43 protein-coding genes are annotated in these 41,815 nt (G+C 71.0%); 20 read left to right on the forward strand and 23 right to left on the reverse strand.

Annotated features, from left to right (window positions below):
* Positions 1 to 153: 153 nt before the first annotated feature.
* Positions 154 to 891 carry a helix-turn-helix domain-containing protein gene (locus EXE42_RS06155; RefSeq protein WP_092921624.1) on the reverse strand — a complete coding sequence of 246 codons (738 nt, stop codon included), beginning with the start codon at positions 889 to 891 and terminating at the stop codon, positions 154 to 156.
* Between the two features lie 89 nt (positions 892 to 980).
* On the opposite strand from EXE42_RS06155, the gene EXE42_RS06160 reads away from it, so the two are divergent.
* The gene (locus tag EXE42_RS06160) at positions 981 to 2,501 is read left to right on the forward strand and encodes an aldehyde dehydrogenase family protein (protein WP_092921626.1); all 1,521 of its coding nucleotides are present in this window, start codon (positions 981 to 983) and stop codon (positions 2,499 to 2,501) included.
* A 27-nt stretch (positions 2,502 to 2,528) separates the two neighbouring features.
* Here EXE42_RS06160 and EXE42_RS06165 read toward each other — a convergent pair whose 3' ends face one another.
* Entirely contained in the window at positions 2,529 to 3,458 is a 930-nt protein-coding gene (locus EXE42_RS06165) for a DUF5821 family protein (RefSeq protein WP_137706113.1), read from the reverse strand.
* Between the two features lie 117 nt (positions 3,459 to 3,575).
* Here EXE42_RS06165 and EXE42_RS06170 point away from each other — a divergent pair, with 117 nt between their 5' ends.
* Positions 3,576 to 4,373 carry an aldo/keto reductase gene (locus EXE42_RS06170; protein WP_137706114.1) on the forward strand — a complete coding sequence of 266 codons (798 nt, stop codon included), beginning with the start codon at positions 3,576 to 3,578 and terminating at the stop codon, positions 4,371 to 4,373.
* Between the two features lie 29 nt (positions 4,374 to 4,402).
* Here EXE42_RS06170 and EXE42_RS06175 read toward each other — a convergent pair whose 3' ends face one another.
* Positions 4,403 to 5,473 (reverse strand): phosphotransferase family protein, encoded by a 1,071-nt coding sequence (locus tag EXE42_RS06175; protein WP_092921632.1) that lies wholly within the window; start codon positions 5,471 to 5,473, stop codon positions 4,403 to 4,405.
* Positions 5,474 to 5,874: 401 nt separating this feature from the next.
* On the opposite strand from EXE42_RS06175, the gene EXE42_RS06180 reads away from it, so the two are divergent.
* Positions 5,875 to 7,719: a hypothetical protein gene (locus EXE42_RS06180; protein WP_321167821.1), complete on the forward strand. Its 1,845-nt coding sequence runs from the start codon at positions 5,875 to 5,877 to the stop codon at positions 7,717 to 7,719.
* A 100-nt stretch (positions 7,720 to 7,819) separates the two neighbouring features.
* Entirely contained in the window at positions 7,820 to 7,969 is a 150-nt protein-coding gene (locus EXE42_RS19235) for a hypothetical protein (protein ID WP_199240736.1), read from the forward strand.
* 40 nt (positions 7,970 to 8,009) lie between these two features.
* On the opposite strand, the gene EXE42_RS06185 is transcribed toward EXE42_RS19235, so the two are convergent.
* From EXE42_RS06185 to EXE42_RS06195, 3 genes are all read right to left on the reverse strand, one after another.
* Entirely contained in the window at positions 8,010 to 8,471 is a 462-nt protein-coding gene (locus tag EXE42_RS06185; protein ID WP_137706116.1) for a DUF5799 family protein, read from the reverse strand.
* 75 nt (positions 8,472 to 8,546) lie between these two features.
* Positions 8,547 to 9,695, reverse strand: a complete 1,149-nt coding sequence (locus EXE42_RS06190; RefSeq protein WP_137706117.1) for a mandelate racemase/muconate lactonizing enzyme family protein — start codon at positions 9,693 to 9,695, stop codon at positions 8,547 to 8,549.
* Complete coding sequence (locus EXE42_RS06195) at positions 9,692 to 10,621, reverse strand: 1,4-dihydroxy-2-naphthoate polyprenyltransferase (protein ID WP_092921640.1); 930 nt, start codon at positions 10,619 to 10,621, stop codon at positions 9,692 to 9,694. The genes EXE42_RS06190 and EXE42_RS06195 overlap by 4 nt, the downstream gene beginning before the upstream one ends.
* Before the next feature lie 186 nt (positions 10,622 to 10,807).
* On the opposite strand from EXE42_RS06195, the gene EXE42_RS06200 reads away from it, so the two are divergent.
* The 13 genes from EXE42_RS06200 to EXE42_RS06260 all read left to right on the forward strand — a co-directional run bounded on the left by EXE42_RS06200 (position 10,808) and on the right by EXE42_RS06260 (position 23,920).
* Positions 10,808 to 11,086 (forward strand): hypothetical protein, encoded by a 279-nt coding sequence (locus tag EXE42_RS06200; protein WP_137706118.1) that lies wholly within the window; start codon positions 10,808 to 10,810, stop codon positions 11,084 to 11,086.
* Between the two features lie 299 nt (positions 11,087 to 11,385).
* Complete coding sequence (locus tag EXE42_RS06205) at positions 11,386 to 12,363, forward strand: substrate-binding domain-containing protein (protein WP_137706119.1); 978 nt, start codon at positions 11,386 to 11,388, stop codon at positions 12,361 to 12,363.
* 1 nt (position 12,364) lies between these two features.
* Positions 12,365 to 13,234: an ABC transporter permease gene (locus tag EXE42_RS06210; RefSeq protein WP_092921646.1), complete on the forward strand. Its 870-nt coding sequence runs from the start codon at positions 12,365 to 12,367 to the stop codon at positions 13,232 to 13,234.
* A complete protein-coding gene (locus EXE42_RS06215; protein ID WP_137693844.1) occupies positions 13,218 to 14,054 on the forward strand; it encodes an ABC transporter ATP-binding protein in 837 nt (278 codons plus the stop codon). The genes EXE42_RS06210 and EXE42_RS06215 overlap by 17 nt, the downstream gene beginning before the upstream one ends.
* Positions 14,055 to 14,480: 426 nt before the next feature.
* Positions 14,481 to 15,641 carry a LeuA family protein gene (locus tag EXE42_RS06220; RefSeq protein ID WP_199240737.1) on the forward strand — a complete coding sequence of 387 codons (1,161 nt, stop codon included), beginning with the start codon at positions 14,481 to 14,483 and terminating at the stop codon, positions 15,639 to 15,641.
* Between the two features lie 373 nt (positions 15,642 to 16,014).
* The gene (ilvB, locus tag EXE42_RS06225) at positions 16,015 to 17,826 is read left to right on the forward strand and encodes a biosynthetic-type acetolactate synthase large subunit (protein WP_092921652.1); all 1,812 of its coding nucleotides are present in this window, start codon (positions 16,015 to 16,017) and stop codon (positions 17,824 to 17,826) included.
* On the forward strand, positions 17,823 to 18,506 hold the full coding sequence (ilvN, locus tag EXE42_RS06230; protein WP_092921654.1) for an acetolactate synthase small subunit: 684 nt from the start codon (positions 17,823 to 17,825) through the stop codon (positions 18,504 to 18,506). Before ilvB ends, ilvN begins: the two co-directional genes overlap by 4 nt.
* Before the next feature lie 92 nt (positions 18,507 to 18,598).
* Positions 18,599 to 19,657 carry a ketol-acid reductoisomerase gene (gene ilvC / locus EXE42_RS06235; RefSeq protein ID WP_092921656.1) on the forward strand — a complete coding sequence of 353 codons (1,059 nt, stop codon included), beginning with the start codon at positions 18,599 to 18,601 and terminating at the stop codon, positions 19,655 to 19,657.
* 58 nt (positions 19,658 to 19,715) lie between these two features.
* Positions 19,716 to 21,176, forward strand: a complete 1,461-nt coding sequence (leuC, locus tag EXE42_RS06240) for a 3-isopropylmalate dehydratase large subunit (protein WP_092921658.1) — start codon at positions 19,716 to 19,718, stop codon at positions 21,174 to 21,176.
* Positions 21,176 to 21,799 (forward strand): 3-isopropylmalate dehydratase small subunit, encoded by a 624-nt coding sequence (leuD, locus tag EXE42_RS06245; RefSeq protein WP_137706121.1) that lies wholly within the window; start codon positions 21,176 to 21,178, stop codon positions 21,797 to 21,799. The genes leuC and leuD overlap by 1 nt, the downstream gene beginning before the upstream one ends.
* 5 nt (positions 21,800 to 21,804) lie before the next feature.
* Positions 21,805 to 22,803 carry an isocitrate/isopropylmalate family dehydrogenase gene (locus EXE42_RS06250; protein WP_137693847.1) on the forward strand — a complete coding sequence of 333 codons (999 nt, stop codon included), beginning with the start codon at positions 21,805 to 21,807 and terminating at the stop codon, positions 22,801 to 22,803.
* Positions 22,804 to 22,898: 95 nt separating this feature from the next.
* Positions 22,899 to 23,273: a DUF555 domain-containing protein gene (locus EXE42_RS06255; protein WP_092921664.1), complete on the forward strand. Its 375-nt coding sequence runs from the start codon at positions 22,899 to 22,901 to the stop codon at positions 23,271 to 23,273.
* A 107-nt stretch (positions 23,274 to 23,380) separates the two neighbouring features.
* Positions 23,381 to 23,920 carry a CBS domain-containing protein gene (locus EXE42_RS06260; protein ID WP_092921666.1) on the forward strand — a complete coding sequence of 180 codons (540 nt, stop codon included), beginning with the start codon at positions 23,381 to 23,383 and terminating at the stop codon, positions 23,918 to 23,920.
* A gap of 33 nt (positions 23,921 to 23,953) precedes the next feature.
* Here the strand turns inward: EXE42_RS06260 and EXE42_RS19240 are convergent, their stop codons facing one another.
* From EXE42_RS19240 to EXE42_RS06275, 4 genes are all read right to left on the reverse strand, one after another.
* Positions 23,954 to 24,127 (reverse strand): hypothetical protein, encoded by a 174-nt coding sequence (locus EXE42_RS19240; RefSeq protein WP_167603387.1) that lies wholly within the window; start codon positions 24,125 to 24,127, stop codon positions 23,954 to 23,956.
* A gap of 105 nt (positions 24,128 to 24,232) precedes the next feature.
* On the reverse strand, positions 24,233 to 25,309 hold the full coding sequence (purM, locus tag EXE42_RS06265; RefSeq protein WP_137706122.1) for a phosphoribosylformylglycinamidine cyclo-ligase: 1,077 nt from the start codon (positions 25,307 to 25,309) through the stop codon (positions 24,233 to 24,235).
* A 149-nt stretch (positions 25,310 to 25,458) separates the two neighbouring features.
* Positions 25,459 to 26,133: a metalloprotease gene (locus tag EXE42_RS06270; protein ID WP_092921670.1), complete on the reverse strand. Its 675-nt coding sequence runs from the start codon at positions 26,131 to 26,133 to the stop codon at positions 25,459 to 25,461.
* The gene (locus tag EXE42_RS06275) at positions 26,130 to 27,908 is read right to left on the reverse strand and encodes a TraB/GumN family protein (RefSeq protein ID WP_092921672.1); all 1,779 of its coding nucleotides are present in this window, start codon (positions 27,906 to 27,908) and stop codon (positions 26,130 to 26,132) included. Before EXE42_RS06275 ends, EXE42_RS06270 begins: the two co-directional genes overlap by 4 nt.
* 144 nt (positions 27,909 to 28,052) lie before the next feature.
* Between EXE42_RS06275 and EXE42_RS06280 the strand changes: the two genes are divergently transcribed.
* The 3 genes from EXE42_RS06280 (at position 28,053) to EXE42_RS06290 (ending at position 29,886) form a co-directional block, all read left to right on the forward strand.
* Positions 28,053 to 28,757: a winged helix-turn-helix domain-containing protein gene (locus tag EXE42_RS06280; RefSeq protein WP_092921674.1), complete on the forward strand. Its 705-nt coding sequence runs from the start codon at positions 28,053 to 28,055 to the stop codon at positions 28,755 to 28,757.
* A 119-nt stretch (positions 28,758 to 28,876) separates the two neighbouring features.
* Positions 28,877 to 29,335, forward strand: coding sequence for a bifunctional nuclease family protein (locus tag EXE42_RS06285; protein ID WP_092921676.1), 459 nt, complete (start codon positions 28,877 to 28,879; stop codon positions 29,333 to 29,335).
* 68 nt (positions 29,336 to 29,403) lie between these two features.
* Entirely contained in the window at positions 29,404 to 29,886 is a 483-nt protein-coding gene (locus EXE42_RS06290; RefSeq protein WP_137706123.1) for an acyl-CoA thioesterase, read from the forward strand.
* 19 nt (positions 29,887 to 29,905) lie between these two features.
* Here the strand turns inward: EXE42_RS06290 and EXE42_RS06295 are convergent, their stop codons facing one another.
* From EXE42_RS06295 to glpB, 13 genes are all read right to left on the reverse strand, one after another.
* Entirely contained in the window at positions 29,906 to 30,409 is a 504-nt protein-coding gene (locus tag EXE42_RS06295) for a DUF123 domain-containing protein (RefSeq protein WP_137693849.1), read from the reverse strand.
* Between the two features lie 37 nt (positions 30,410 to 30,446).
* A complete protein-coding gene (locus EXE42_RS06300) occupies positions 30,447 to 30,890 on the reverse strand; it encodes a DUF393 domain-containing protein (protein ID WP_092921682.1) in 444 nt (147 codons plus the stop codon).
* A 78-nt stretch (positions 30,891 to 30,968) separates the two neighbouring features.
* Positions 30,969 to 31,253: a hypothetical protein gene (locus EXE42_RS06305; protein ID WP_092921684.1), complete on the reverse strand. Its 285-nt coding sequence runs from the start codon at positions 31,251 to 31,253 to the stop codon at positions 30,969 to 30,971.
* A gap of 96 nt (positions 31,254 to 31,349) precedes the next feature.
* On the reverse strand, positions 31,350 to 32,408 hold the full coding sequence (locus EXE42_RS06310) for a metal ABC transporter permease (RefSeq protein ID WP_137693850.1): 1,059 nt from the start codon (positions 32,406 to 32,408) through the stop codon (positions 31,350 to 31,352).
* Positions 32,408 to 33,148, reverse strand: coding sequence for a metal ABC transporter ATP-binding protein (locus tag EXE42_RS06315; protein WP_092921688.1), 741 nt, complete (start codon positions 33,146 to 33,148; stop codon positions 32,408 to 32,410). Before EXE42_RS06315 ends, EXE42_RS06310 begins: the two co-directional genes overlap by 1 nt.
* A 94-nt stretch (positions 33,149 to 33,242) precedes the next feature.
* On the reverse strand, positions 33,243 to 34,253 hold the full coding sequence (locus EXE42_RS06320) for a metal ABC transporter solute-binding protein, Zn/Mn family (RefSeq protein WP_137706124.1): 1,011 nt from the start codon (positions 34,251 to 34,253) through the stop codon (positions 33,243 to 33,245).
* Between the two features lie 120 nt (positions 34,254 to 34,373).
* The gene (locus EXE42_RS06325) at positions 34,374 to 34,892 is read right to left on the reverse strand and encodes a YbaK/EbsC family protein (protein ID WP_137706125.1); all 519 of its coding nucleotides are present in this window, start codon (positions 34,890 to 34,892) and stop codon (positions 34,374 to 34,376) included.
* A gap of 132 nt (positions 34,893 to 35,024) precedes the next feature.
* Entirely contained in the window at positions 35,025 to 35,750 is a 726-nt protein-coding gene (locus EXE42_RS06330; protein WP_092921695.1) for a ribosome assembly factor SBDS, read from the reverse strand.
* A gap of 97 nt (positions 35,751 to 35,847) precedes the next feature.
* Positions 35,848 to 36,048: a hypothetical protein gene (locus tag EXE42_RS06335; RefSeq protein WP_137693854.1), complete on the reverse strand. Its 201-nt coding sequence runs from the start codon at positions 36,046 to 36,048 to the stop codon at positions 35,848 to 35,850.
* A gap of 118 nt (positions 36,049 to 36,166) precedes the next feature.
* Positions 36,167 to 37,573 (reverse strand): ASPIC/UnbV domain-containing protein, encoded by a 1,407-nt coding sequence (locus tag EXE42_RS06340; protein ID WP_137706126.1) that lies wholly within the window; start codon positions 37,571 to 37,573, stop codon positions 36,167 to 36,169.
* Between the two features lie 81 nt (positions 37,574 to 37,654).
* Positions 37,655 to 38,635: a hypothetical protein gene (locus EXE42_RS06345; RefSeq protein ID WP_137706127.1), complete on the reverse strand. Its 981-nt coding sequence runs from the start codon at positions 38,633 to 38,635 to the stop codon at positions 37,655 to 37,657.
* Positions 38,636 to 38,785: 150 nt separating this feature from the next.
* Positions 38,786 to 40,366: an anaerobic glycerol-3-phosphate dehydrogenase subunit C gene (locus tag EXE42_RS06350; RefSeq protein ID WP_137693857.1), complete on the reverse strand. Its 1,581-nt coding sequence runs from the start codon at positions 40,364 to 40,366 to the stop codon at positions 38,786 to 38,788.
* Complete coding sequence (gene glpB / locus EXE42_RS06355) at positions 40,363 to 41,742, reverse strand: glycerol-3-phosphate dehydrogenase subunit GlpB (RefSeq protein ID WP_137693858.1); 1,380 nt, start codon at positions 41,740 to 41,742, stop codon at positions 40,363 to 40,365. Before glpB ends, EXE42_RS06350 begins: the two co-directional genes overlap by 4 nt.
* Positions 41,743 to 41,815: the final 73 nt, after the last annotated feature.

A 41,815-nucleotide genomic window follows, 5' to 3' on the forward strand; every position in this document is an offset into this window, starting at 1 on the left:
CCCTCGCGCGTGCGGTTCGCGCCGCGGTGCGGCGCTCACCGGCACGCGCCACCGCCTTCATTTATAAGCACTCGTCGCCGCCACTTGCGGGTATTTAAATATCGTATCGCAACTGACGCTCCGTAACACTCGCTCCGCTGTCGACACCGCGGATTAGGGGTCCAGCAGCTTCGACTCCGCCTTCCGAAGGTGTTCGAGCAGCGTCGTCTTCGAGACGTTCAGGTCGTCGGCGAGCTCGCGCGTCGACGCCTCTCGGGGCCACTCGTAGTAGCCCGCATCGCGGGCGTGTTCGTACACCTTCCGCTGGGTCGTGGTCAGCGTGTCGAGCCGCTGCTCGCGGGGGGTCCGCCCCGCGTGCCCCGACGACGACATCGACTCCACCGTCACCTCCGCGCCGGCCGCCTCCTGAACCGCGTCGAGGGACTCCCGGATCTCCGTGCGCTCCCCGACGAAACACACCTGCCACTCCTCTCGTCCCTCTTCGATCCGGACCGGCGCGCTGTGGACGAAGCCGTACTCCAGCAGCGTCGGGCACACCATGTCCGCCGGGTCGTACTCCAAGAAGAACTCGCGAACGACGTTTCCCGGGGCGTCCCGAGCGCGCCCGAACCGCTCCTGTAGTTCGAGCAGGTTCCCCGCGCGGTCGGACTCGCGGATCGCGTCGAGCAGCGCTTCGACCTCCTCGTTCGTGTCTCCGAACGCCGTGAACAGGCCGTTCACCGTGTTCGGCGCGTCGCTCTCGGCCCTCGGTGAGTTGTATATCGCGTGTGCGAGGACGCCACCGCCGGTCTTTTTCGTCGCCTCGATCGCCCAGCAGTTCGGATGCCACAGGTCCAGCGTGAGCCTGGTTCCGGCCCACTCTCCCGCCCCGTCCGCGTCGGTTGTCGCCATTGTTCACCTTTCCTTGGCACCACATGACAAAGACCCTGCCGACCATGGTAGGGTGGGTTATTTGGACGTGCCGACGGGATGTGCCGAACATGGCGCAGCCGTACCAACACTACATCGACGGCGAGTGGGTCGACGGCGACGGGTCCGAGACCTTCGAGAGCGAGAACCCCGCGACCGGAGAGACGCTCGGGGAGTTTCGTCAGGGAACCCCCGAAGACGTCGACCGCGCGGTCGACGCCGCGGACGCGGCGTTCGAGGAGTGGCGCGAGCTCTCGCGGATCCAGCGCGCGGAGTACCTCTGGGACGTGTACCACGAGCTCCGCGACCGCACGGACGAGCTCGGAGAGATCGTCACCAAGGAGTGCGGCAAGGAGATCAGCGAGGGGAGAGCGGACGTGGTCGAGGCCGCGCACATGGTCGAGTGGGCCGCGGGCGACGCCCGCCACCCGAAGGGCGACATCGTCCCCTCGGAGATCCCGTCGAAGGACGCGTACATGCGACGGAAGCCGCGCGGCGTCACCGGCTGTATCACGCCGTGGAACTTCCCCGTCGCGATACCGTACTGGCACATGGCCATCGCGCTGGTCGAAGGGAACACCGTCGTCTTCAAGCCGGCCGAGCAGACGCCGTGGTGCGCGCAGATCATCGCGGAGATGTTCGACGACGCCGGCATCCCCGACGGCGTGTTCAACATGGTCCAGGGGTTCGGCGACGCCGGCAACGCGATCGTCGAGCACGACGATGTCTCGACGGTGCTGTTCACCGGCTCCGCGGAGGTCGGCCACCACATCCAAGACAAGCTCGGCGGCGTCGCCGGCAAGCGCGCCGCCTGCGAGATGGGCGGGAAGAACGCCATCGTGGTCACCGAGGCGGCGGACCTCGACGTCGCGGTCCACTCGGCGCTGATGTCCTCCTTCAAGACGACCGGTCAGCGCTGCGTCTCCTCCGAGCGACTGATCGTCCACACGGACGTCTACGACGAGTTCAAGGAGCGGTTCGTCGAGGTCGCGGAGTCGGTCGCGGTCGGCGACCCCCTCGACGAGGACACCTTCATGGGGCCGCTCATCGAGGCGGAACACCGCGAGAAGGTCACCCGGAACAACGAGGCGGCCCGCGAGGAGGGTGTGAACGTACTCGTCGACCGGACCGATCTCGACGACGAGGAGATCCCGGACGGCCACGAGGACGGCTACTGGGTCGGGCCGTTCGTCTACGAGGCGGACCCCGACGCGGACCTGCGGTGTACCCGCGAGGAGGTGTTCGGGCCGCACGTCGCGCTCATGGAGTACGACGGCGACATCGAGCGCGCGGTCGAGATACAGAACGACACCGAGTACGGCCTCGCCGGCGCGATCATCTCCGAGGACTACCGGCAGATCAACTACTACCGCGACCGCGCCGAGCTGGGGCTGGCGTACGGGAACCTCCCGTGTATCGGCGCCGAAGTCCAGCTCCCCTTCGGCGGCGTGAAGAAGTCCGGCAACGGCTACCCCTCCGCCCGCGAGGCGATCGAGGCCGTCACCGACCGCACCGCGTGGACCCTGAACAACTCGAAGGAGATCGAGATGGCGCAGGGACTCTCCGCGGACATCAAGACGAAGGACGACTGACCGGTCCGGACTGAGGACCGACGTGCCTTATTCCGTCACGCCCCGCACCGCCGCGACCGTCTCCGCGGGCGTCTCGGCGGCTTCGAGCGCGCCGCGCGCCGCGAGCCGTTCCCGGGGGCGTCCGACCGGCTGCGGCTCGGAAACGGTCTCGATCAGGTCGGCCTCGCGGAGCAGCCGCTTCACCCGCGTGAACGTCGACGGGCTCCCGAGTCCGGCGTCCTCGCAGGCCCGGCGCAGGGTGCGGTCGAGGACCTTCTCGCGGGCGCCGACCGCGTAGGCCCGGACGCGCGTCTCCTCCGGATCGGGGCCGTCGGTCGGTAGCTCCGAATCCACCGCGCGGTCCGCCTCCTCCGATTCCTCCGTCACGTCGAGCGCCCGGAGCACCGCCGCCGCGACGGACTCGTCGCACCGGTCCGCGAACCCCTCGTGGACTCGCCGCCGGGTCGGCGTCCGGAGCCGGTGCGGTTCGGCGTCCGCGAACCCCGACGCGTACCGCTCGCGGAGCGAGGCGTCGCCGCCGACCCGGTGCCACCGACTCGGCGCTCCGACCGCTTCACAGTCTTCCGATTCCACCAGCGCGAACCCCGTCTCCTCGCCAGCGAGCACCGGGTTCGGCTGCGGCGCATCGAGGACGCGGAGGTCGACCACGCCGGCGTCGACGAGCGCCGCGAGCCGGCTCGCCGGTCCGAACCCCGCGGTCGCTGCGTCGACCGCTCTCTCGCCCGCGAAGGCCTTCAGCGTCGGGAGGTTCGACGGGTCGGAGCTGTCCCCGCCGTCCTCGTTCGCCCCGCTCGCTAGATCCGCGACGCTCGGGTCGGCGAGCGCCGGGGCGGCCTCGCGGTACGCCTCGACGACCGCGCGGAGCAGTCGCGGTCCGGGGTCGACGAGGATCGGGTCCGAGAGCACGCCCAGCGGGAGCGGCTCCGGGGTCGAGGGCAGCGCGGGCCCGGTCGCCATCGACCCGTCCTACGGGCGCGACGGATTAAGAGTGCGGGTCGCCGGGAGACACCCGCCCTCGGATCCCGTCGTGCCGGCTCGCGCGCCTTTTTCACTCCGCGGGCGGAACGGGATCGCGTGCCACCGCTGGACCTGTCGATCGGGCTCGGAACGTCCGGGCTCGACGACCCCGAGACCTGTACCGACACCGTCGCCGCGGCGCTCGACGCCGGCTACCGCCACGTCGACACCGCGCAGATGTACGACAACGAGGCCGCCGTCGGCGAGGGGATCGCCGAGAGCGACGTCGACCGCGACGACGTGGTCGTCGCCACGAAGGTCCATCCGGAGAACCTCGCGCCCGACGACGTGCGGGAGACCGCGCGGGCGAGCCTCGACCGGCTCGGCCTCGACCGCGTCGACCTCCTGTACGTCCACTGGCCGATCCGTGCGTACGACGCGGCGGCGACGCTGCCGGCGTTCGACGACCTCCGCGACGCGGGGGTAACCGACCACGTCGGCGTCTCGAACTTCACCCCCGACCTGCTGCGCGAGGCCGCCGATATCCTCGACGCGCCGATCGCGGCCCACCAGGTCGAGTGTCACCCGCGGTTCCGCCAGCCGGAACTGCGAGCCCTCGCCGACGAGCTCGACCATCGCCTCGTCGGCTACTCCCCGCTCGGCCGCGGCGAGATCCTCGACGACCCGGCGGTGGTCGAGATCGCGGAACGGAACGGCCTCTCGTCGGCGGTCGTCGCGCTCGCGTGGGCGCTCGACCGCGGCGTCGCGCCGATCCCGAAGGCGCGCGGCGACCACGTGCGCGAGAACCTGCGCGCGCTCGACGTCGACCTCCCCGCCGCCGACCTCGACGCGATCGACGCGCTCGACCCCGGAGAGCGGCAGATCGACCCGGACGACGCGGCGTGGAACCGGTGAGGGGGCCGCCGTTCGGGAGGAGCGACCGGTCACACCGCGTCGAGCCGCGCCCGCAGCTCCGCGTCCGCGCGTTCGACGAGGAAGTCGAGCGGCTCGTCGAGGTACGTCGCCCACTGGTCGATAAAGCCCGAGCGCCCCAGCATCCGAACCACCTCGTAGACGGGGCGACGGCGCTCGAAACCCTCCGGGAGTCCGCCGGCTCGGTCGCGGTAGCCCGCGCGGAGCGCCGCGGCGAACCGCTCCGGACCGGTCGAGTCGAAGCCGTTGAGCAGCTGGTCCTCCGCGCGGACGAGGTCCCGGGCGGGGTCGCCGACGTGAGACAGCTCCCAGTCGATCATCGCGACGCCCGGGGCGTTCCCGTTCGACGCGCCTCGCGCGTCCGCTCCGTCTCCTTCGGCCGCGACGAATAGGTTCGGCTTCGTCACGTCGCCGTGGAGCAGCGCCGCGGGCGCGCCGTCGAGCAGGTCCCGGTTCGCGTGGACGCAGTCGATCACCGCGTCGTAGTGCTCGGCGAGCCGCTCGGACGTGCCGATCTCGCGAGTCCGGTCGATCGTCGCGAGCAGCACGTCCGTCCACGGTGCGGTCTCGATAGCGAGTCCGCTCGGGGGGTCGCTCCCCTCGATCGGATCCGCGTCCGCCCCGCCTTCCGTCCCCGATCCGCTCCCCGCGCCGACGATCTCGCCGTGACTCGCGAACCGGTCGGCGTGGAGCGCGGCGATCGCGGCGCCGACGCGCCGGAGCAACCGCTCGCGCTCCCGGTCGCTCGCGGCCTCGTACACCTCTAGCAGCCCCTCGCCCGGCGCCGGTGCCGTCGCGAGGTACGCCGGGTCGCCGTCCGGATCGGCCGCGAGCACCTCGGGCACCGGAACCGGACCGTGCGCTCGGAGGTACCGGAGCACGGCGCGCTCGCGGGCGAGCCGACGGCTCTCGTCGGCGAGCGCGACCTTGAGGAACGCCCGCGAACCGTCCGTGAAGACGACGCCGACCGTCTCGTTGGCGCCGTTCCAGGAGGGGCCGACGCCGGTCAGCCGGTCGACCGCCCGGTCCGGAAACGCCTCCGTGAGGGCCCGCGGGATCGCCGTCGATTCGCCGCCGTCCATGGGTTTTCTCTCCCCCGACCGGTGTTAAAATTGTTGTCAGAGATATCACACCGTGTCACGTGAAATCGAGGTACACGCATCAGAATCCCGGATCGCGGCGATCAACGACACCCTCATACGTGTTGGCGAACCCAAACGACATAGTGGAAGACGGGTCGCCGGACGGACGGATCGGGTTCGAAGTCGACGGGACGACGCTCACCGTCCGGGACGTGATCGAGGGCGAGCGGATGGAGTTTCGCGTCGACCGCGAGCCGGAGCTCTCACCGGCGCTCCCCGAACTATTCCCGCTCCCGGTCGACGGGGCGGTCAGCTTCGAGGCGAACGCCGTCTCGGTCGCGGGGTACTCGGCGGTCAACGTCCGCGACGCGAGCGGTGACTTCATCTCGACGCCCGATGGGTTGACGGAATACCCGCGCGGCGATTACTGTATAGACATCAGTGGCGTAGTGAAATCGTATATCCGGTGCGAGGACGCCGAGATCACGGTAAGCGGCGTGAGTGGCCCCGAGAGCATCGAGTTCGCATTCGAGCGCCCGCACACGGTAACCGTCGGTGCTCGGTCGCTCCACACGCGCCCCGAGGAGACGATCACCGTTCCCGACGATCCGAGCGCGCTCGCGGAGGCGGTGTCGATGCTCGGCTCATCCATCCGAGAGTTCTCTCCCGAACGGTCCTGGCCGACGCTGCGGGGCCATCCACCGCGGATCGAACGCGGCGAAGCGCTCGACATTCCCAGTTCGCTGGCGACACCGGACACGGGCGTCGAAGTGGTCGTCCGACCGACATACCCCGACGTGTACCGGCTTTCGACGCTGTCGTACTACCTCGGCGCGCAGATGCGGACGGGCGACGCGCCGGCGATCCGGCTCGATAACGGCTACGAGGAGCGGCTCCCGACCGAGGGTCACGCGCTCGAAGCACGCGTCACCGAGCTGCTTCGGACGTGGTTCTTCCTCGACACGCTCTCACGAACTGAGGGCTACATTCCGTCGAACCGGTACGAGTACGACGCGGTCGGGCCGGAACTCCCATTTTATCCCCCGAAACTCGCCAACTTGTCGATGAGCGAGAGGCTGATGGAGTATCTCGAGGTCAACCCCGAAACGGTCGCGCCGTATACGCCCGCCTCGTCGACAGAGGCGACGCTGCGTCCGGTCCCCGAGGCCATGGAGCTGCTTCCACACCTCACTCGCCTGATCGCACCGATCCGCGTCCGCGACGCTCGCGGGTCCGAACCGACGAACGCGCCGGTCGCGGTGGCGACGGCGGACCACGTCAGCGGATCGGGCTCGTTCTCACAGGCTGGACCTGTTCCTGCGTGGAGCTCGCTTCTCACGCCGACTGCGTACGAGAACCGCCTTCGTCGTCAGACGACGGACCGCGGAGCGGTGCGCGTCGCATTGCTGACTGGCGGCGACGAGCGTGCGCGACGGCTCCGGGAGTCGCTGTCCACCCCAGCCGTCCCCGATGGTGTCGACTCTTGGTCGGTCCGAGCATCACCGGACCGCGACGTGGTCGCCGAGACGCTGTCCGATGCGACACTTGACCTCGTCATCTGCGACCTACCGCTTTACGACGGTATCGTCGAGGCCGCGGACGGCCTCGTCGAGTTCACGGGCGAAACCGGACAGGATGGACTGGCGGCCCCCACGGTGTCCGTCTTTGCGAGAACCGCCGATCTTGCGCCCGTCGTCGGCGCGATCCAGCGGGGGAGCGTGAGCGGCGCGGCGTTCGAGGACGCCCTCGAACCGGACTGTGCTCGGCGGCTCGTGGGACTCCTCGCTGCGGGCTTTCCGATCGCCGCCGCGGCTCGACTGGCGTTCGGCTCGACGGAGCTAGCGGTGCGGTTCGTCGGTGATCCCGGGAGCGTCGTCGCCGTGGACAGGGGGCTGCCGGCGCAGGTGTTTTCGGTTCACCCGACCGCGTCGGGCTCACATCGATTCCGGTACCGCTCCTTCCTCTCGACCGAGGCTCTCCTCGGTAGCCAGGTCACAATGAAGGCTGAATTCCTCGACGCGACTCCGTTCTTGGCCGGGACGGAGCGCGACGTTGGTGAAGTAACCATCACGGAGATCCTTCAGATACACAAGATGCGTGGACCCACTCTTCGATTCTCCGACGAAACCTACCTCCAGAACGACGTGCTCACTGCGGGACGGATTGACGAGTTGGCGCGGCGAGCACCGTCTCACGACTCGGCGGACTCCTCTTTCCCCGACGCGGAGTCCGAGTGCCGTGACTGACCGAGCTCCGAGCACTTCCACCGCCCGCGAACTGTGAGTACCGGCCAGCAAACGGGGCACTGCCGGTGATTTATATTGCCTCGACCATGAATCGCCACGCATGCCCCAGATCCACCTCGACGAGGAGACGGTCGAGCGGCTGGACACGATCCGGGTCGACGACGAGGAGTACGACGAGATCGTCAGCGAGCTCATCAGCATCTACGAGGCCGAGGAGCTCACGCTGTTCCGCGGTAGCGACGTGGAGTGACTGCGGTCGGCGGACCGGCCGCGGCCGCCGCGAGCCGGCCCTACTCCTGGTAGGCGACGCGGACCTGTTCCCACTTGCCGACCTCTTCGAGGTGCGCCTGTAGCTCGTCGGCGTACTCCTGGACGAGGCGCTCGGCGGCCTCCAGTTCCTCGTCCGAGGGACCGCCGGACCCGCCACCGAGCCCGAGCGCACCTTTGATCGAGTCGACGACGCCGCCGCCTGACCCGCCGGAATCGCCGGCGCCGCCGCCGCCGGGCGCGCCGCCCATCCCGGACATCTGCGACCGGAGGTTCTCGAGTTCGGGCATGATCGCCGGGAGGCTCGACGTGTCCGCGACGACCCGAGCGGCCTCGGGGTCGTCGGCGTCCTCTATCTCCAGCTCCGTGGCCGTCATGATCAGTCCCCACTCCTGGCTGGAGAAGCGCGACGCCGCGACGCGCTCGTTGAACTGGTTGTCGACGGTCATCCGCTCGCCGACGATGGCGTCGGTCCACTCGCTCATGCGCCTCCGTTCGGCGGTCGCGGTGAAAAGTCCGTTCCCCGACGACGAGCCACGGAACGGAGGCGGTCCCGCCCGCTACCACCGCCGGAGGTCGTCGAACGCGCCGCCCGCGAGGCCCGGGCCGGCCGGGACCGCGATCCGCCCGTCCGCGATCGGACAGGGATCGGGCGCCAGGTCCTCGTCGAGCAGCGCTCCGGTCGCGAGCCCGCACGGGGAGACGTCGGGGATCGCGGCCGCGACGTGGACGGCGGCCGTCCGCGCGACGACCGCGTCGATCGTGGTGGTGACGACCGGGTCGACGCCGGCCGACCGCGCCCGCAGCCCGGCCGCCAGCGCGCGGTCCGGCCCGCCGAGCGCCATCGGCTTGAGGACGACCGCGTCGGCGGCGCCCGCGTCCAGCACCGCGTCGATCCCCCGGTCGACGACCGACTCGTCGGCCGCGATCGGGACGCCGCCGCCACCGTCGCCCCCGCCGGTCCCGCCCCCGCTGCCGTCCGCCGGGTCGCGCTCACGGAGCGCCGCCAGTCCGTCGAGGTCGTCCGCGGGGAGCGGCTGCTCGACGTACGCGAGGTCGAAGGCGGCCAGCGCGTCGAGCGCGCGGCGCGCCGTCCCGCGGTCCCACGCGCCGTTCGCGTCGGCGCGGAGCGCGACCGCGTCGCCGACCGCCTCGCGGACCGCGCGGACGCGCTCGACGTCGGCGTCGACGTCGCGGGCGCCGACCTTCAGCTTGAGGCAGTCGAACCCCGCCTCGACCGCCCGCCTCGCCTCGGCGGCGGTCTCGTCCGGTCCGGCGTCCCCGACGGTCGCGTTGATCGGGACGGCGTCCGCGGGCGCGGATTCGACGCCGGCGCCGTCCGCGAGCCGGTCCGCGAGCCGCTCCCCGGCGTCGCGGGCCGCGGCGTCGGCGAGCGCGAGGGAGACGCCGTGCCGGGCCGCCGGAGTCGCCTCGGCGTTCAGCGACTCCAGCGGCGGTTCGGCTTCAGCTCGACCGTCGAGTTCGTCGAGCGCCGTCGCGCACGCATCCCGCGACTCCGTCCACCCCGGAAGCGGGGTCGCCTCGCCGACGCCGGTCACCCCGGTTTCGCGCTCGACCGCGATCACGAACCCCTCTCGACTGCGAATTTTCCCCCGAGCGGTGCCGAGCGGGCGGGTCAGGTCGAGGGCGAACGGGCGGTGTCGCACCGTGACTGGGGGGTTCTCGTCGCGGGGGTAATCGCGGGTCACACCGCGAGGCCGACCGCGAACGCGACGGCGTACGCCGCGAGCAGTTTGCCGGTCGATTCGAGCGCGGGGTTGAGCGCCTCGCCGGACGTCTCGGTCAGCACTGTCCGGGCGACGGACGCCGCCAGCGGGAGGGTGACGAGCGGGAGCAGCGTCGCGAGGCCGTCGCCGCGCGCGACGAACCACAGCGGGACGAGGTACGCCAGCGCGAGCATCGCGAGGTACTCGGCGCGGGCGAAGCGGTAGCCGAACCGGACGGCGAGGGTCCGCTTGCCCGTCGAGGCGTCCTCCTCGCGGTCGCGGAGGTTGTTGACGACGAGGATGTTCGTCGAGAGCGCGGCGATCGGGAGGCTCGCGACGAGCGCCGCGAGCGTGACGGTGCCGTCGGGAACACCCACCGGGAACCACCCGGAGAGGAGCGCGGCCGCTTGGACGTAGTAGGTCCCCGTCACCGCGATCACCCCGAAGAAGACGAACACGAAGAGGTCGCCGAGCCCGTGGTAGCCGAGCGGGTACGGGCCGCCGGTGTAAGCGATCCCGGCGGCGACGGAGGCGAGCCCGATCACGACGATCGGAACGCCGCCGACGACGACGAGGTAGGTACCGACGCCGATCGCGGCCGCGAACGTGAGCCACATCGCTCGCTTCACCTCGGTCGGTTCGATGAGGCCGCTGGCGACGACGCGGGTGAACCCCTCGCGGTCGTCGGTGTCGGCGCCCTGGATCGCGTCGTAGTAGTCGTTCGCGAAGTTCGTGCCGACCTGGATCAGCGCCGCGCCGACGAGCGCCGCCAGCGCCGGCAGCGGGGCGAACACGCCGTCGGCGAGCGCGAGCCCGACGCCGACGATCACCGGCGCGGCCGCCGCCGGGAGCGTCTGGGGGCGGGCGGCGATCACCCACGCCCGCCGACGAGTCACCTCGGTGGTCATTGCCGCCCGTTGGTGCGTGTCGTTCCTTAAGCTTGCCATCGCGTTTCGTCTCCCTTCGCGTCGATACCGAGTCGCGGCGAGCGATACCGCGTCGCGCACGCGGACGACCGTGTTCGGGCCGCCGTCGCGTCGTCCTCGACGCGCTGCGATCGACAGATTCGACAGGGATCGGCCCGTAGCGCTCGTATGACCGACACGGAGGCCGCGTCGGCGAACGGCATCGCGGCGCGATACGAGGAGGCCGACGGCGAGCGACTGCTCACTTTCTCGCTTGACGGCCGCGAGGCTACCGTCGCGCAGAACGTCGAGGGGTACGCCATGCTGAAGGTCCGTCCCGGCCCCGACGGCGACGAACTGGAGCGGTACTACGGGTTCGACATGGCGCTCGACCACGCCGCCGAACTGCTCGGTGTCGCCGTCTCGGAGCTTCCGGTGCCGGACGCCGCCGCCGACATGGGAATGTAGCCGGGCCGGCGACGCGTCCGGACCTCGCAGTCGGGTGGGCTCTCACGGCAGACCGCGCGACCGCCGCAAACAACCAGCAACATGGTCCGATACCCGGAACGGAAGCCGAACGGCTTCGTCGAGGCGTGAGATGGGGTCAGAAACGCATATCTGGATGTCAGCGACCCTGACGCGGCGATCGCCGCCCGTGTAAACGGTACTCATTGACGAAAATAAATAACTGATAAGCATCATAGCCGTAGCTGAATATTCTTAATAGCCATATCGGTTTATGAGTGGCACCGGTACGAGGAGTCACGATGGAGCGAAGACAATTCCTGCGCGGTACCGGCGCGGCGATCGGCGGTTCGCTGCTCGCCGGCTGCGCGGGAAGCGGCGGCGAATCCGGAACGGTGACGGTCGACTACGCGTACTACAACCCGGTCAGTCTCGTGTTGCGCGAGAAGGGGTGGCTCGAAGCGGCGTTCGCGGACACCGGCACCGACGTCGAGTGGGTGTTGAGCCTCGGGAGCAACCAGGCCAACGAGTACGCGCAAAGCGGCGCGGCGGACGTCTCCTCGACCGCCGGGATCGCGGCGCTGATGGCCCGCACGAACGGCGTGCCGATCACGACGCCGTACGTCTACTCGAATCCCGAGTGGACCGCGCTCGTGACCTTCCGGGAGACCGGCATCGAGTCGGCGGCCGACCTCGAGGGGAGGCGCGTCGCCGCCACCCGCGGGACCGACCCGTACTTCTTCCTGCTTCAGGCGCTCGAGGACGCCGGACTGAGCGCGGAGGACGTGGAGATCGTCCACCTCCAGCACCCGGAGGGGCAGTCCGCGCTCATCCAGGGCGACGTCGACGCCTGGGCCGGCCTCGATCCCCACATGGCGGAACTGGAACTCGAGTACGAGGGCGCGGAGCTGTTCTTCCGCGAGCCGCGGTACAACACGTACGGCTTCCTCAACTTCCTCGACGGGTTCCTCGCGAACCGTACGGCGGACGCCCGTCGCGTCCTCGAGGCCTACGAGCGGGGTCGCGAGTGGGCCATCGAGAACCCCGAGGCGACAGCGGGGATCCTCGCGGACGCCTCGGGGATGTCCGAGCCGGTCGCGGAGCGCGTGTTCACCCAGCGGACCGACCTCTCCCGGCCGATCCCGGGCGAACCGCACCGCGAGCTGCTGTCGAACCTCTCGCCGATCCTCGAACGCGAGGACCTCGTGACCGACGACGCCGACCCCGCCGGCGCCGTCGACGAGCTGATCGACTCGGAGTTCGCGAGCGGGGTCGTCTGAGATGGCCGCCGACACCCGCCGGGAGTCGGACGTCTCCCGCGAGTCCGACGCCCGTCACGGGTCGGACGCCGGCGGGTCGGCCCGCGCCGCGGAGCCTCGCACGCTCGGCCCGATCCCCGTCCCCTCTGCGAGCCGGTTCCGGCCGCTGCTCGGGCTGTTCGTTCCCCTCGCTCTCGTCGTCGTCTGGCACGCACTCGTCACGACCGGCGTCTTCGCCGCCTACCAGTTGCCGCCGCCGCTTCGGGTGGCGAAGACCCTCTACGGGATGGCGGCGTCCGGAGAGCTGTGGGGCCACGTCGCCATCACGCTCCAGCGCGTGGCGCTCGGCGCGGGCCTCGGAATCGTCGTCGGCACCGTCTTCGGGACTCTCACCGGCCTTTCGCGGACGGCGAGCGACCTGCTGGACCCCCTGCTCCAGAGCCTGAAGAACATCCCGTCGCTGGCGTGGGTGCCGCTGTTCCTCCTCTGGTTCGGCATCGGCGAGACCGCGAAGGTGCTGCTCATCTCGGTCGGCGCCTTCTTCCCGGTGTACCTCAACCTCTCGACGGGGATCGCGGCGGTCGACGAGGAGCTCTTGGAGGTCGCCGAGGTGTACGACCTCGGGCGCGTCGAGTCGCTGCGCCGGGTCGTGTTCCCGGCCGCGCTCCCGGACCTGCTCGTCGGGATCCGCGGCGGCGTCGGGCTGGCGTGGATGTTCGTCGTCGCCGCCGAGCTCATCGCGGCGAGCCAGGGGATCGGGTTCCTGCTGAGCGACGGGCGGGCCCTCGCGCGGCCCGACATCATCGTGGGCTCGATCCTGCTTTTCGCCTTCCTCGGTAACTGCTCGGACGTCGCGGTGAAGGAGGTGAGGAACCGTGTCGTCGGACGCTGACGCGGACGTCACCCCGTCGTCGGCCGACGGGGTCGACGCGGCGACGCCGACCGGCGAGGCCGATCCCGACTCGTCGACCGCGGACCCGGTCCTCGCGGTCGACGACCTCCGGAAGCGGTACGACGACACCGTCGCGCTCGACGGCGTCGACCTCGCGGTCGCGGACGGGGAGTTCGTCGCCGTCGTCGGCCCCTCGGGCTGCGGGAAGTCGACGCTGCTCCGCGTGCTCTCGGGGCTCGAAGCCGAGTTCGGCGGCCGCGTCGCGGTCGACGGGACGGACGTGCGCGACGGCGGCAGCGACGCCGTCGGCATGGTGTTTCAGGAGCCGCGGCTGCTCGACTGGGCGGACGTGCGCGAGAACGTCGCGGTCGGGCTCCCGTCCGACGTCGACCCTGCGAGCCCGCCGGCCCGCGAGCGCGTCGACGACCTGATCGAGACGGTCGGGCTCGACGGGTTCGCCGAGAGCCGTCCGGACGAGCTCTCCGGGGGGATGGCCCAGCGCGTGTCGCTCGCGCGGGGGCTGGCGTACGACCCCTCCGTGCTGCTGCTCGACGAGCCGTTCTCGGCGCTCGACCGCCTGACCAAGGCGGACCAACAGGACCACCTGCTCGACGTGTGGGAGGAGCGCGGGACGACCGTCGTCCTCGTCACTCACGACGTCGAGGAGGCGGTCTACCTCGCGGACCGCGTGGTCGTCCTCTCCGGCCAACCGGGCACGGTTGCGTCCGTCGTCGACGTCGACATCGACCGCCCCCGCGACCGGGCGGACGCCGACTTGGTCGCGCTCCGCCGCGAGGTGACGGACGCCCTCGGTCGGTAGCCGCGCTGACCTTGGAGGGCCCTCGGCTCGCGACGCGCGCCGACCTTGGAGGGCCCTCGGCTCGCGACGCGCGCCGACCTTGGAGGGCCCCGGTTCGCAACGCGCGCCGACCGGCTCGAACCCCTCGCCGGACCGCGTGCCGGCCGCGGTTCGAACGAAACGAACGTCGATTCTGCTTATTAACTGGCTTCCGGATCGGAATACCGGTCGGATCACCGGTGTGCGTATAACCTCCTTAAGGTGTTTGTATGTCGTCGCTGTCGTGCGGTTTGCTGTTCGCGCCGAGCGCCGATCCGAACTGCCGGTCCGCTCCGATTTTGCGATCGTCCAAACCGTTAAGTACCCAACCGTCTTGTCGTGAACCGATGACAGACATCACGGAGGCTTCGTCGGACACCCCGGCGGATCGAGTTCTTCCAGGGCACGATAGCTTCTAACGTCGATATCGGTCCTGTCAGGATCTTCGACACGACCCTGCGAGACGGAGAACAGTCACCACGCACGTCGTTCAGCTACGATGAGAAACGCCGCATAGCGGCGACGCTGGACGACATGAACACCCACGTCATCGAGGCGGGGTTCCCGGTCAACTCGGACGCGGAGTTCGAGGCCGTCAGCGACATCGCTGCCGCGACGGACACCACCGTCTGCGGGCTGGCGCGGGTCGTCGAGGGCGACATCGAGGCCGCCATCGACTCCGGCGTCGAGATGGTCCACGTGTTCGTCTCCACCAGCGACGTTCAGCTGGAGGACTCGATGCACGCGACCCGCGAGGAGGCGAAGGGGCGCGCGGTGGACGCCGTCGAGCGGGTGAAAGACGCCGGCGTCGAGTGTATGTTCTCGCCGATGGACGCCACCCGGACGGACCCGGACTACCTGACCGACATCGTCGAGGCCGTCTCCGAGGCGGGCACCGACTGGATCAACATCCCCGACACCTGCGGCGTCGGGATGCCGACCAGCTTCGGGCAGACGGTGAAGGCCGTCGTCGAGGCGACCGACGCCCGCGTCGACGTCCACACCCACGACGACTTCGGTATGGCCGCGGCCAACGCGGTCACCGGCTTCGAGAACGGCGCCGAGCAGGCGCAGGTGTCGGTCAACGGGATCGGTGAGCGCGCCGGTAACGCCGCGTACGAGGAGGTCGTCATGGCGGTCGAGTCGGTGTACGGCGTCGACACCGGCATCGACACGACTCAGATCACCAAGCTGGCCCGGATCGTCGAGGAGGCCTCTGACATCCCGGTGCCGGCGAACAAGCCGATCACCGGACGCAACGCGTTCGCCCACGAGTCCGGCATCCACGCCGCCGGCGTCATCGAGAACAGCGACACGTTCGAGACCGGCGTGATGACCCCGGAGATGGTGGGGGCCGAACGCGAGTTCGTGCTGGGCAAACACACCGGTACCCACAGCGTGCGCAAGCACCTGGTTGAGGCCGGCTTCGACCCGACGGACAGCGAGGTCCGGACGATCACCAAGCGGGTCAAGGAGTACGGCGCCGGCAAGCGGCAGGTGACCGCCGGCGACGTTGAGCGGTTCGCCGAGGAGGCGGACGTCACGCGCGAGGAGGAGGTCAGGGTCTGATGCCCGCCTCCTCGACCGGAGCGCTCCCCGAGCGACCGCGAGGGCGGTCCTGCGAGGAGCCCGACCGGGGTCTCGTCCCGGACCCCCGACAGGAATTTATACCCCGCCCGCGTTGCTCCGAGCGAGATGCGACGGCACGCCGCGGCCGCGGGGCGAACGCGCGTTCCCGGAGCCGTCGCGCCGATCATCGTAGGGGTCTGACCCCCTACATCATCCCTTCCTCACCGACGCGACGCACCGCTGACCGCCGGCGGACTGACCGTCTCCGACGCACGGAGTCGCGCTCCGCGTCCGAAAAGAGCGATCCCGTCCGCACCGCGTTCGCAGCGACCGACACCACCCGCCAGATGCCACACCGAACACCACCACGACAATGAGCGACACAGCAGCACACACACGAGAAGACGAGCCGGAGGGCTCTACGGAGCCGCCGGCGGGAGCCGACGACGGGACCCCCGACGCCGACGAGACCCCCGCCGCCGGCCCGGTCTCGACCGGCGCCGAGTCGGTCGTCGCCGCCCTCGAAGCGGCGGGCGCGAAGACCGCCTTCGGGGTTCAGGGCGGCGCGATCATGCCCGTCTACGACGCGTTATACGACTCGTCGATCCGACACGTAACGATGGCCCACGAGCAGGGCGCCGCCCACGCCGCCGACGCCTACGGCGTCGTCGCCGGGGAGCCGGGGCTCTGTATGGCCACGTCCGGCCCGGGCGCGACGAACCTCGTCACCGGTATCGCCGACGCGGACATGGACTCGGACGCGTTGTTGGCGCTGACCGGACAGGTGCCGACGGAGTTCGTCGGCAACGACGCGTTCCAGGAGACCGACACGGTCGGCGTCACTCGCCCCGTCACGAAGCACAACTACTTCGCCGGCGGCGCGGACACCGTCGGGGACACCGTCGGCGAGGCGTTCGAGCTGTCGCGCGCGGGACGCCCCGGCCCGACCCTGGTCGACCTTCCGAAGGACGTGACGCAGGACGAGACCGACCGAACGCCCGGTCCGGCGGCGCCGCCGGCGGGGACCGACCCCGACCCGAACGCCGACCCGGACGCGGTCGAGGAGGCCGCGCGCGCAATCGAGTCGGCCGACCGGCCCGTCTGCCTGTTCGGCGGGGGCGTCATCAAGGCCGACGCGAGCGACGAGGCGCGGACGTTCGCCCGGAGCTACGGGATTCCAGTGACGACGACGATGCCGGGGATCGGCTCGTTCCCCGAGGACGACGACCTCTGTCTCTCGTGGGCGGGGATGCACGGCACCGGCTACGCGAACCTGGCGATCACCCACACCGACTGCCTGATCGCGGTCGGTACGCGGTTCGACGACCGGCTGACGGGCGGGATAGACACGTTCGCGCCCGAGGCCGAGGTGATCCACGTCGACATCGACCCCGCGGAGATAAGCAAGAACGTCCACGCCGACTACCCGCTGATCGGCGACGCCGGGCGCGTGTTGGACCAGCTGACCGCCGCGGTCCGCGAGGCGCCAGACGCCGAGGCGTGGCGCGACCGGTGCGCCGAGTGGAAGGAGACGTACCCGCTCACCTACGCGACCCCCGACGACGAGCCGCTGAAGCCGCAGTTCGTCGTCGAGGCGTTCGACGAGGCGACCGACGACGACACCATCGTGACGACCGGCGTCGGCCAACACCAGATGTGGGCCTCGCAGTTCTGGTCGTACTCGGAGCCCCGGACGTGGGTCTCCTCGCACGGGCTCGGCACGATGGGATACGGCGTTCCCGCCGCGGTCGGCGCCCGCGTCGCGGCCGACACGATGGGCGAGGCGGACCGCGACGTGGTGTGTTTCGACGGCGACGGCTCCTTCCTGATGACGATGCAGGAGCTCTCCGTGGCCGTTCGCGAGGAGCTGGACATCACCATCGCCGTGCTCAACAACGAGTACATCGGGATGGTGCGCCAGTGGCAGGACGCCTTCTACGAGGGGCGTCACATGGCCTCCGACTACACGTGGATGCCCGAGTTCGACAAGCTCGCGGAGGCGTTCGGCGCGCTGGGCCTGCGAGTCGACGACTACGACGAGGTCGCGCCCGCCGTCGAGGAGGCGCTCGACTACGAGGGGCCCGCCGTGGTCGACTTCCACGTCGACCCCGAGGAGAACGTCCTCCCGATGGTGCCGAGCGGCGGCGCGAACGGGAAGTTCGCGGCCGCGGAGGACCAGCTATGAGCGGCGACGCGTCCGAGTCGGGGGCTCCCGACGCGGACTCCCGGCCCCTCCCGGGCGAGCAGCCCGGCCCGGACGAGCGCGACCATCCCGAGGGGCGTCGGAACCTCGAGGGGATCCGGATCGACCCCGTCGTCGAGGCCGAACACGAGTCGCGGCGCGCCGTCATCTCCGCCCTCGTCGAGGACGAACCGGGCGTGCTCGCGCGCGTCTCCGGGCTCGTCTCTCGCCGCCAGTTCAACATCGAGAGCCTCACGGTCGGGCCGACGACCGTCGAGGGCCACTCGCGGATCACGATGGTCGTCGAGGAGACGGACCCCGGCATCGACCAGATCGAAAAGCAGATGGCGAAGCTGAAGCCGGTCATCTCGGTCGGCGAGGTCGCCGGCGACGCGGTCACCTCGGAGCTCGTCCTACTGAAGGTCGAGGCCGACGACCCCGCCGCGGTCCAGGCGGTCTCCGAGATGTACGACGGCCGCACGGCCGACGCCGGCCCCGAGACGATCACCGTCGAACTCACCGGCGACAAAACCGACATCGACGGCGCGATCCGCGCCTTCGAGCGGTTCGGGATCGTCGAGATAGCGCGGACCGGACCGACCGCCCTCGCGCGCGGAGACACACCGACGGCGCCCGGAGAGAAGCCCGGAACGGCCGGCGAACCGACCACCCACGACGACTGACACGCGAATCCACACGACGACTGACACGCGAACCCGCGCAACCCGCGAACGCACGCGCACACACGAACACACGGCGAACACACACGATACACATGACCGAAGACGACACGCAGACGTTCGACTCGACAGTATACTACGACGACGACGCGGACGAGGAGGCGATCGCCCACAAGACGGTGGCTGTCCTCGGCTACGGCTCGCAGGGCCACGCCCACGCGCAGAACCTCGCGGACAGCGGGGTGGACGTGGTCGTCGGCCTCCGCGAGGGAAGCTCCTCGCGGGCCGCCGCCGAGAGCGACGGGCTCCGCGTGGCGACCCCCGCGGACGCGGCCGCCGAGGCCGATATCGTGAGCGTCCTCGTCCCCGACACCGTCCAGCCGGACGTGTACGAGAACGCGGTCGAACCCAACCTCGACGCGGGCGACACGCTTCAGTTCGCGCACGGGTTCAACATCCACTACAACCAGATCCAGCCGCCCGCGGACGTCGACGTGACGATGGTCGCGCCGAAGTCGCCGGGGCACCTCGTCCGCCGGAACTACGAGAGCGACCAGGGGACGCCCGGCCTGCTCGCGGTGTACCAGAACGCGACCGGCGACGCGCACGACGAGGGGCTCGCGTACGCGGCCGCCATCGGCTGTACCCGCGCCGGCGTCGTCGAGACGACGTTCCGCGAGGAGACGGAGACCGACCTGTTCGGCGAGCAGGCCGTCCTCTGTGGCGGCGTCACCTCGCTCGTGAAGCAGGGGTACGAGACGCTCGTCGACGCCGGCTACTCGCCGGAGATGGCGTACTTCGAGTGTCTCAACGAGCTCAAGCTCATCGTCGACCTGATGTACGAGGGCGGGCTCGGAGAGATGTGGGACTCCGTCTCCGACACCGCCGAGTACGGCGGGCTCACACAGGGCGATGTTGTCGTCGACGAGCACGCCCGCGAGAACATGGAGGAGGTCTTAGAGAAGGTCCAGAACGGGCAGTTCGCCCGCGAGTGGATCGCCGAGAACCAGGCCGGGCGGCCCTCCTACACCCAGCTCCGGAACGCGGAGAAGGACCACGAGATCGAGGCCGTCGGCGACGAGCTGCGCGGGCTGTTCGCGTGGGAGGAGTCGACCGACGACGAGGAAGAGGAGAGCGCCGAGGTGACCGCGTGATGGGCGTAGCGGGAACCGGACCGGCGTCCGGCGCAACCGCGGTCGGAGGTGACTCCAGATGAGCGAGGGCACGCTGTACGACAAGGTGTGGGACCGCCACAAGGTGACGGAGCTCCCGAACGGACAGGACCAGCTGTTCGTCGGGCTCCACCTCGTCCACGAAGTGACGAGCCCGCAGGCGTTCGGCATGCTCCGCGAGCGCGACCTCGACGTCGCGTACCCCGATCGGACGTTCGCGACGACAGACCACATCGCGCCCACCGAGGCCGACAAGCGGGAGCGCCCCCTCGCCGACGACCAGGCCGAGGAGATGCTCTCCGCGCTCGAACGCAACGTGAGCGACAGCGGGATCACGTTCTTCGGCTTCGAGTCCGGCAAGCAGGGGATCACCCACGTCGTCGCCCCGGAACTGGGGCTCTCCCAGCCCGGGATGACCGTCGCCTGCGGCGACAGCCACACCGCGACCCACGGCGCGTTCGGCTCCATCGGCGTCGGCATCGGCACGAGCCAGATCCGCGACGTGCTCGCGACCGGCTGTATCGCGGCGGACAAACAGAAGGTCCGCCGGGTCAACGTCGAGGGCGAACTCGGCGAGGGCGTCTACGCGAAGGACGTGATCCTGAAAGTGATCCAGGACCTCGGCGTCGACGGCGGCGTCGGGCACGTGTACGAGTACGGCGGTCCCGCCATCGAGGCGCTCGACATGGAGGGCCGGCTCGCGGTGTGTAACATGTCCATCGAGGGCGGCGCCCGCGCGGGCTACATCAACCCCGACGAGACCACCTACGAGTACCTGAAGGGCCGCGAGTACGTCCCCGAGGGCGAGGCGTTCGAGGAGCGGAAAACGTACTGGGAGTCGATCAGCTCCGACGCGGATGCCGAGTACGACGACGTGGTCACCGTCGACGCCGACGGGCTCGACCCGCTCGTCACCTGGGGAATCAACCCCGGACAGGTGATCGAGATCTCGGAGCCGGTCCCGCACCCGGACGACTTCGAGGCCCGGACCGACCGCGAGGCCGCGGAACAGGCGCTCGATCACATGGAGATCGAGGCCGGCCAGTCGATGCTCGGCTACGACGTCGACGTGGCGTTCCTCGGCACCTGTACCAACGGCCGCCTCTCGGACTTCCGGGAGGCCGCGCGGATCTTGGAGAACCACGACGTCGACGAGGACGTGCGGGCGCTCGCGGTGCCCGGCTCGGAGACGGTCCGCGCGCAGTGCGAGGCGGAGGGAATCGACCAGACGTTCATCGAGGCCGGCTTCCAGTGGCGCCGCGCCGGCTGTTCGATGTGTCTCGCCATGAACGACGACGCCCTAGAGGGCGACGAGGTGTGCGCGTCCTCGTCGAACCGCAACTTCGTCGGCCGGCAGGGGTCGAAGGAGGGGCGGACGGTGCTGATGAGTCCCGCGATGGTCGCGGCCGCGGCCGTCGAGGGCGAGGTCGCGGACGCGCGCGACTACCTCGACGACGGGCCGACCGGGGGCGCCGGCGGCGTCGAGGAGGTGGCGGACTGATGGCCCCCGACGCGAACGCGGGCGGCGACCAGCACATCACGGAGGTGTCGGGCACCGGGGTGCCGATCCCGGGCGACGACGTCGACACCGACCAGATCCTGCCGGCGCAGTTCATGAAGGAGGTCACGTTCGACAACATGGCGGACTACCTCTTCTACGACGCCCGGCGCGACGAGGACGGGGAGTTCAACGACCACCCCCTCAACCGGTTCGAGGGCGCGTCGATCGCGGTGGTCAACTCCAACTTCGGCTGCGGCTCCTCCCGTGAACACGCGCCGCAGGCGATGATGCGCTGGGGCGTCGACGGGATCGTCGGCGAGTCGTACGCCGAGATCTTCCGCGACAACTGCAAGTCGCTCGGCATCCCCGCGGTCACCGCGGACCACGAGACCGTGGTGGCGCTCCAGGAGTGGATCGAGGCGAACCCCGACGGCCACATCGACATCGACGTCGAGGGCGAGACCGTCACCTACGGCGACACCGTCATCGACGTGGAGGTCGACGACGCGATGCGGGAGGCGTTGGTCGAGGGGATCTGGGACACGACGGCGCTGATGTACTCGAACCGGAGCAAGGTCGACGAGACGGTCGCCGGCCTGCCGTACGTCGAGGGGGACGACTGAGCCGAATGACGGACGAGATCGTCGTCATCGAGGGCGACGGCATCGGCCGCGAGGTCGTGCCGGCCGCCGTCGAGGTGTTGGAGTCGTTCGAGTTGGACTTCGAGTTCGTCGCCGCCGAGGCGGGCGACGCGACGAAAGCGGCCACCGGCGAGGCGCTCCCCGCGGAGACGTACGACCTGGTCGCCGACGCGGACGCGACGCTGTTCGGCGCGGCCGGCGAGACGGCCGCCGACGTCATCCTCCCGCTGCGCGAGGCGGTCGACTCGTTCGTCAACGTCCGCCCCGCGAAGGCGTACCCCGGCGCCGACGCGCTCCGCCCCGAGACGGACGTGGTGTTCCTCCGCGAGAACACCGAGGGCGTCTACGCCGGTCACGAGGACCGCCTGTCCGACGACCTCTCGACGCTGACGCGGGTCGTCACCTCGTCCGCGTCGCGGGAGCTGGCCGAGTACGCCTGCGAGTTCGTCCGCGACGGTCGCGGTCCCGCGGGCGACCCCGACGAGGGGTTCACGGTCGCGCACAAGGCGAACGTGATGCGCGAGACGGACGGCCGGTTCCGCGAGGAGGTCCTCGCGGTCGCCGACGAGCGCGGCGTCGACGCCGACGAGGAGCTGATGGACGCGTTCGCGACGAAGCTCCCGCTGGACCCGAGCCAGTACGGCGTGATCGTCTGTCCCAACCTCGCGGGCGACGTGCTCTCCGACCTGGCCGCCGGCCTCGTCGGGGGGCTCGGCCTGCTTCCGTCCGCGAACGTCGGCCACGAGAACGGGCTGTTCGAGCCGGTCCACGGCACGGCGCCGGACATCGCGGGCGAGGGGATCGCGAACCCGACGGCGGCGGTCCTCTCGGCGGCCATGCTGCTGGAGTACCTCGGGCACGTCGAGGAGGGTGGACGGGTGCGCGCCGCCGTGGAGAGCGTCCTCGCGGACGGCCCGCGCACCGGCGACCTCGGCGGGTCGGCGACCACCGACGAGGTCACCGCGGCGATCGTCGACCGGCTGTAAGGCGGCGCTCGCCCCCGATCGCGTCGGAACGGCGGGCGGATCGCGACCGCGAGCGAACCACAAGACAAGAAACCCTGCGGCCCCTCCGACCGGATATGAGCAACTACGAAGTCGCGATGGAAGCCGCCTGGTTGGTCCGTGACGTCGAGGAGACCGACGACGCCATCGGCGTCGCGGTCAGCGAGGCCGGCAAGCGACTCAACGAGACGGACAAGCAGTACGTCGAGGTCGAACCCGGCGTCACCGGCTGTCCCGCCTGCGGCGAGCCGTTCGACGCCGCGTTCCTCGCGGCGAACACGGCCTTGGTCGGACTCCTCTTAGAGATCGACATCTTCAACGCCGACAGCGAGGAGCACGCCGAGCGGATCGCGAAAAGCGAGGTCGGCGGCGCGCTCCGCGACGTCCCCCTCGAAGTCATCGACGTCTTCGAGACCGAGGCCGACGACGAGGACGAGGGCGCTGACCGATAGCCGCGACCGCGTCCGCGGACCCGACGCGGTCGGTCGAAGGATCCGCGGGCGACGCGAGTTCGATCGGTCCCGAAAGCTTTTCTAATAACCATAAGTAATTAGGCGGTATGGAACTGCCGACGCCACAGGACCTCCGCGAGCGCCGGACGGCGCTCGATCTGACGCAGAGCGAACTCGCCGACGCCGCGGACGTCTCGCAGCCGCTCATCGCTCGGATCGAGGGTGGCGACGTCGACCCCCGACTCTCGACGCTGCGCCGCATCGTCAACGCCCTCCAGGAGGCCGAAGGCGAGGTCGTGCGCGCGGCCGACCTGATGAACGAGACCGTGATCAGCGTCGCGCCGGACGACGCCGTGAGCGAGGCGGTCGAACTGATGGAGGCCGAGGCGTACTCGCAGCTCCCCGTCCTCCAGAACGGGGTGCCGGTCGGCTCGATCAGCCAGGGCGACGTCGTCCACGCCGGCGAGAACGTGGGCGACCACCCCGTCAGCGAGGTGATGAGCGAGTCGTTCCCGACGGTCGCGCCGTCCGCGACCGTCGACGAGGTCCGGAACCTCCTCGACCACTACAAGGCCGTGATGGTCACCGACGGCGGCGAGACCGTCGGGATCATCACGGAGGCCGACATCGCGGCGCAGCTGTCGTAGCGCTCCGCGGGGCCGACCGCGCCGGACCGCGCCCTACTCCTCCCGGCGCTCCGAGAGCCGCTCCCAGATCTCCGTACAGCCCGCGCCGTCCTCCACGTCGTCGAGGTGGCTCGATCCGCCTCCCGCGTCGCCGTCGGCCTCGTCGTCCCGTCCGGAGCCGTCGCTGTCCCCTCCCGTCTCGTCGTCCGCCGCGGCTCCGTCGGTCATCTGCCGGACGTAGGTCAACGCCGCTGATAAGCGGCCATTCGGCGGCACGACGCGCCGCGTCTCCCCGCCGGCCGCAACGCTCTCCGGTACCCCGGACGCGCCCGCTTACAGCTCCAGTCCGCGGATCGCGACGGTCGCTCTCCCCTCGTCGCCGGCCTCATCGCTCGCCTCGGCGGCCTCGACGCGCCCGATCACGCGCCCGTCGGTGGCGTCGGCCAGCGACTCGGCCGCGTCGGAGTCGAGCGCCGCGACGAACCCGGTCCCCATGTTGAACGTGCGGTGCATCTCCTCGTCGGTGACGTTCCCCTCACTCTGGACGAACTCGAAGACCGGCTGGGGGTCGAACGCGTCGTCGATCACGTAGCGGTGGCCGCCCAGGCGTTCGAGGTTCGTCCAGCCGCCGCCGGTGACGTGGGCCGCGCCGCGCACGCCGTGGGCGCGCATCGGGTCGAGCAGGTCGGTGTAGATTCGGGTCGGTTCGAGCAGCGCGTCGCCCAGCGTCTCGTAGCCGTCGAACGGACAGGGGTCGGCGTAGGCGTGCTCGCGCGTGACCGCCTCCCGCGCCAGCGTGAGCCCGTTCGAGTGGATCCCCGACGAGCGCCAGCCGACCAGGGCGTCGCCCGGCTCGGCCCGGCCGTCGAACACGCCGTCCTTCGCGGCGAGGCCGGCGCAGGTGCCGGCCAGGTCGAGCCCGCGGACCACCTCGGGCATCACCGCCGTCTCGCCGCCGACGAGCTCCATGTCGGCCAGCTCCGCGCCGCGGGCGAGCCCCTCGCCGACCTGCTCTGCGAACCGCTCGTCCGGCTCGTCGACCGCGAGGTAGTCGACGAACGCGACGGGGCGAACGCCGGCCGCGACGAGGTCGTTGACGTTCATCGCGACGCAGTCGATGCCGACCGTGGAGTAGTCGCCGAGCGCCTCCGCGACGAGCAGCTTCGTCCCGACGCCGTCGGTCGCGAGCGCGAGGTAGCGGTCGCCGATGTCGAGCAGCCCGGCGTACTCGCTCCCGGAGCCCTCCGCCTCGGTGTCCGCCCCGACCGCGCCGATAAGCGCCGCGGTCGCCGCCTCGCTCGCGTCGACGTCGACGCCCGCGTCCGCGTAGGTGAGTTCGTCGCCCTCGGCCGCCTCCGGTTCCCCGTCGTCGCCCGCCGATCCGCCGTCGCCGCCGTTGCCCTCGGTCATGTGTGAGGGGGCACGCCCCCGGAGCAAAAGCGCACCGTTCCGGAGGGCGGGGAGCGGTCGCGGAACCAGACGGGCCGGCGATCAGAACGAGGCGGCGGTCGTGACGAGCCGGCGATCAGAACGAGGCGGCGGTCGTGACGAGCCGGCGATCAGAACGGCCCGCCGAACCCGAGCCCGACGACGAAGACGAGCCCGAAGGCGAGCAGCACGGACGGGACGAAGACGGCCGCCCAGACCGGCTTGCTCCAGTTCAGCACCGTCTTCCCGTCGAGCGGACCGTACGGGACGAGATTGAACGCGGCGAGGAACGCGTTGATCGCGACGCCGCGCGCCCCGAGGATCGTGACGATCTCGCTGCCGACGATTCCGCCGAGGGCGAAAAGCGGGACGAACGCGACCATCAGCCCGAGGTTCACGACCGGCCCCGCCAGCGCGATGTGGCCGTGTTCGCGGGGCGTCAGCCGTCCCCGGTGGTGGACGGCGCCCGGCGCGGCGAAGATGAAGCCCAGTAAGGAGCTCATCACCGCGAGGAACAGCATGCTGTTGTCCGCGCGGAACTCCGCGACCTGGTCGTAGTGGACCGCGACGACCTTGTGTGCGACCTCGTGGAGCAGGAAGGCGACCCCGGCGGTCGCGAGCGCGACGAACAGCGGCGGGAGCACGCCGGCGGCGAGGATCCGACTGATCCCGCCCGAGCCGCCGACGAAGAACAGCGTGAACGCCACGCCGAGCGCGAGCCACGCGACGAGGAGGTCGCGGATCTCCTGTCCGCTGAAGTAGAGCCCGGCTATCCGACGCCCGGCGAACGTCGAGTCGCCGCTCATGCGATCCCCTCCACGGCGCCGCGCACGAGGTTCGCGCCGTTGATCGCGCCGTCGACGAGCAGCCGCCCGACGTCCTCGACGCCGCCGACCTCGGCGCCGAACATCGCCGGGATGACGTACGCCGCGAAGAGGAAGCTCGCGACGATGCTCCCGACGTTCGTCATCGCGACGACGACGATGAGCCGGAACAGCGGCACGTCTAACATTGCGGAGACCAGCTCCGCCGCGGAGCGCGTCTCGTCGGCGAGCAGGTCGTTCAAGGCGCCGATGTCGGCGACGTTCACGGTCAGGCTCCGGAGTTCGACGTAGCCGGTGAACCAACCGGGCGCGAGCAGCGGGTTGATCGAGGTCATCCACGCGACGGCGCCGCCCACGCCGGCCGATAGCCAGCGCGCGCCGGCGACCTTCGCGAACGCGAACGCGAAGACCCCGTTGATCAGGAACCACGCGCCGAACAGCCGGAGCAGGAACGCGTTCCCGGCCCCGCCCAGGGCCAGCAGGACGAAGAAGCCGACGAAGCCGACCGTGATCGCGTAGCCGATCGCCTTCTTCCACGGGAGCCCGCGACCGGACTCCTGGCCGACCAGGCTCTCCATCGGCGGGAGGGTCGTCGGGCGGGCGAGGTAGCCCTCGATCCCCGCCCGGTGGCCGGCGCCGACGACCGCGACCACGTCGTAGCCCGACTCGCGGAGCGCGACGAGCCGGTGGGCGATGAACGCGTCGCGCTCGTCGATGAGCGCCTCCGCGCCGCCCGGAGAGAACTGGCGGAACTCCTCCATCATCATCGTCACCACGTCCGTGTCGGTGAGGTCGGCCTCGTCGAGCTCCTCGATCCCGCCGGCCTCGGCGTCGACGTCGCCGCCGGCGAACGCGCCCACCGCGACCGCGAGGACGGCGCCGACGACCAAGCCGAGGCCGATCCCGACCCCGAAGCCCCCGATCGCCGTGACGGCGAAGCCGCCGAGGTACGTCGACACGAGCCCGTCGACGACGCCCGTGACCCCGGCGGCGACGCCGAGCGCGAGCCCGGTGCCGACCGCGGCGTAGAGGCGCTGGTCCGGCGAGAGCGCGAGCGTCCCGACCTGGTCGACGACGATACCCGCGACGAGCGCGACGAGGACGCCGGCGGCGACGCTCGTCAGCACGGCGTTCGTGATCCCGACGGCGCCGCCGAAGAGGCCGATCGCCGGTCCGGCGAGGATCCCGACGAAGAGCCCGCCGATCACGCCGGCGACCCGCGGGTCGCTGACGCCGAACGCGAGCCCGCCGACGAGACGCAGCTTCTCCGTGACCGTCATGCGCGCCCAGAAGCGCTGGATCGTGGTCTGGATGTCGCGGTCGACGAGGGCCACGTCGATGCCGAGCGACTCCGCGAGGTCGACGGCGGCCTTCATGTCCGCCCCCGGCTCGATGTCGAACCGCTCGCCCAGCTGGGTCTGGACGTACGAGAGCATCCAGTACGCGAGGAACTGGAACACGGTGTTCCCCCTGAGCAGGTCGCTCGCGTCGAGGTCCTCGGGCGTCTCGCCGTTGAGCTGCCGGTAGCGCCCCTCGTCCAGCTCGACAGCGACGACGTCGGGACGCTCCCGCTCGATCGCCGCTTCGACCTCGTCGACGGACTGCTCCGACACGTGCGCGGTCCCGACGACCGTGACCGACCCTTCGTCGGCGGCGGGATCGCGGCGCGGCCCCGCCTCGAGGCCGCCGCCGTCGGTCCGCGCGGACCGATCGGCCGACGGGGGCGCCTCGTCGGTCCCCCGTGACGTCTCTGTCATCACCCGTCGTACTCGGTCACCGCGTTTAGGGTTTGTGAGTCGATCCCGGCGTTCGCGCGCCCGCCGCCGCGTCGCGGGCCCGCCGCCGAACCGCGTTCCCGGCGATCCAACAAACTTGTATTCTCACGCCTCTCATCTCCTCGTATGTCCCGGCTGTTGCCCTCCCTGCCGGACGCGACCCCGGAGGAGCGCGAACCCCGGGTCGTCGGCGTCGACGACGACGAGGCCGACGACCTCATCGCCGCCCTCGGCTCCGAGACGGCCCGGGCGATCCTCTCGACGCTCCACGAGCGCCCGGCGACGAAGTCCGAGCTCGCCGACGAGGTCGACACGTCGCTTCAGAACGTCCAGTACCACCTCTCTCGGCTCGACGAGGCCGACCTCGTCGACGTCGTCGACACCGCCTACTCCGAGAAGGGCCGCGAGATGGACGTGTACGCCGCCGCGGACGAGCCGCTCGTGCTGTTCGCGGGCGGCTCCGAGGAGTCGACCGGGATCAAGACCGCGCTCATGCGCCTGCTCGGCGGCTACGGGATAATCGGCCTCGCGGCGGTCGCGGCCCAGCGGCTCCTCGCGGTCGGCTCGCTCGGCGGGTACCGGGCGAGGAGCGACGCCGGGGCGGCCGGCGGCGCGGGGGGCGACGGGGGCGCGGCCGACGGTCCGACGATAGCGAGCGCCCCGAACGCGGACTCCGGGGCCGAGACCGCCGACGGCGCGATCGAACTCGTCGGCGACCCGCTCGCGGAGTACGCCGTCTCGCTCGTCGAGCCCGGACTCGTCTTCTTCGTCGCCGCCGCGCTCGTGTTCACGCTCGCGTGGGCGTACTGGTACCGCGCGTCGAACCGGTAGCGCGGGCGTACTGGTACCGCGCGTCGAACCGGTAGCGCGGGCGTCGTACCGGGCGGAGCGCGTCCGCCAAACGGCGGCTCGTGGGACAGCTATTCAAAGCGCCGTCCCTACGTTCGCGTATGGAACACGAGGCCGAGGTCGTCGGCGTCGGTGCGGGGTCGGCGCCGAGCGGCGACGTCCCGGCGGTGATCCTGTCCGCGCGCGGCGAGTACGTCCCGATATTCGTCAGCGCCGACCAGGCTCGATCGATCGGGATGGCGCTGGAGGGCGAACCGTTCGACCGACCGCTCACCCACGACCTCCTGGTCGACATCCTCACGGAGTTCGGCGGCGCCATCGACCGCGTCAGGGTCGACGACCTCCGCGACGGCACCTTCTACGCGAAGGTCGACGCCGAGCGCTACGAGGACGGCGAGCCGGAGCGGTTCGTCTTCGACGCCCGCCCCTCCGACGCGCTCGCGCTCGCCGTGCGCGTCGACTGTCCGATCGTCGTGACCGACGAGGTGATCGACGAGGCCGGCCGCCCGTCGGACTCGGTCGAGTTCAGCGGCGACGGCGACCCGTCCGAAGAGCGCTGAGCCGCCGGGTCCGGTGACGGCCGACCGGGAGGCCCGTCGTTCAAGTCGCCGGGCGTCCCACGACGGGTATGGACGAGACGGCCACGCTCGCCTCCTCGCACACCGAGATGACGGAGATGCTGCTCCCGAACGACACGAACAACCTCGGCCGCGCGCTCGGGGGCGCCGTGTTGCACTGGATGGACATCTGCGGCGCCATCGCCGGCATGCGCTTTTCGAACCGACAGGTCGTCACCGCCTCGATGGACCACGTCGACTTCATCGCGCCCATCGAGACGGGCGAGGTCGCGATCATCGAGGGGTACGTGTTCAACACCGGTCGGACGAGCGTCGACGCGAAGGTCGACGTCCGCGCCGAGGACCCGCGAACCGACGAGACGCGGCGGACGACCACCTCCTACTTCACGTTCGTCGCGCTCGACGACAAGGGACGCCCGACGCCGGTTCCCGATCTCGCGTGCCCGACCGCGGACGAGGAAGCCCTCCGCGACGACGCCCTCGAAGGCCGCGAGGAACAGCTGCGGCAGGTCGTCGACCGCTACGACATCTGAACGGGCGCCCCGCGAGCGTTCACTCCGCCGAGCCCGCGACGACCTCGACGGTCGCGTCCGGCGCGTCGGACGCGGCGACCGCCGCCCCGTGTGCCGCCAGCGCGCGCTCCGCGAGGGCGTCGAGCGCCTCGTCGGCGTCGCCGCCGCGCTCGTCCCGGTCGCCGCTCGCGAGGTGGCTCGGACAGCCGCAGTCGGAGGCGCCGAAACCGTCGATCGGTCCCGGCGGCAGGCGCTCGGCGACCGCGCACTCGACGTCGACGCCGACGCTCCGGACGACGCGGTCGATCCGCGCGGTCGGGCGGCCGAGCAGGTAATCGACGTGCCAGTGGCGGACGTCGTGGTCGCCGCGGGCGGTCCGGCGGTGTCTGTCCACCCGCGAGAAGCCGCCCGAGCCGAGCGCGCTCCCCGTGTAGGCGTACGCGCCGGCCGGGAGGCGGTACTCGCCCAGCGCGCCCGCCGACAGCGTCGCGTCGCTCGCGAGGGCGACGACGAGGGTGTAGCTCCCCCCGTCGGCGCCGCTCATCGGTCGATCACCGCCCGAGCGCCGCTCTCAGCGGCACTCACGACAGCGCGGCCGGGGCCTCGTCGGCGGCCGACCGGAGCGATCCCACCAGATCGCTCGCGTCGCCGTCGAGCGGGTAGGCGTCGTGGAAGTCCGCCGGGTCGCGGTCGCGGCCCGACAGCGCGCCGACGACGCCGGCGATGCGGTCGTAGTTGTCGCGGACGAGCCCCCCGACGATTCCGGGTGTCCCGGCGCGGTCGGCCAGCTCTTCGGCGGCCGACCGGCCCGCGTACACCCGGCGCTCGGCGGGGTCGACGAACACCATCGCGAAGGGGCGCGAGCCGAACTGGGCGTCGAGGAACGGCCCGACCGGGTCGGCCTCCCACGGGACCGCGACGACGCCGTCGAGCCGGCGGAGCGCGACCGCCGCGACCGAGCAGTACGGGCAGTCGCCGTCGAATATCAACACCGGAGCGTCGGCGCCGTCCGGGTCAGGAGTCATATCGAATAAGAGGGTTTCCATCGGCTTAAGCGGCCGGCCGGGACGAACTTGTTCGGTCGGAGAGCGTCGCGAACCCGCTCAGTGCGAGTGACCGAGCGCCTCTTCGAGCGGCTGTCCGAACCGCTCCTCGAACAGCTCCGCGGCCGTCTCCTCCATCTCCGCGATGTCGTCGGGCACGTCGCCCTCGCTGTGGTTGACGATGACGTGCGCCTGCTGGGCCATCGCCTGAACGATCACGTCGGAGACGACCCGCGTCGCCGGCTCTCCCTGCTCGCTGAGCACGTCGACGAGGCCGGCGGGCAGTTCGAACGACTCTTCCTCACCGTCGGGGCCGCTGACCGTGTAGGTCTCGGTGTCTCCCATACGCGTGGGTCGCGGCCGCGACATAAGGGTCTGTGGAAACCGGACGCGAGCCGGACGCGGTCACCGCTCGCGAGCCGGGCGCGGATTCCTCCGTCCTCACCCGTGCGTCGAGATGGCCCTCACGGAGAAGCCGGAGCCGACGACGCTCGCGAGGTACACGGCGATGGCCGTGACGACGATGGATCCCCCGGAGGGAAGCCCGAGGCCGATCGAGACGGCGAAGCCCCCGATCACCGACAGCTGGCCGACGATGACCGAGAGGTACACCGTCTCGCGGAAGCTCCGGGCGACCTGCGAGGCGGCCGCGACGGGGACGACTAACATCGCGGCGACGAGGATGACGCCCAACACCTGCATCGCGCCGACGACGACGACCGCGGTCAACACCACGAGCAGGGTGTTGTAGCCGGTGACGTTCAGCCGTGCGACCCGCGCGGCCTGCTCGTCGAAGGTGATGAAGAGGAGCTGTTTGTACGTCAGCGCCACGCCCGCGACGACGATCAGCGCGAGCGCGCCCATCAGGCGCGCGCCCTCCGGCGTGACCACCGCGAGGTTCCCGAACAGGTACCCCTGAATGTTGACGCCGGTGAGGCCGTCGCCGTAGCTGATGATCAGCGTGCCGACCGCGAAGCTCCCGCTGAGCATGATCGCGATCGGCACGTCGCCGTAGGCGTCGGTGCGCTCGGTGAGCCACTGGACCGCGAGCGCGCCGAGGATACCGACCGCGAGCGCGACGAGCAGCAGCGACCCGTTCCACCCGGTCGAGGAGGTGACGAGGATGCCGACCGCCACGCCGGCGAACGCCGTGTGCGCGAGCGTCTCGCCGATCAGCGCCATCTCTCGGTGGACGAGGAACGAGCCCACGAGCGGAGCGACCACGCCGACGAGCACGCCGACCGCCATCGACTGCCACATGATCGGGTGTCGGAACACGTTCGTGCCGAACGCGGCGTCCATCCCGCGGCCAAGCGAGCGGAACGCGACGTAGAGGTCGCTCGCCACCGGGAGGTCCCGCGCCCAGTAGAGCAGGAGGAACCCGAGCATGCCGGCCGCGACGACGCCGGTGAGTCCGATTCCGACGAGCTCCGCGGTTCGGCGGAGGCCTCGGACGGAGCGGGCACGCGCCCGGTCGTCGGCCGCTGATTCCCCGCTCATCAGTGGTGATGGTGGACGACCTGTCCGTCGGTGCCGTACGCAGCCGCGAGGGCGTCGCTCTCGACGAACGACTCGGTGTCCCCGTGATGGTACAGCTCGGTGTTGATACAGGCGATGCGGTTGGCGCGCTCGGTGACGACGCCGATGTCGTGCTCGATGAGGATGACCGTGATCCCCTCGTCGTTGAGGTCGTCGAGGAGGGCGTAGAAGGCGTCGCGCGACTCGGCGTCGACGCCGACCGTCGGCTCGTCGAGCGCGAGCAGGTCCGCGTCGCTCGCGAGGGCCCGCGCGATGTACGCCCGCTGTTTCTGGCCGCCCGACAGCTCCGAGACGAGCCGGTCGGCCAGCCCCTCGATACCGACCGTCTCGATGGCGTCCGCGACGGCGGCTCGGTCGGCCGCGGAGAGTCGCCCGCGGCCGGCGCGTGCGAACCGGCCCATCGTGACGCACTCGCGGACGGTGACCGGCATCGCGCCGCCCCGGCTCGTCGCCTTCTGGGAGACGTAGCCGATCCGGCCCCCGTCGTCGAACTCGTCGATCGGACGCCCGAACAGCTCGACGGACCCCTCGTCGGGCTCGTGGAGCCCGAGCATGAGGTGGAGTAGGGTCGTCTTCCCGGAGCCGTTCGGCCCGACGAGCCCGAGGAAGTCCCCCTCCTCGACGGTCAGCGAGACGTCGCTGACGGCGACGGTGTCGCCGTAGGCGAACGTCACGCCGTCGAGAGCCACGATTGCGGTCACTGCGTGTCCCTCACGTGGGGAGCCCGTACGTTTAGCTCTTTTACTCCGTCGTCGCGTCCGCGGCGGGGAGTCCGGCGGCCGGTCACGGTCCCGCTCACTGCGCCCCCAACGCCCGCTCGAAGGCGGGGACGTTGATCTCGGTCATCTGTTCGAGGTAGCCGTACCCGGCCTCGTTCCACTCGCGGGTCGTTCCCCCCGCGGGCGTGACGGGGACCGCCGCCGTCGCGCCGCTGTTCGCGACGATCGACTCGGCGAGTCTGGGCGACTGGAAGCGGTCGTACAACACGACCTCGATCCCCGCCGAGTCGACGAGTTCGATCGTGTCGGCTATCTCCGTCTGCGTCGGCTCGTTCTGCGGCGAGACGCCGACCGGCGAGTGGAGTCGGAAACCGTAGCGCGCCTCGAGGTACTGAAACGAGTTGTGGCCCGCGATCACCGCCACGTCTCGCGCGGCGTCCTCCGCGATCGACTCGAAGGCGGCGTCGATCGCGTCGAGCTCCTCGACGTACGCGTCGGCGTTGGCGGCGTACGCCTCGGCGTTGTCCGGATCCGCCTCCCCGAGCCCCGTGGCGATCGTGTCGACCATCTCGCCCGCGAGGACCGGGTCGACCCAGACGTGCGGGTCGTACCGGGTCTCGCCGTCGCCCCCGCCGCCGTCGCGGGTTCCGCTCCCGTCGTCCCCGCCCGTCCCCCCGCCGTGCGAGTGGTCCCAGGCGAGCAGGTCGTCCTCCAGCCCGTCGAGCCCGTCGATCACGGCGACCGTGTCGTAGTCCCTCTCGAGGGTCGCGGCGAGGTCCTGCGCCCACGAGAACTCCGGGCTGTCGAGGTAGACGAACGCGTCCGTCGCGGCGACGTCGGCGGCGAGGGTCCCGTCCGGGGTCCAGCCGTGACCGAGCTGCCCCACGTCGACCGGGTCCTCGAAGCTCGCGCGGTCGCCCGCGACTTCGTTCGCCCATTCGCTGAGGGTGAAGAAGGCGGCGTACCCCGAGTCGAACCCCTCGGGGTCGGCGTTCGCGGCGCCGGAACACCCCGCCAACGCCGCCGTCGTTCCGGCGACGGCCAACCCGGCGCCGCGCCGCAGCACGGACCGCCGTGAGTGAGTCATACCGATCGATACCACCGATTAACAGAAAAGAGTTGTTATTTCACAACTCCCAGTTAATAACTCAGGTTCGAAACCCGCCCGACGTTAACAACTCGACGGCGGGGTACCGGCGACGTCGGCTCAGTCGGTGAGGTCGACGACGGTCGCGTCCGCGAGTCCCGCGAGCGTCTCGGGCTCGACCACGAACACCGCGTTCGGTGTCCCCGCCGCGCCGTAGACGGTGTCGTACTCGGTGAGCGTCGGATCGAAGACGGTCGGCAGCGCGGCGTCGTGGCAGACCGGTGGAACGCCGCCGATGCTCCAGCCGACGACCTCGCGGATCCGGTCGGGGTCGCCCATCTCGGCGGCGTCGGCACCGAAGTGGTCCGCGACGGCATCGAGGTCTAGCCGGTTCGCGCCGCTCGTGATCGCCGCGACGAGGTCGTCGGGCGGAGCCCGACCGCCGGACCCCCGTCGCGCCTCGTCGTCGCCGCGGGAAAGCGAGACGATGATCGTCGACGCGATGGCGCCCGTCTCGCAGCCCAGGGCGTCGGCCGCGGCGGCCGCGGTCTCGGTGCCGGCGTCGAACTCCAGCACGTCGACGTCGGCGTCGTACCGTTCCCGGGCTCGCTCCCCGAACTCCGCCGCGCGTGGATGCATGCGATCGGAGCCGCGCCCGGACGATATCAAGCCCTCGGACGCGGTGAAACTGCGCCAAGTCGATCGGCGTCAGCGGCGTCTCTGATCCCGTCAGCGGCGGTTCAGACCGCGTTAGCGCCGGTTCGGACCCCGTCAGCGGGTCCGCAGCTCGTCTTTGTCCTTGATCACGCGGGCGTCGCCCTCGCCGGAGGTGACCTCGTTGACGAGGTCGTAGAGGTCGTTCTGGAGCCCGGCGGGGAACGTGAGCACGCCGACCCACGAGCCGTCGTTCTGCCACTCCTCGCGCTCTAAGTCACCGAACTCCCGGATCTGGGCCTGCCCGGACCCCGCGTAGTCGGCCGGGAGCTGGACCGCCATCGTCACCTCCTCGAACCGGATCGGGATCACGGGTCGGAGCGCCTCGAGCGCGTCGTCCACCTGGTTCTCCACCGGCTCCATCGGATCGATCTGGAACCCGGCCTCCTCGAGGGCGCGCTCGATACGCTCGGGGGGGTGCGGCGAGTCGTCCATCTGCGGGTTCACCGCGTTGCGCGTGATGGTGGTGACCAGCTGGTTGTGCTTGCGCTCCTGCATCTCCTCGCGCTGCTCGGCGGTGATCTGGATCTCTCCGCGCTCGACGACCTCGGGGATGATCGAGAGCGCGTCCGTGGTGCCGAAAACGGTCTCTAAGTCCTCCTCGGCGGGCCGGTCCCCGCGCGAGGCGTTCTCGAAGACGTCCTCCGCGGCGATGACGTCTTCCAACTCCCCCTCGAACTCCCCGCGTTTGATCGCGAGCGCGGCGTCGGGGTCGATCAGGACCTCGAAGCGCTCCCCGTGCGACTCCAGTCGGGCCGTCACGGCCTCGTCGAGCGATATCATACCGGAGGGTACCACCCCCGCGGGCAAAAAGCCTCCCGCCGCCGCCGGTCGTCGCGTCGAGTCGTCGGGTCCGGGCGTCGCGCCGCCGCTCCCCCGACTACCCGCCCGCCGTCGGCCGCTCGTCGTCCCACTCCGCTCGGCACGACTGCGAGCAGAAGTGCCGGTGAACGACGTCGTCGCCGTCGACCCACGTCACCGTTCGGTGCCCGGTCCCCAGCGCCGGCTCGCCGCACGTCGCGCAACTCGGCGCGGACTCCTCGTCGACGTCCTCCTCGAGCTCCGAGGTCGGATCCACCATACCTCCCGGTACGCCCGCGGACACTTGAACCCGCGAAGGGCGGCAGTTCTGGCCACGGCTCCCCCGGTCTCGCACCGAGGGCGGGCCGGTCGGGCGGGCGGCGTGGGCGCTCGCGTCGCTAGCGCGTCGTCCGCGCGTCGCGGTCGGTCGCCTCCTGTGACGGGTGTTTGACGGTGATCTCCCGGTCCGCGCTCGGTCCGACGACCGTCCGCTCGCGGCCGTCCGGCCACCGCACGTCCACGCGCAGCGGCTCCGCGTCCCCGAGTCCGAAGTGCGCGACCGGCTCCGTCTGACAGAGGCAGCCGCCGCCCGCGTCGATCGCTCGCCGCTGGATCCCGTCGTCGGTCTCCAGGGTGACGACGGCGCCGCGGGCCGGCGCGCCGTGCCGCGTCGTCGGACGTACCCGGAACCATCCGGCGGCCGACGCGTCGTCGTCGCCGTACGCCGTCACCGGCTGCGCGGCGACCTCGCCGTGGACGACGAGGAGCTCCAGCGCCCCGTCGCCGTCGAGGTCGGTCGCGACCGCGCCGGTACCGAACCCGTCCGGCTCCGCGGCCGCCCCGAGCGACGCCGCCTCCCAGCGCGCCGCCTCGTCGGACCCGTCGACCCGCTCGAACAGGCGGTTCTCGGCGCCGCAGACATTGAAGAAGAGCTCCTCGCGCCCGTCGTTATCGAAGTCCGCGGCGACCACGGTCCGGACCGCTCCGACGTCGCGGAGCGCCGGCGGGGCCACGTCGTCGTACCCGCCGCCGGGCGAACAGCGCAGGAGGCGGCTCGGGGCCGCCTCGTTGCCGACCGCGAGGGCGAACGTCCCTCCTTCGTCGACGACCGCGGCGCCGCGCGTGTCGCCGGCGGGGTCCGAGAGGTCCGGTCCGCCGTCGGTCCGGACGTAGTGGCCGTCGCGGTTGCTGAACAGGCGGTTCGGCCCGCCCTCGACGCCCGCGAACAGGTCGCCCTCGCGGGAGCGGTACGGGACCGCGAGCAGCGACCGACACCCGCCGTCCACCTCCAGCCCGACCGCCTCGGCCATGTCGGTGATCTCGCCGTCGTCACCGAGCTCGTAGAACGCGAGCGGCGCGGCGTACCCGGAGACGGCGACCCCGTATCTCCCGGTCCCCAGCCGGTCGAGCGCCGCGACCGACCGGCCGGCGCGGACGTCGAGCCGGTCGGCGTTCACCTCGCGGGCGAACACGTCGGTCCAGCGGTACCGGTCGGCCTCCAGGCGGCTCAAGAGGAGGTCGGGGTCGCCGCCGTCGACGCCGCGCGCGCAGTTGTGGACGTACACCTCCTCGCAGCCGTCGGCGTCGAGGTCGGCCGCGCACACGCCCATCCCGTGGCGCGTCCCGTCGGCGACGATGCCGCAGGCGGTGTCCGAGAAGCGGCCGTCCTCCCGGGCGTACAGCCGGTTCGGCTCGCCGTAGCCGGCGACGAAGACGAGCGGCCCGTCGCGGCCCGGCGTCACCGCGACGCCGTACCCGCGCATCGGGCGCCCGTCGTCGACGAGCGAGGACCGCTCCGTGAACATGGCCGTCCGTCACCGCTCCGAGAATATGAACGCACGGGTTGGATACGACCGCGCGGCGGCGGGAGGAAATCGACGGCTGGGCTAGAGGTGCCGCTCGATGTACCGGTTCACCCGCGAGACGCGCTCCGCGTCGAACGTCCAGAGGCCGCGCCAGACGCGGGGCTCCGTCTCGACCGCGAGGAGCCCGACGCCCCCCTCGATCCCCCGCACGAGGTCGCTTCTCGGGTCGCTCTCGGCCGGGTGCGGTCCCTCCGGAGGGCGGTACACCACGAACCAGCTGTCGGTGAAGTCCGGGTCGTCCCCGGCGTGGACGACCGCGTCGAGGTCCGTCGGGAGCTCGTCGGGGACGCCGTAGAGGTGCGTGTCGACGCCGGTGTCGGAGACGCGCTCGTACACCTCGCGCGTGCCGACCTCGTCGTCGATTCGCGAGAGCCGCTGGAACGACGAGCGCAGGGTGCCGTCGCCGGCGGTCCACGCCGCCCGCTCGATGAACCGCGAGATGGTGATCAGGAGCAGCTTCTGCCGGTTCGACTCGGGATACCCTCGAAGCGTGAACGTCGCGTCGTCGAGGCCGCTTATCACCGACGGGAGATCGACGTCCCCCAGCGGCCGGCTCCCGGTGACGTACAGGTCGGAGTTGACGAACAGCACGGCGTCACCGAGTTCGCCGAGCGTCGAGCCGGCGACCACCTCGTCGCCCTCCATGAGCAGCACGAGGTTCTCGATGTCGTCGGGGTCGTCCCCGTCGAACGGGACGTCGTCGTGGCGGCGGAGCACGTCGACGTCGACCGACGGGGCGGGTTCGTCGCCGTCGACGACGCCGCTCGTCGTCAGCTCCCGGGCGGTCAGTCCCCCCCGTCGCTCGGGGCCGGCGACCCCGGCGCCGTCGGTCGCGGGCCGCTCGGCGTCGCCCGTCGTCATCCGGCCGTCGACCACCCGCACTGCGTCGTCGCCGAACGTGTCCATGAGCATGTTCAAAACCGGGTCCGGGTCGGTTCGGTTGACGGTGACCACGGACCGCTCGGGGCCGTCGAAGCGATCGAGAAACTGTTCGAGTGTCACGTACCCCGACTGAGCGATTTCGCCCCATAAGGATTCGCGCGCAGTTATCGGGGTTGAGAACGAACGGTGCCGACGACGGGACTGACCACGCCCGCGGGCAGCGCCCGTAGCCGTTCGGGGCCGGCGACCCCGATCGGCTGACCGGTGCCGCTACGCGCCGAGCGTGTCCGCCAGCAGCTGAAGCGGGTGTTCGATCTCGTAGCCGGTGCCGTGTTCCATCTGCATCGCGCAGGTCGGGCACTCCGTCATGCCCACGTCGCCCTCCGCGTCCTCCATGTGATCGAACATCTCCGCGCCGATCTCCATCGACTTCTCGTACTTCTCCTCCTTCCAGCCGTACGTGCCGGAGATGCCCGAACAGGAGTCGCCGACGTCCTCCATCGTCACGCCGTCGACATCGCGGAACGTCTCGACCGCCTGCCGGGAGAGCCCCTGATTGCGGGCGTGACACGGCGCGTGGTACGCGAACGCGCGCTCGTCGTCGAGCCCGCCGGCCGCGTCGAGCTCGCCCTCGAGGTCCTCGTGGATCCGGAGGTACTCCAGCGCCTCGAAGGTGTGCTCGGCCACGTCCTCGATCCCGTGGAGGTCGAACAGCTCGGGGTACTCCTGGCGCAGCGACATCGAACAGGAGGTACAGGACGCGATCACGTCGGCGCCCTCCCCGATGGCCTCGACGAGGTTCTCGACGTTCGTCTCCGCGTGGCGCCGGGCGTCCTTCAGCATCCCGTTCGCGAACATCGGGGTGCCAGAGCACTTCTGGGGCGGCACCATCACCTCGTAGCCGAAGTGCTCGTACACGCGGACCATGGCCTTCCCGACCTCGGGGGTGTTGTAGTTGGAGTAGCAGCCGTGGAAGTACGCCACGCGCTTGTCGGGGTTCTCCACCTGCGCGCCGCCGCGCGCCTTCCACCACTCGCGGAACGTCTCCGTGGCGAACTCGGGGAAGTCGCGCTCCTTGGGGATCCCCATCACCTTCTCCATCGCCCACCGCGCGGGCCCGAAGTTCATCGCGAACGACGCCGTCCGCGGGAACATGCTGGCGAGGCTCGCGGACGTGCGGTAGTTGGCCAATATCCGGTTCCGGACGTACTCCACCGAGAGCTTCTCCATCTGCCGCTCGACGAACTGCCCGCGGGCCTCGTTGTGCATCTGCGAGAGCGGCACCGAGGAGGGGCAGGCGTCGTCGCAGCGCATGCAGTTCGAACAGGAGGTGATCGACTCGTCGATGTCGTGGTCCCCCTTCCGCTTGAGCCGCCACTGCTCCGGCCCCTGGAACTTCGGCCCCGGGAACTCGTCGTCGACCTCCGCCACCGGACAGGAGGTGTCGCAGCTCGTGCACTTGTAACAGGAGTCGGCCCCCTCGCGGAGGTCGAGGTCGCCGCCGGGGAACACGTCGACGGGGTCGTACGCGTCGGGGTCGAGCTCGGTCGAGTCGGTCCCGCCCGGCGCGCTCTCCGCCCCGCCCGAGGCGCTCTCGACGCCGCCGTCGGTGGCGGCGCGGTCGCTCGCGCCGCGACCGCCGCCCGCCTCGCCCTCGGCCACCTCCCCCTCGTCGGGGACGAATATCGACGGCTGCTCGTCGCGCCCCGCCTCGGGGACGCCCGGACTCGGGCTCCCGCAGCCGCAGTCCCCGCATCCCGCGCGCTCGCGGGCCGCGTCGCGCCCGCCGCTCGGTCCGTTCGTCCCGTTCGAGTCCTCAGCGTCCCCGTCGTCCTCCGTGTGTCGTGTCATTGGCTCGCCTCCGTCGCCGCCCGCCGCCCGGCCACGAGGCCGGTCGCGAGCGACACCCCGCTCGCGGACTTCTCCCGCGCCGCGTCCGCGCCGCCGACGACGCCGCCGGCCGCGAACACGTTCTCGTACTGTACCTCGCCGTCGGCGTCCGTGGGCCGACACCGCTCGTCGGGCCGGACCCCGAACCGGGCGTACGGCTGATCGCCGAACGCGTCGTCGACGAACCACTCGTACCGGTCGTCGGGCTGGTCGACGTACAGGTCGAAGACCGGCTCGCGGACGCCCTCGCGGTCGGAGTCGAGCCCCTTGCCGACCAGCCCGCCGGTCGCCAGCACGAACGCGTCCGCGCCGTACGGCGCCGTCCGCCCCTTCCGGTCGACCGCGACCGATTCCACCCGGCCGTCGCTCGCGGACTCGACGCCGACCACGGGGTTGCCGGTCTCGAACCGGACGCCCTCGGCGTCGAGCGCGTCGAACAGCCGGTCCTCTAAGCGGAGGCCCGGAAGGCTCGGCGGCCCCATCGGAATCTCGAACACGTCGGCGCCGAGCCGGTCCGCGAGCTCCGCGCGGACCTCGTCGCCCTCGTCGTCGCCGAGGAACGCCGGGAAGCCGACGCGCTCGACGCGGTCGACCCCGCCCTCCTCGTCGACGACGTCGTGGAGGTGCGGCGCGACCGCCTTCGCCAGCGCCTCGCGCGCCGGTACGCCGTCGATGGCCTCGTCGTGGTCGAGCGCCTTCGCGAGCCGGGTGATCTTCGCGTCGGCGCGGAACGCCTCCGCGAACTCGACCTCGGTCCCCGCGGCGTCGAACGGGACGCCCGCGGCCTCCAGCCGGCCCGCGAAGGCGCGCGCGTCGTACTCGGTGAGCGACCGGAACCCGACGATCAGCATCGGCCGGTCGTCGCTGGCCAGCCCGGCCTCCGCGGCCGCCGGGTACCGCGCCGTCGGCTTCACCGCGCCGCCGAACGTCGGAACGAGGGCGTTGCGCTCGGTGTGGCCCCCGCGGTACGCGTCGCCCGCGAGGTCGTCGAACAGGTCGAGCCCCTCGCGGAGCGCGTCGCTCCCCACGATCCGGTAGGGATGGCTCTCGGGGAGTCGGTCGATTCCCTCGAACGGGTCCGCGAGCGGTCCCTCCGGGTCCGGCCACTCGTCGCGGTCGAGTTCGCGCCCCGCGGTCGGCGGCCCGTCGCGGAGCGGCTTGGCGGGTTCGGTCGCCGGGACGTAGCCGAGCGCGTCGATCAGCCCGGACGCTTGCCGCAGCGTGCTCGCCTTGTGGGAGACGAGCCGCACGTCCGCGCCCTCGCGGGCGGCCGACACCGCGGCCGTGACCGCGGCGAGCCCGCCGCCGACCACGAGGACGTCGCTGTTAATCGCCATCAGCGACCTCCGCCGTCGGTGGTCGCGTCGCCGTTTGCGCGCCCACCGTTAGTGGTCGCGTCGCCGTTTGCGC

The organism is Halorubrum sp. SP3 (assembly GCF_005435195.1).
GTDB lineage: Archaea > Halobacteriota > Halobacteria > Halobacteriales > Haloferacaceae > Halorubrum > Halorubrum sodomense.

What these genes read in the sequence shown, in the direction of transcription:
- leuD (WP_137706121.1), top strand. Translation starts at nt 21,176, where the DNA reads ATGGCCCCCGACGCGAACGCGGGCGGCGACCAGCACATCACGGAGGTG.
- EXE42_RS06155 (WP_092921624.1), bottom strand. Translation starts at nt 891, where the DNA reads ATGGCGACAACCGACGCGGACGGGGCGGGAGAGTGGGCCGGAACCAGG.
- EXE42_RS06195 (WP_092921640.1), bottom strand. Translation starts at nt 10,621, where the DNA reads ATGACCACCGAGGTGACTCGTCGGCGGGCGTGGGTGATCGCCGCCCGC.
- EXE42_RS06205 (WP_137706119.1), top strand. Translation starts at nt 11,386, where the DNA reads ATGGAGCGAAGACAATTCCTGCGCGGTACCGGCGCGGCGATCGGCGGT.
- EXE42_RS06255 (WP_092921664.1), top strand. Translation starts at nt 22,899, where the DNA reads ATGAGCAACTACGAAGTCGCGATGGAAGCCGCCTGGTTGGTCCGTGAC.
- EXE42_RS06300 (WP_092921682.1), bottom strand. Translation starts at nt 30,890, where the DNA reads ATGACTCCTGACCCGGACGGCGCCGACGCTCCGGTGTTGATATTCGAC.
- EXE42_RS06185 (WP_137706116.1), bottom strand. Translation starts at nt 8,471, where the DNA reads ATGAGCGAGTGGACCGACGCCATCGTCGGCGAGCGGATGACCGTCGAC.
- EXE42_RS06325 (WP_137706125.1), bottom strand. Translation starts at nt 34,892, where the DNA reads ATGCATCCACGCGCGGCGGAGTTCGGGGAGCGAGCCCGGGAACGGTAC.
- ilvB (WP_092921652.1), top strand. Translation starts at nt 16,015, where the DNA reads ATGAGCGACACAGCAGCACACACACGAGAAGACGAGCCGGAGGGCTCT.
- EXE42_RS06310 (WP_137693850.1), bottom strand. Translation starts at nt 32,408, where the DNA reads ATGAGCGGGGAATCAGCGGCCGACGACCGGGCGCGTGCCCGCTCCGTC.
- EXE42_RS06260 (WP_092921666.1), top strand. Translation starts at nt 23,381, where the DNA reads ATGGAACTGCCGACGCCACAGGACCTCCGCGAGCGCCGGACGGCGCTC.
- EXE42_RS06340 (WP_137706126.1), bottom strand. Translation starts at nt 37,573, where the DNA reads ATGTTCACGGAGCGGTCCTCGCTCGTCGACGACGGGCGCCCGATGCGC.
- EXE42_RS06320 (WP_137706124.1), bottom strand. Translation starts at nt 34,253, where the DNA reads ATGACTCACTCACGGCGGTCCGTGCTGCGGCGCGGCGCCGGGTTGGCC.
- glpB (WP_137693858.1), bottom strand. Translation starts at nt 41,742, where the DNA reads ATGGCGATTAACAGCGACGTCCTCGTGGTCGGCGGCGGGCTCGCCGCG.
- EXE42_RS06350 (WP_137693857.1), bottom strand. Translation starts at nt 40,366, where the DNA reads ATGACACGACACACGGAGGACGACGGGGACGCTGAGGACTCGAACGGG.
- EXE42_RS06160 (WP_092921626.1), top strand. Translation starts at nt 981, where the DNA reads ATGGCGCAGCCGTACCAACACTACATCGACGGCGAGTGGGTCGACGGC.
- leuC (WP_092921658.1), top strand. Translation starts at nt 19,716, where the DNA reads ATGAGCGAGGGCACGCTGTACGACAAGGTGTGGGACCGCCACAAGGTG.
- EXE42_RS06250 (WP_137693847.1), top strand. Translation starts at nt 21,805, where the DNA reads ATGACGGACGAGATCGTCGTCATCGAGGGCGACGGCATCGGCCGCGAG.
- EXE42_RS19240 (WP_167603387.1), bottom strand. Translation starts at nt 24,127, where the DNA reads ATGACCGACGGAGCCGCGGCGGACGACGAGACGGGAGGGGACAGCGAC.
- EXE42_RS06275 (WP_092921672.1), bottom strand. Translation starts at nt 27,908, where the DNA reads ATGACAGAGACGTCACGGGGGACCGACGAGGCGCCCCCGTCGGCCGAT.
- EXE42_RS06165 (WP_137706113.1), bottom strand. Translation starts at nt 3,458, where the DNA reads ATGGCGACCGGGCCCGCGCTGCCCTCGACCCCGGAGCCGCTCCCGCTG.
- EXE42_RS06270 (WP_092921670.1), bottom strand. Translation starts at nt 26,133, where the DNA reads ATGAGCGGCGACTCGACGTTCGCCGGGCGTCGGATAGCCGGGCTCTAC.
- EXE42_RS06285 (WP_092921676.1), top strand. Translation starts at nt 28,877, where the DNA reads ATGGAACACGAGGCCGAGGTCGTCGGCGTCGGTGCGGGGTCGGCGCCG.
- EXE42_RS06330 (WP_092921695.1), bottom strand. Translation starts at nt 35,750, where the DNA reads ATGATATCGCTCGACGAGGCCGTGACGGCCCGACTGGAGTCGCACGGG.
- EXE42_RS06200 (WP_137706118.1), top strand. Translation starts at nt 10,808, where the DNA reads ATGACCGACACGGAGGCCGCGTCGGCGAACGGCATCGCGGCGCGATAC.
- EXE42_RS06210 (WP_092921646.1), top strand. Translation starts at nt 12,365, where the DNA reads ATGGCCGCCGACACCCGCCGGGAGTCGGACGTCTCCCGCGAGTCCGAC.
- EXE42_RS06305 (WP_092921684.1), bottom strand. Translation starts at nt 31,253, where the DNA reads ATGGGAGACACCGAGACCTACACGGTCAGCGGCCCCGACGGTGAGGAA.
- EXE42_RS06290 (WP_137706123.1), top strand. Translation starts at nt 29,404, where the DNA reads ATGGACGAGACGGCCACGCTCGCCTCCTCGCACACCGAGATGACGGAG.
- EXE42_RS06175 (WP_092921632.1), bottom strand. Translation starts at nt 5,473, where the DNA reads ATGGACGGCGGCGAATCGACGGCGATCCCGCGGGCCCTCACGGAGGCG.
- purM (WP_137706122.1), bottom strand. Translation starts at nt 25,309, where the DNA reads ATGACCGAGGGCAACGGCGGCGACGGCGGATCGGCGGGCGACGACGGG.
- EXE42_RS19235 (WP_199240736.1), top strand. Translation starts at nt 7,820, where the DNA reads ATGCCCCAGATCCACCTCGACGAGGAGACGGTCGAGCGGCTGGACACG.
- EXE42_RS06335 (WP_137693854.1), bottom strand. Translation starts at nt 36,048, where the DNA reads ATGGTGGATCCGACCTCGGAGCTCGAGGAGGACGTCGACGAGGAGTCC.
- EXE42_RS06280 (WP_092921674.1), top strand. Translation starts at nt 28,053, where the DNA reads ATGTCCCGGCTGTTGCCCTCCCTGCCGGACGCGACCCCGGAGGAGCGC.
- ilvC (WP_092921656.1), top strand. Translation starts at nt 18,599, where the DNA reads ATGACCGAAGACGACACGCAGACGTTCGACTCGACAGTATACTACGAC.
- EXE42_RS06295 (WP_137693849.1), bottom strand. Translation starts at nt 30,409, where the DNA reads ATGAGCGGCGCCGACGGGGGGAGCTACACCCTCGTCGTCGCCCTCGCG.
- ilvN (WP_092921654.1), top strand. Translation starts at nt 17,823, where the DNA reads ATGAGCGGCGACGCGTCCGAGTCGGGGGCTCCCGACGCGGACTCCCGG.